Annotated in this window: 60 protein-coding genes (2 of these 60 cut by a window edge); 39 read left to right on the top strand and 21 right to left on the bottom strand. The window is 68.9% G+C overall.

Features of this window, described 5'->3' with window-relative positions; genetic code table 11:
- From R5H19_RS15540 to R5H19_RS15580, 9 genes are all read left to right on the top strand, one after another.
- Nucleotides 1-439, top strand: partial view of a TlpA disulfide reductase family protein gene (locus tag R5H19_RS15540; protein ID WP_318159943.1) — the 3' portion only. 98 nt of this gene lie to the left of the window's left edge; only the last 439 of its 537 coding nucleotides appear in the window; the start codon falls outside the window, past its left edge; its stop codon occupies nt 437-439.
- A gap of 132 nt (nt 440-571) precedes the next feature.
- Nucleotides 572-1024: a type II 3-dehydroquinate dehydratase gene (gene aroQ, locus R5H19_RS15545; RefSeq protein ID WP_318159945.1), complete on the top strand. Its 453-nt coding sequence runs from the start codon at nt 572-574 to the stop codon at nt 1022-1024.
- Nucleotides 1025-1092: 68 nt separating this feature from the next.
- Complete coding sequence (accB, locus tag R5H19_RS15550) at nt 1093-1554, top strand: acetyl-CoA carboxylase biotin carboxyl carrier protein (protein ID WP_318159946.1); 462 nt, start codon at nt 1093-1095, stop codon at nt 1552-1554.
- 10 nt (nt 1555-1564) lie between these two features.
- On the top strand, nt 1565-2938 hold the full coding sequence (accC, locus tag R5H19_RS15555; protein ID WP_318159947.1) for an acetyl-CoA carboxylase biotin carboxylase subunit: 1374 nt from the start codon (nt 1565-1567) through the stop codon (nt 2936-2938).
- 52 nt (nt 2939-2990) lie between these two features.
- Entirely contained in the window at nt 2991-3890 is a 900-nt protein-coding gene (gene prmA / locus R5H19_RS15560) for a 50S ribosomal protein L11 methyltransferase (protein ID WP_318159948.1), read from the top strand.
- A 94-nt stretch (nt 3891-3984) separates the two neighbouring features.
- Entirely contained in the window at nt 3985-4845 is an 861-nt protein-coding gene (locus tag R5H19_RS15565) for a zinc-ribbon and DUF3426 domain-containing protein (RefSeq protein WP_318159949.1), read from the top strand.
- 156 nt (nt 4846-5001) lie between these two features.
- The gene (locus R5H19_RS15570) at nt 5002-5325 is read left to right on the top strand and encodes a helix-turn-helix domain-containing protein (RefSeq protein WP_318159950.1); all 324 of its coding nucleotides are present in this window, start codon (nt 5002-5004) and stop codon (nt 5323-5325) included.
- 81 nt (nt 5326-5406) lie between these two features.
- Nucleotides 5407-7017 carry a bifunctional phosphoribosylaminoimidazolecarboxamide formyltransferase/IMP cyclohydrolase gene (gene purH / locus R5H19_RS15575; protein ID WP_318159951.1) on the top strand — a complete coding sequence of 537 codons (1611 nt, stop codon included), beginning with the start codon at nt 5407-5409 and terminating at the stop codon, nt 7015-7017.
- A gap of 150 nt (nt 7018-7167) precedes the next feature.
- Entirely contained in the window at nt 7168-7878 is a 711-nt protein-coding gene (locus R5H19_RS15580) for a glutathione S-transferase (protein ID WP_318159952.1), read from the top strand.
- Between the two features lie 50 nt (nt 7879-7928).
- Here the strand turns inward: R5H19_RS15580 and R5H19_RS15585 are convergent, their stop codons facing one another.
- Nucleotides 7929-8450: a DUF2782 domain-containing protein gene (locus R5H19_RS15585; RefSeq protein ID WP_318159953.1), complete on the bottom strand. Its 522-nt coding sequence runs from the start codon at nt 8448-8450 to the stop codon at nt 7929-7931.
- 92 nt (nt 8451-8542) lie between these two features.
- On the opposite strand from R5H19_RS15585, the gene polA reads away from it, so the two are divergent.
- The 5 genes from polA to R5H19_RS15610 all read left to right on the top strand — a co-directional run bounded on the left by polA (nt 8543) and on the right by R5H19_RS15610 (nt 15677).
- Nucleotides 8543-11380: a DNA polymerase I gene (gene polA, locus R5H19_RS15590; protein ID WP_318159954.1), complete on the top strand. Its 2838-nt coding sequence runs from the start codon at nt 8543-8545 to the stop codon at nt 11378-11380.
- 334 nt (nt 11381-11714) lie between these two features.
- On the top strand, nt 11715-11933 hold the full coding sequence (locus R5H19_RS15595; protein WP_318159955.1) for a hypothetical protein: 219 nt from the start codon (nt 11715-11717) through the stop codon (nt 11931-11933).
- Between the two features lie 71 nt (nt 11934-12004).
- Nucleotides 12005-14263: an ATP-dependent DNA helicase gene (locus R5H19_RS15600; RefSeq protein ID WP_318159956.1), complete on the top strand. Its 2259-nt coding sequence runs from the start codon at nt 12005-12007 to the stop codon at nt 14261-14263.
- 124 nt (nt 14264-14387) lie between these two features.
- The gene (locus R5H19_RS15605; RefSeq protein WP_318159957.1) at nt 14388-15086 is read left to right on the top strand and encodes a hypothetical protein; all 699 of its coding nucleotides are present in this window, start codon (nt 14388-14390) and stop codon (nt 15084-15086) included.
- 3 nt (nt 15087-15089) lie between these two features.
- Nucleotides 15090-15677 carry a hypothetical protein gene (locus R5H19_RS15610; protein ID WP_318159958.1) on the top strand — a complete coding sequence of 196 codons (588 nt, stop codon included), beginning with the start codon at nt 15090-15092 and terminating at the stop codon, nt 15675-15677.
- Between the two features lie 38 nt (nt 15678-15715).
- Here R5H19_RS15610 and R5H19_RS15615 read toward each other — a convergent pair whose 3' ends face one another.
- The 3 genes from R5H19_RS15615 to R5H19_RS15625 are packed head-to-tail and all read right to left on the bottom strand — an operon-like array spanning nt 15716 to nt 18948.
- The gene (locus R5H19_RS15615) at nt 15716-16972 is read right to left on the bottom strand and encodes a heme biosynthesis HemY N-terminal domain-containing protein (protein WP_318159959.1); all 1257 of its coding nucleotides are present in this window, start codon (nt 16970-16972) and stop codon (nt 15716-15718) included.
- Nucleotides 16969-18120: a uroporphyrinogen-III C-methyltransferase gene (locus R5H19_RS15620; RefSeq protein WP_318159960.1), complete on the bottom strand. Its 1152-nt coding sequence runs from the start codon at nt 18118-18120 to the stop codon at nt 16969-16971. The genes R5H19_RS15615 and R5H19_RS15620 overlap by 4 nt, the downstream gene beginning before the upstream one ends.
- Nucleotides 18121-18177: 57 nt before the next feature.
- Nucleotides 18178-18948, bottom strand: a complete 771-nt coding sequence (locus R5H19_RS15625; protein WP_318159961.1) for a uroporphyrinogen-III synthase — start codon at nt 18946-18948, stop codon at nt 18178-18180.
- 88 nt (nt 18949-19036) lie between these two features.
- Between R5H19_RS15625 and R5H19_RS15630 the strand changes: the two genes are divergently transcribed.
- The 3 genes from R5H19_RS15630 to R5H19_RS15640 all read left to right on the top strand — a co-directional run bounded on the left by R5H19_RS15630 (nt 19037) and on the right by R5H19_RS15640 (nt 20503).
- Nucleotides 19037-19510: a YiiD C-terminal domain-containing protein gene (locus R5H19_RS15630; RefSeq protein ID WP_318159962.1), complete on the top strand. Its 474-nt coding sequence runs from the start codon at nt 19037-19039 to the stop codon at nt 19508-19510.
- 56 nt (nt 19511-19566) lie between these two features.
- The gene (locus R5H19_RS15635; protein WP_318159963.1) at nt 19567-19980 is read left to right on the top strand and encodes a hypothetical protein; all 414 of its coding nucleotides are present in this window, start codon (nt 19567-19569) and stop codon (nt 19978-19980) included.
- A 76-nt stretch (nt 19981-20056) separates the two neighbouring features.
- Nucleotides 20057-20503, top strand: coding sequence for a rhodanese-like domain-containing protein (locus R5H19_RS15640; protein WP_318159964.1), 447 nt, complete (start codon nt 20057-20059; stop codon nt 20501-20503).
- Between the two features lie 117 nt (nt 20504-20620).
- Here the strand turns inward: R5H19_RS15640 and R5H19_RS15645 are convergent, their stop codons facing one another.
- Nucleotides 20621-21682, bottom strand: a complete 1062-nt coding sequence (locus R5H19_RS15645) for a 2Fe-2S iron-sulfur cluster-binding protein (RefSeq protein ID WP_318160207.1) — start codon at nt 21680-21682, stop codon at nt 20621-20623.
- A gap of 54 nt (nt 21683-21736) precedes the next feature.
- On the opposite strand from R5H19_RS15645, the gene R5H19_RS15650 reads away from it, so the two are divergent.
- From R5H19_RS15650 to R5H19_RS15675, 6 genes are all read left to right on the top strand, one after another.
- Nucleotides 21737-22177: a hotdog fold thioesterase gene (locus R5H19_RS15650; protein WP_318159965.1), complete on the top strand. Its 441-nt coding sequence runs from the start codon at nt 21737-21739 to the stop codon at nt 22175-22177.
- On the top strand, nt 22174-23118 hold the full coding sequence (locus R5H19_RS15655) for a serine/threonine protein kinase (RefSeq protein WP_318159966.1): 945 nt from the start codon (nt 22174-22176) through the stop codon (nt 23116-23118). The genes R5H19_RS15650 and R5H19_RS15655 overlap by 4 nt, the downstream gene beginning before the upstream one ends.
- A gap of 86 nt (nt 23119-23204) precedes the next feature.
- Nucleotides 23205-23744 carry a DUF1190 domain-containing protein gene (locus tag R5H19_RS15660; RefSeq protein WP_318159967.1) on the top strand — a complete coding sequence of 180 codons (540 nt, stop codon included), beginning with the start codon at nt 23205-23207 and terminating at the stop codon, nt 23742-23744.
- Complete coding sequence (locus tag R5H19_RS15665) at nt 23744-24925, top strand: glutathionylspermidine synthase family protein (RefSeq protein WP_318159968.1); 1182 nt, start codon at nt 23744-23746, stop codon at nt 24923-24925. Before R5H19_RS15660 ends, R5H19_RS15665 begins: the two co-directional genes overlap by 1 nt.
- Nucleotides 24926-25017: 92 nt before the next feature.
- Nucleotides 25018-25452: a hypothetical protein gene (locus R5H19_RS15670; RefSeq protein ID WP_318159969.1), complete on the top strand. Its 435-nt coding sequence runs from the start codon at nt 25018-25020 to the stop codon at nt 25450-25452.
- A 133-nt stretch (nt 25453-25585) separates the two neighbouring features.
- Nucleotides 25586-26758, top strand: a complete 1173-nt coding sequence (locus R5H19_RS15675) for a class I SAM-dependent rRNA methyltransferase (protein ID WP_318159970.1) — start codon at nt 25586-25588, stop codon at nt 26756-26758.
- On the opposite strand, the gene R5H19_RS15680 is transcribed toward R5H19_RS15675, so the two are convergent.
- A complete protein-coding gene (locus R5H19_RS15680; RefSeq protein ID WP_318159971.1) occupies nt 26759-27952 on the bottom strand; it encodes an FAD-dependent oxidoreductase in 1194 nt (397 codons plus the stop codon). It lies immediately after the preceding gene.
- Between the two features lie 124 nt (nt 27953-28076).
- Between R5H19_RS15680 and rmuC the strand changes: the two genes are divergently transcribed.
- The gene (rmuC, locus tag R5H19_RS15685; RefSeq protein ID WP_318159972.1) at nt 28077-29522 is read left to right on the top strand and encodes a DNA recombination protein RmuC; all 1446 of its coding nucleotides are present in this window, start codon (nt 28077-28079) and stop codon (nt 29520-29522) included.
- A 78-nt stretch (nt 29523-29600) separates the two neighbouring features.
- On the opposite strand, the gene R5H19_RS15690 is transcribed toward rmuC, so the two are convergent.
- Both R5H19_RS15690 and R5H19_RS15695 read right to left on the bottom strand, forming a co-directional pair.
- Nucleotides 29601-29813, bottom strand: a complete 213-nt coding sequence (locus R5H19_RS15690) for a helix-turn-helix transcriptional regulator (protein WP_318159973.1) — start codon at nt 29811-29813, stop codon at nt 29601-29603.
- Nucleotides 29810-30454 (bottom strand): hypothetical protein, encoded by a 645-nt coding sequence (locus R5H19_RS15695; protein ID WP_318159975.1) that lies wholly within the window; start codon nt 30452-30454, stop codon nt 29810-29812. Before R5H19_RS15695 ends, R5H19_RS15690 begins: the two co-directional genes overlap by 4 nt.
- A 168-nt stretch (nt 30455-30622) precedes the next feature.
- On the opposite strand from R5H19_RS15695, the gene folE reads away from it, so the two are divergent.
- Entirely contained in the window at nt 30623-31225 is a 603-nt protein-coding gene (gene folE / locus R5H19_RS15700) for a GTP cyclohydrolase I FolE (RefSeq protein ID WP_318159976.1), read from the top strand.
- A gap of 71 nt (nt 31226-31296) precedes the next feature.
- Entirely contained in the window at nt 31297-31557 is a 261-nt protein-coding gene (locus R5H19_RS15705) for an EF-hand domain-containing protein (RefSeq protein WP_318159977.1), read from the top strand.
- A gap of 157 nt (nt 31558-31714) precedes the next feature.
- Here R5H19_RS15705 and R5H19_RS15710 read toward each other — a convergent pair whose 3' ends face one another.
- Genes R5H19_RS15710 through R5H19_RS15745 form a run of 8 tightly spaced genes read right to left on the bottom strand, consistent with a single transcriptional unit; the run spans nt 31715 to nt 37085 of the window.
- Complete coding sequence (locus R5H19_RS15710; protein WP_318159978.1) at nt 31715-32920, bottom strand: ABC transporter permease; 1206 nt, start codon at nt 32918-32920, stop codon at nt 31715-31717.
- A complete protein-coding gene (locus R5H19_RS15715; RefSeq protein ID WP_318159979.1) occupies nt 32917-33651 on the bottom strand; it encodes an ATP-binding cassette domain-containing protein in 735 nt (244 codons plus the stop codon). Before R5H19_RS15715 ends, R5H19_RS15710 begins: the two co-directional genes overlap by 4 nt.
- Nucleotides 33648-33821: a hypothetical protein gene (locus R5H19_RS15720; protein ID WP_318159980.1), complete on the bottom strand. Its 174-nt coding sequence runs from the start codon at nt 33819-33821 to the stop codon at nt 33648-33650. Before R5H19_RS15720 ends, R5H19_RS15715 begins: the two co-directional genes overlap by 4 nt.
- Nucleotides 33818-35398, bottom strand: a complete 1581-nt coding sequence (locus tag R5H19_RS15725) for an alpha/beta hydrolase (protein WP_318160208.1) — start codon at nt 35396-35398, stop codon at nt 33818-33820. The genes R5H19_RS15720 and R5H19_RS15725 overlap by 4 nt, the downstream gene beginning before the upstream one ends.
- Before the next feature lie 2 nt (nt 35399-35400).
- Complete coding sequence (locus R5H19_RS15730; RefSeq protein WP_318159982.1) at nt 35401-35601, bottom strand: helix-turn-helix transcriptional regulator; 201 nt, start codon at nt 35599-35601, stop codon at nt 35401-35403.
- Nucleotides 35594-35998, bottom strand: a complete 405-nt coding sequence (locus R5H19_RS15735) for a hypothetical protein (protein WP_318159983.1) — start codon at nt 35996-35998, stop codon at nt 35594-35596. Before R5H19_RS15735 ends, R5H19_RS15730 begins: the two co-directional genes overlap by 8 nt.
- A gap of 42 nt (nt 35999-36040) precedes the next feature.
- Nucleotides 36041-36658 (bottom strand): hypothetical protein, encoded by a 618-nt coding sequence (locus R5H19_RS15740; protein WP_318159985.1) that lies wholly within the window; start codon nt 36656-36658, stop codon nt 36041-36043.
- 10 nt (nt 36659-36668) lie between these two features.
- The gene (locus tag R5H19_RS15745; protein WP_318159986.1) at nt 36669-37085 is read right to left on the bottom strand and encodes a hypothetical protein; all 417 of its coding nucleotides are present in this window, start codon (nt 37083-37085) and stop codon (nt 36669-36671) included.
- Between the two features lie 469 nt (nt 37086-37554).
- Between R5H19_RS15745 and R5H19_RS15750 the strand changes: the two genes are divergently transcribed.
- The 4 genes from R5H19_RS15750 to R5H19_RS15765 all read left to right on the top strand — a co-directional run bounded on the left by R5H19_RS15750 (nt 37555) and on the right by R5H19_RS15765 (nt 42631).
- Complete coding sequence (locus R5H19_RS15750; RefSeq protein WP_318159987.1) at nt 37555-38088, top strand: fimbrial protein; 534 nt, start codon at nt 37555-37557, stop codon at nt 38086-38088.
- A 72-nt stretch (nt 38089-38160) separates the two neighbouring features.
- On the top strand, nt 38161-38904 hold the full coding sequence (locus tag R5H19_RS15755) for a fimbria/pilus periplasmic chaperone (protein WP_318159988.1): 744 nt from the start codon (nt 38161-38163) through the stop codon (nt 38902-38904).
- Nucleotides 38901-41684, top strand: a complete 2784-nt coding sequence (locus tag R5H19_RS15760; protein ID WP_318159989.1) for a fimbria/pilus outer membrane usher protein — start codon at nt 38901-38903, stop codon at nt 41682-41684. Before R5H19_RS15755 ends, R5H19_RS15760 begins: the two co-directional genes overlap by 4 nt.
- A gap of 20 nt (nt 41685-41704) precedes the next feature.
- A complete protein-coding gene (locus R5H19_RS15765) occupies nt 41705-42631 on the top strand; it encodes a fimbrial protein (protein WP_318159990.1) in 927 nt (308 codons plus the stop codon).
- Nucleotides 42632-42633: 2 nt separating this feature from the next.
- On the opposite strand, the gene R5H19_RS15770 is transcribed toward R5H19_RS15765, so the two are convergent.
- Together R5H19_RS15770 and R5H19_RS15775 are read right to left on the bottom strand one after the other, a co-directional pair.
- On the bottom strand, nt 42634-42957 hold the full coding sequence (locus tag R5H19_RS15770; protein ID WP_318159991.1) for a hypothetical protein: 324 nt from the start codon (nt 42955-42957) through the stop codon (nt 42634-42636).
- 336 nt (nt 42958-43293) lie between these two features.
- Nucleotides 43294-44040, bottom strand: coding sequence for an FAD-binding oxidoreductase (locus R5H19_RS15775; protein ID WP_318159992.1), 747 nt, complete (start codon nt 44038-44040; stop codon nt 43294-43296).
- 93 nt (nt 44041-44133) lie between these two features.
- Between R5H19_RS15775 and R5H19_RS15780 the strand changes: the two genes are divergently transcribed.
- From R5H19_RS15780 to R5H19_RS15790, 3 genes are all read left to right on the top strand, one after another.
- On the top strand, nt 44134-45090 hold the full coding sequence (locus R5H19_RS15780) for an ABC transporter ATP-binding protein (protein ID WP_318159993.1): 957 nt from the start codon (nt 44134-44136) through the stop codon (nt 45088-45090).
- A complete protein-coding gene (locus R5H19_RS15785) occupies nt 45087-45866 on the top strand; it encodes an ABC transporter permease (protein ID WP_318159994.1) in 780 nt (259 codons plus the stop codon). The genes R5H19_RS15780 and R5H19_RS15785 overlap by 4 nt, the downstream gene beginning before the upstream one ends.
- Nucleotides 45867-45952: 86 nt before the next feature.
- On the top strand, nt 45953-46672 hold the full coding sequence (locus R5H19_RS15790) for a pseudouridine synthase (RefSeq protein WP_318159995.1): 720 nt from the start codon (nt 45953-45955) through the stop codon (nt 46670-46672).
- A gap of 148 nt (nt 46673-46820) precedes the next feature.
- On the opposite strand, the gene tsaD is transcribed toward R5H19_RS15790, so the two are convergent.
- A complete protein-coding gene (tsaD, locus tag R5H19_RS15795) occupies nt 46821-47870 on the bottom strand; it encodes a tRNA (adenosine(37)-N6)-threonylcarbamoyltransferase complex transferase subunit TsaD (protein WP_318159996.1) in 1050 nt (349 codons plus the stop codon).
- 68 nt (nt 47871-47938) lie between these two features.
- On the opposite strand from tsaD, the gene rpsU reads away from it, so the two are divergent.
- Nucleotides 47939-48154 (top strand): 30S ribosomal protein S21, encoded by a 216-nt coding sequence (gene rpsU, locus R5H19_RS15800; RefSeq protein ID WP_007081639.1) that lies wholly within the window; start codon nt 47939-47941, stop codon nt 48152-48154.
- A 191-nt stretch (nt 48155-48345) separates the two neighbouring features.
- Nucleotides 48346-48792: a GatB/YqeY domain-containing protein gene (locus R5H19_RS15805; protein ID WP_318159997.1), complete on the top strand. Its 447-nt coding sequence runs from the start codon at nt 48346-48348 to the stop codon at nt 48790-48792.
- Here the strand turns inward: R5H19_RS15805 and R5H19_RS15810 are convergent.
- Nucleotides 48770-49084: a hypothetical protein gene (locus R5H19_RS15810; protein WP_318159998.1), complete on the bottom strand. Its 315-nt coding sequence runs from the start codon at nt 49082-49084 to the stop codon at nt 48770-48772. The two genes, R5H19_RS15805 and R5H19_RS15810, sit on opposite strands and share 23 nt — an antisense overlap.
- Before the next feature lie 154 nt (nt 49085-49238).
- On the opposite strand from R5H19_RS15810, the gene R5H19_RS15815 reads away from it, so the two are divergent.
- From R5H19_RS15815 to R5H19_RS15830, 4 genes are all read left to right on the top strand, one after another.
- Nucleotides 49239-49409 carry a DUF1328 domain-containing protein gene (locus R5H19_RS15815; protein ID WP_318159999.1) on the top strand — a complete coding sequence of 57 codons (171 nt, stop codon included), beginning with the start codon at nt 49239-49241 and terminating at the stop codon, nt 49407-49409.
- A gap of 169 nt (nt 49410-49578) precedes the next feature.
- A complete protein-coding gene (gene dnaG / locus R5H19_RS15820) occupies nt 49579-51315 on the top strand; it encodes a DNA primase (RefSeq protein WP_318160000.1) in 1737 nt (578 codons plus the stop codon).
- Between the two features lie 115 nt (nt 51316-51430).
- The gene (locus tag R5H19_RS15825; protein WP_318160001.1) at nt 51431-52051 is read left to right on the top strand and encodes a DedA family protein; all 621 of its coding nucleotides are present in this window, start codon (nt 51431-51433) and stop codon (nt 52049-52051) included.
- 9 nt (nt 52052-52060) lie between these two features.
- The gene (locus R5H19_RS15830) at nt 52061-53056 is read left to right on the top strand and encodes a bile acid:sodium symporter family protein (RefSeq protein WP_318160002.1); all 996 of its coding nucleotides are present in this window, start codon (nt 52061-52063) and stop codon (nt 53054-53056) included.
- A 40-nt stretch (nt 53057-53096) separates the two neighbouring features.
- Here R5H19_RS15830 and mgtA read toward each other — a convergent pair whose 3' ends face one another.
- Nucleotides 53097-54149, bottom strand: partial view of a magnesium-translocating P-type ATPase gene (mgtA, locus tag R5H19_RS15835; RefSeq protein ID WP_318160003.1) — the final stretch only. Its footprint extends 1614 nt past the window's final position; 1053 of the gene's 2667 nt are visible here — the last part of the coding sequence; its start codon lies off the right edge, out of view; it ends in the stop codon at nt 53097-53099.

The raw sequence follows: 54149 nt of genomic DNA on the forward strand, positions 1-54149 counted from the left end.
GTCCGGCCTGCTCGGTCAGGAGCTGCCGCCACTCGTGCTGCCTGACCTCGACGGCCGTCCGCACCGGCTGGACGACTACCGCGGGCATCGCGTGCTGCTGAACTTCTGGGCCAGCTGGTGCGCCCCGTGCCTGCAGGAGATGCCGGCGCTGGCCGAGGCCCAGGCCAAGTTCGGCGAACATGGGGCGATCGTGGTGGGAATTGCGATGGACGAACCGGTCCACGTTCGCAGCTTTTTGGCCGCACATCCGGTGAATTACCCGATCCTGATTGGCGAGATGGGGCCGCCAAGCACCTCGCTGACGCTGGGCAATGCGCGCCAGGTGCTGCCTTACAGCGTACTGATCGGCGCTGATGGCCGCATTCTGGCCACCCACACCGGTCCGCTCTCAAGCGCACGGCTGGCGCAATGGCTGACCCCCGTGCAAATCATGCGCTGACATACGGCCACGCACGGAAACCCGGCGCTTCTCCGGCAAACATCGCCGATCTGCAGCGAACTGGACAAGATTCCTGACTGCGCGCACACTGCGCCGGGTTCCGGACCCTCCGGATGCTGGCTGGACGATGTCGTGGCGAAAATCCTGGTCCTGCACGGACCCAACCTCAACCTGCTGGGCACCCGCGAGCCGCAGATCTACGGCCGCGAAACGCTGGCCGACCTCAACGGGCGCCTAGCCGAGCAGGCGCACGCGGCGGGGCACGAGCTGGCCTGGTTCCAGTCCAATGCCGAGCACGAGCTGATCGGGCGCGTGCACCAGGCGCGCGACGACCGCACCGCGATCATCCTGTGCAACGCCGGCGCGTTCACCCACACCAGCATCGCGCTGCGCGACGCGTTCGCCGCGACGGCGATTCCGTTCATCGAAGTGCATCTGTCGAACGTGTTTGCCCGCGAACCGTTCCGCCACCATTCCTGCCTGTCCGACCTCGCGCTCGGCGTGATCTGCGGCTTCGGCGGCGACAGCTACCGGCTGGCGCTGAACGCGGCGCTGCAGCGGCTGCAGGCCGGCGCCACCCCCTGACACCAGGGCTCCACCCCATTCACTCCCGGCCACCGCAGCGGTGGCATGACTGACCAAAGGCTGATCCGATGGATTTGCGCAAAATCAAGAAGCTGATCGACTTGCTCGAGGAATCCAACCTCGCCGAACTGGAAATCAAGGAGGGCGAGGAAGTCGTGCGCCTGTCGCGCGTGCCGAAGAACGCCGCGCCGGTCGCCGCCGCACCAACGGCGGCACCGATCGCCGTGACGGCGGCGCCCGCGCCCGTCGTCGCTGCCGCGGCGGCCGAAGCCCCGGCCGCCGACGCCCTGCCTGCCGGCCACGTGGTGAAGGCGCCGATGGTCGGCACCTTCTACGCCTCGTCTTCGCCGGGCGCGCCGGCTTTCGTCAAGGTCGGCCAGCAGGTGAAGGCCGGCGAGACGCTGGGCGTGATCGAGGCGATGAAGATGTTCAACCAGATCGAGGCCGACGTCTCCGGCACCATCCAGGCGATCCTGGTCGAGAACAGCCAGCCGGTCGAATTCGACCAGCCGATGTTCGTGATTGCCTGAGGCCACGCGGATGCTCGAGAAGGTCCTCATAGCCAATCGCGGCGAGATCGCGCTGCGCGTGCTGCGCGCGTGCCACAGCCTGGGCATCAAGACGGTGGCGGTGCACTCCACCGCCGACCGCAACCTCAAGCACGTCGGCCTCGCCGACGAGGCGATCTGCATCGGCCCGGCGCCCTCGGCCGACAGCTACCTCAACATCCCGCGGATCATCGCGGCGGCGGAGATCACCGACGCCCAGGCGATCCACCCGGGCTACGGCTTCCTCTCCGAGCGCGCCGACTTCGCCGAGCAGGTGGAGCAGTCCGGCTTCGTCTTCATCGGCCCCACCGCGGACGTGATCCGCCTGATGGGCGACAAGGTGGAGGCGATCCGCGCGATGAAAGCCGCCGGCGTGCCGTGCGTGCCCGGCTCGGGCGGCCCGCTCGGCGACAACGTCGAAGAGAGCATGCGCATCGCGCGCGAGATCGGCTACCCGGTCATCATCAAGGCCGCCGGCGGCGGCGGCGGCCGTGGCATGCGCGTGGTGCGTACCGAAGCGCACCTGGGCAACTCCATCGTGATGACCAAGCAGGAGGCCAAGGCGGCCTTCGGCAACGATCAGGTGTACATGGAGAAGTTCCTGGAGAACCCGCGCCACGTGGAAATCCAGGTGCTGGCCGACGGCCAGGGCAACGCGATCCACCTGGGCGAGCGCGACTGCTCCATGCAGCGCCGCCACCAGAAGGTGGTGGAAGAGGCACCGGCACCGGGCATCACGCCCGAGCTGCGCGCGCAGATCGGCAAGGTCTGCGTGGACGCCTGCCTGCGCATCGGCTACCGCGGCGCCGGCACCTTCGAATTCCTGTTCGAGAACGGCCGCTTCTACTTCATCGAGATGAACACCCGCATCCAGGTCGAGCACCCGGTGACCGAATTCATCACCGGCGTGGACCTGGTGCGCGAGCAGTTGCTGATCGCCGGCGGCGAGAAGCTGTCGATCCGCCAGGAGGACGTCGAGATCAGCGGCCACGCGATCGAGTGTCGCATCAATGCCGAGGACCCGGACACGTTCATGCCCAGCCCCGGCACGGTGAAGCGCTTCGAGGCGCCCGGCGGCCCCGGCGTGCGCGTGGACACCCACCTGTACGACGGCTACCGCATCCCGCCGAACTACGACTCGATGATCGGCAAGCTGATCGTCTACGGCCCCGACCGCGCCACCGCGATCGCGCGCATGCGTCTGGCGCTCGCCGAGACGGTGATCGAAGGCGTCAAATGCAACATCCCGCTGCAGCAGCGGATCATGGCCGACGCCGGTTTCCAGCACGGCGGGCAGAACATCCACTACCTCGAGAAGCGGATGGCCGAGCAGAAGGAAAAGAACGCCGTGGCAGGTGGCGAGTAGTCAGCAACCGCCTTGCCGCTCGCCTCTCCTTTCCCTTCACCCACGCCCGCCCATGCCCTTCCTCGAACTCTCCCTGGTCGTCCGCGTCGAACAGCAGCCCCGCGCGGAAGAGGCGCTGGACGACCTCGGCGCACTGTCGATCACCCTGCGCGACGCCGACGCGGAGACGCCGGACGAGCAGGCGATCTTCGAGCCGGGCGTGGGCGAGCTGCCGCTGTGGCCGACGATCACGCTCGACGCGCTGTTCGACGCACACGCCGACCGCCGCGGCCTCGCCGCCGCGCTGGGCGAGCTGCTGCCGTGGCTCGAACCGGACCAGCTGAGCTTCGCCGAAGTCGCCGACCAGGACTGGGAGCGCGCCTGGATGGACCAGTACCAGCCAATGCCGTTCGGCCGCCGGCTGTGGATCTATCCGTGGAACATAGAACCGCCGGCGGATGACGGGCGCGTGGTGGTACGCCTCGACCCCGGCCTCGCCTTCGGCAGCGGCACCCACCCCACCACCGCGCTGTGCCTGGAGTGGCTGGATGGCCTCGCCCTCTCCGGCAAATCGGTGATCGATTACGGCTGCGGCTCCGGCATCCTCGCCATCGCCGCGCTGAAGCTCGGTGCCGCCAGCGCGGTCGGCGTGGACAACGACCCGCAGGCGCTGATTGCCTCGCGCGACAACGCCGAACGCAACGGCGTGGCCGAACGGCTCGCGCTGTTCCTGCCCGAAGATGTCGACGCACCGGCGGCCGACGTCTTCATCGCCAACATCCTCGCCGGCCCGCTCGGCGAACTGGCGCCCGTCTTCGCCGCCGCCGCGAAGCCCGGCGCGCCGTTCGCGATCTCCGGCATCCTCGCCGGCCAGCAGGACGAACTGCTGCAACGCTACGCCGAGTGGTTCGACGAACTGCGCGTGGACACCCGCGAAGACTGGGTGCGCATCAGCGGCCGGCGTCGCTGCTGAGCACCCCATCGCTCTCCGCGCAGCGGGGACACGCGCCCGAAGCCGGCGCGATCACCCTGCTAAGCTTGCCGGGTTCCGATCCCTAGCGGCCCGCATGTATACCCAGTGCCCCGAGTGCCTGTCCGTGTTTTCGCTCGACGCGCAGACGCTGGCGCGGGCGCACGGCTACGTCGTGTGCGGACATTGCCAGGCCGGCTTCGACAGCCTTGCCACACTCGTCGAGCAGTTGCCGCCGGAGCCGTTCGCCGAGCTGCCGGTCAACGAGCCTTCCCTCGAACCGCCGCTGCTCGACCTGGTGGTCTATCGGCCGCGACCCGAGCCGCCGGCGGTGGTCGTCGCCGACGAAGCAGTCCCGACCGCCATGCCGGGACCGGCCGTCGAGGATTTCTCGCAACTGGTCTTCGCGCCGCGTTTCGCCCGCAAGCCGCTTACGCGCCCGTCCGAACGGGCGGCCCGGCGCGAACGGCGGCGCCTGCGTCCGTCCGGCGAGCGGCACTGGCCGTGGGTCGTGGCGTGCCTGTTGCTCGCGCTGCTGCTCGCCATGCAGCTGGCCTGGGCCAAGCGCGACGAGCTGATCCGCGACGCCACCGTGGGCGGCTGGTTGCGCGGCAGCTGTGCCATGCTCGGCTGCGAGCTGCCGCTGGTCGCCGCGCCGCAACGGTTGCGCCTGCTGGCCAGCAATGTGCAGGCCCACCCCAGCGTCGCCGGGGCGCTGATGATCAGCGCCAGCGTGCGCAATGACGCGATCTTCACCCAGCCCTGGCCGGTACTGACGATCACCCTGTCGAACGCCCAGGGCCAGCGCATCGCGATGCGCCGGCTGCAGCCGGCAGAGTACCTGGACGACGCCGCGGTGCTGCGCCACGGCCTGGCGCCCGGCGGCAGCGCCGTACTGCTGCTGGAAGTGGAGGACCCGGGCGACAAGGCGGTGGCGTTCGAGATCGGTTTCGAATAATGGCGCCTGCGGTACTTAAAATTATCGGCCCGCGCGGGTAGACTCGATCACTCGCGCCGACATGCCCGACGGCATGCGACAGACGCCGCGATGCACCAGAACAGTCATAACCATGAGCCGCGACCCATGCAGTCGCCGCTTCGCACGCGAGGGAAGATGTCCGTGAATGCCGTAAGACTGCCTGCTGGCGAGGCCGCAAAACAGACCTCGCTGCAAGGCACGGGTTCGTCCGGCGCCAGCCTTCAAGGCCAGAGCGCGCTGAGCGAGTGCGTCGCCCGCACGGTGCGGCGCTATCTTGCCGACATCGGCGACACCGAATGCGCCGAGGGCCTGCATGCACTGGTGCTGCGCGAGGTCGAGGTGCCGCTGCTGCGCGAGGTGCTCGCATTCCATGACGGCAACCAGAGCCGCGCCGCCGGCGCACTCGGCATCAACCGCGCCACCCTGCGCAAGAAGCTGGCCGCGCACGGCCTGCTGTAACGCGCCTCACGTATTCGCGCAAAAGCCGCCCACCATCCGGGCGGCTATAATGAGCGGCTTTCCCCTCCTGGAAACCCGCTCATGTCCGCCCCCCAGCTCGTCCCGGTCCGTCGTGCCCTGCTCAGTGTTTCCGACAAGACCGGCCTGATCGATCTGGGCCGGCGTCTCGCCGCGAAAGGCATCGAACTGCTTTCCACCGGCGGCAGCGCGAAGGCGCTGCGCGAGGCCGGCATCGCGGTCACCGAGGTCAGCGACGTCACCGGCTTCCCCGAGATCATGGACGGCCGCGTGAAGACGCTGCACCCGAAGGTGCATGGCGGCCTGCTCGGCCGCCGCGGTACCGACGACGCGGTGATGGCCGAACTGGGCATCGCGCCGATCGACCTGCTGGTGCTCAACCTGTACCCGTTCGAAGCCACCGTGGCGAAGCCCGATTGCACGCTGGAACAGGCAATCGAGAACATCGACATCGGCGGCCCGGCGATGCTGCGTTCGGCGGCCAAGAACTGGAACGACGTGGGCGTACTCACGTCGCCGGAGCAGTACGAAGGCGCGCTGGCCGAGATCGAGAACCAGGGTGGCCTCTCGCGCAACACCCGTTTCAGGCTGGCCGTGGCCGCGTTCAACAACGTGTCCAGCTACGACGGCGCGATCAGCGACTACCTGTCCGGGCTGGAGCTCAACGACACGCAGGACGCGATCGCCAGCCACGCCGCGTTCCCTGGCCAGGCCAACGGCCGCTTCGTCAAGCTGATGGACCTGCGCTACGGCGAGAACCCGCACCAGCAGGCGGCGTTCTACCGCGACCTGCATCCGGCGCCGGGCACGCTGGCCACCTTCCGCCAGCTGCAAGGCAAGGAGCTGTCGTTCAACAACATCGCCGACGCCGACGCCGCGTGGGAATGCGTGCGCAGCTTCGTCAAACCGGCTTGCGTGATCGTCAAGCACGCCAACCCGTGCGGCGTGGCAGTGAGCCTGGACGGCATCGGCAAGGCCTACGACCTCGCGTTCCAGACCGACCCCACCTCGGCCTTCGGCGGCATCATCGCGTTCAACCGCGAAGTGGACGGTGCCACCGCGCAGGCCATCGTGGCGCGCCAGTTCGTCGAGGTGGTGCTGGCGCCCGCGTACGCCGACGGCGCGCTGAAGGCGTTCGCGAAGAAAGGCAACGTGCGTGTGCTGGAAATTCCGGTGCCCTCCGATACCGACCTCGCCGCCGCGCACCCGGGCAACAACGTCAAACGCGTCGGCTCGGGCCTGCTGATCCAGACCGCCGATACCGGCATGATCAAGGCCGCGGATCTGAAGGTGGTGACCAGGCTGGCGCCCACGCCGGCACAGATCGACGACCTGATCTTCGCGTGGAAGGTGGCGAAGTTCGTGAAGTCCAACGCCATCGTCTACGCGAAGGATCGCCAGACCATCGGCATCGGCGCCGGCCAGATGAGCCGCGTGTACAGCGCAAGGATCGCCGGCATCAAGGCCGCCGACGAGAAGCTGGAAGTGCGCGGCTCGGTGATGGCCAGCGATGCGTTCTTCCCGTTCCGCGACGGCATCGACGCGGCCGCCGCGGCGGGTATCAGCGCGGTGATCCAGCCCGGCGGCTCGATGCGCGACGCCGAGGTGATCGCCGCCGCCGACGAGCACGGCATGGCGATGGTGTTCACCGGCATGCGCCACTTCCGCCACTGACACCACCCTCCGTGCAGGAGCCCGCTCGCGGGCGATGCTTTTTGCTCTGGCGCATCAAAGCAGGAGCATCGCCCGCGAGCGGGCTCCTGCACCTACACGCGCTGTAGAAGTCGCGTGTGCCACGCTCAGGGTCGTTCCGGGGACATGGCCATGCGCTACGAGCTTTACTACTGGACCGGCATCCAGGGCCGCGGCGAGTTCGTGCGGCTGGCGCTGGAAGACGCCGGCGCCGACTACGTCGACGTGGCCCGCGAGGAGGGCGACGACGCCATCGTGCGCTACCTCGACGGCGTGCATGAGGGTCCGCTGCCGTTCGCGCCGCCGTTCCTCAAGGCCGGCCGCCTGCTGATCGCGCAGACGGCGAACATCCTGCAGTACCTCGGCCCGCCGCTCGGCCTGGTGCCGGAGAGCGAGGGTCGACGGCTGTACGCGCACCAGCTGCAGCTGACCATCGCCGACCTGGTCGCCGAGGTGCACGACGCGCACCACCCGATCGCCGGCAGCCTGTACTACGAGGACCAGCGCGTCGAGGCGCGCCGCCGCGCCGCCGACCTGCGCGAAACGCGGCTGCCGAAGTATCTGGACTATTTCGAGCAGGTGCTCGAACGCGGCGGCGGCGAGCATGCCCTGCACGGACATTCCTACGTCGACCTTTCGCTGTTCCAACTGATGAGCGGGCTGGCGTACGCGTACCCACGCGCCATGCAGCGCCTCGGGCATCGGCTGCCGCTGCTGCGTGCGCTGAAACAGCGGGTGGCCGGGCGGCCGCGCCTGGCCGCCTACCTGGTGTCGCCGCGGCGACTGCCGTTCAACGAAAACGGCATCTTCCGCCACTACCCGGAACTCGACGACCCGGCGTAGGCCGGCCCTGCACGACGCGCCAGCCGCCGCGGGCCGCGCGGCGCGCGGCTTCAGTGGCGGTCGTCGGCCGGCGGCGCCTCGTTGGCACCCTCGGCCGGCGGCCGGCTCTTGCCCCATTCCAGCACCTTGTACATCACCGGTCCGACCGGCTTCTGGCCGTGCTCGTCGACCAGCCGGCCCTGCGGATCGACCATGTAGGTCTGCGTGATGCCGCTCTTCGGGGTGATCACCACCATGTAGACGCGGCCGTTGCGGCTGTACTCCTGGATGCTGTTGTCGCCCTCCTGGCGCACGCGTACTTCCGGCGGCGCCTGGTCGCGACCGACTGCCACGTTGCCATCGTCGTGCATCGCCGGCAGCGCCTGCGGCTTCAGGTTCAGCGACTGGCCGTGCGGCGACGCGGCCTGGCTCGACCGGTGCCTGACCGCCGGCTTGGCCGCCGGCTCCACCGCCTGCACGCCCGGATCATTGATCCCGGGCGGCGGCGGCACGCTCGCCGACGGCGCGGACTGCGCCAGCGCGCTCGAGGTGAACAGGACGCTGGCGGCAACCAGCAAGGCAGCGGTTTTCATGATGGCAACCTCGTTCGGGGAGCGCAGCATAACAGCGCCGTCGCCGGGCTATCGTGAAGCGCGACGTTTCGCCGTGCATGCGAGAATGCGGCATGGCCAAACTCATCCTGATCGACGGCTCCTCCTACCTGTACCGCGCATTCCACGCGCTGCCGCCGCTCTCCAACGCCCGCGGCGAGCCCACCGGCGCGCTGTTCGGCGTGGTCAACATGCTGCGCGCCACGTTGAAGGCCAGGCCGGACTACCTGGCCTTCGTCAGCGACGCCCCCGGCCCGACCTTCCGCGACACGCTGTACGAACAGTACAAGGCCAACCGCCCGCCGATGCCGGACGACCTGCGCGCCCAGGTCGAGCCGATGCTGGCGATCGTGGCCGCGCTGGGCTTCCCGATCCTGCGCGTACCCGGGGTCGAGGCCGACGATGTGATCGGCACGCTCGCGCTGCAGGCACAGGCGCTCGGCATCGAGGTGGAGGTATCCACCAGCGACAAGGACATGGCCCAACTGGTCGGCTCGCACATCACCCTGGTCAACACCATGAGCAACACGGTGATGGACCGCAACGGCGTGATGGAAAAGTTCGGCGTATGGCCGGAACAGATCATCGACTTCCTCGCGCTCACCGGCGACGCCATCGACAACATCCCGGGCGTACCCAAGTGCGGCCCGAAGACTGCCGCGAAGTGGCTGGCCGAGTACGCCACGCTGGACGGCGTGATCGCCAATGCCGACCGGATCGGCGGCAAGATCGGCGAGAACCTGCGCGCCACGCTGCCGCAGCTGCCGCTGTCGCGCCGGCTGGCGACGATCAAGACCGACGTGGCGCTGGAGTTCGGCCCCACCGAGCTGGCCCGGCGCGAGGCCGACACCGCGCTGCTGCGCGAGCTGTATACGCGCTACGAGTTCAAGGCGGCACTGAAGGAGCTCGATACCACCGCGAATGCCTCGCTCCCCTCTCCCTCCGGCGACCCTGAGGGAGTCCCCTTGCGGGTGAGAGGGGTCGGGGGTGAGGGTTCGGGCGGAGCGCAAGATCCAGGCTCGATCGAACCCTCTCCCCAACCCCGCTCCCGAGGGGAGAGCGGCATTGTTCCCGACGCCGATTCACCACCGTCGAACCTTGCCGCCGCCGGCGACTACGAACTCGTCATCACCCGGGTGCAACTCGATGCGTGGATCGACAAACTGCGCGGCGCACCACTGATCGCCTTCGACACCGAGACCACCAGCATCGACGCAATGCGCGCGGACATCGTCGGCCTCAGCCTTGCGGTGGAGCCGGGCCGGGCCTGCTACATCCCGCTCGGCCACGACTACCCCGGCGCTCCGGCGCAGTTGCCGCGCGACGCCGTGCTGGCCGCACTGAAACCGGTCTTCGAGGATCTGGCGCGGCCCAAGCTCGGCCAGCACGCCAAGTACGACATCAACATCCTGGCGCACTACGGCATCGCCGTGCAGGGGCTCAGGCACGACTCGATGCTGGAATCCTACGTGTGGAACGCCACCGCCACACGCCACGACATGGATTCGCTGGCGCAGAAATACCTCGGCTACGACACGGTGAAGTACGAGCAGGTCGCCGGCAAGGGTGCCAAGCAGATCTCGTTCTCGCAGGTGGACCTGGACACCGCCTGCCGCTACGCCGCCGAGGACGCCGACATCACCCTGCGCCTGCACCACGCGCTGTGGCCGAAGCTCGAAAGCGTGCCCGCGTTGCGCCGTGTGTACGAGGACATCGAGATCCCGCTGGTGCCGGTGCTGGCCGCGATGGAGCAGCGCGGCGTGCTGATCGACGGCGACGAGCTGCGCCGGCAGAGCCAGCAACTGGGCAAGCGCATGCTGGAACTGCAGCAGCAGTCCTACGCGCTGGCCGGGCACGAGTTCAACCTCGACTCGCCGAAGCAGTTGCAGGCGGTGCTGTTCGACGAACTCGGCCTGGAAGCGAGACTGAAGACGCCGACCGGCCAGCCGTCGACCAACGAGGAAGCACTGGAAGCGATCACCGACAGCCACGAATTGCCGCGGCTGATCCTCGACTACCGCGGTCTGGCCAAGCTGCGTTCGACCTATACCGACAAGCTGTCCGCCATCGTCAACCCGCGCACCGGCCGCGTGCACACCAGCTACCACCAGGGCTCGGTGGCGACCGGGCGGATCTCCTCCTCCGACCCGAACCTGCAGAACATCCCGGTGCGCACCGAGGAGGGCCGACGCATCCGCCAGGCCTTCATTGCGCCGCCCGGCTGGAAAGTGATGGCGGCGGACTATTCGCAGATCGAACTTCGCATCATGGCCCACCTGTCCGGCGACGAGGGCCTGCTCAAGGCCTTCCACGAAGGCGGCGACGTGCATCGCGCCACCGCTGCCGAGGTATTCGGGCTGAAACCCGAAGAAGTCAGTGCCAACCAGCGCCGCGCCGCCAAGGCGATCAACTTCGGCCTGATGTACGGCATGAGTGCGTTCGGCCTGGCGCGCCAACTCGGCGTGGACCGCGCCGAGGCCGGCGACTACATGGCGCGCTACTTCGCCCGCTATCCGGGCGTGCATGCGTTCATGGAAGCGACCCGCGAACGCGCCCATCGCGACGGCTATGTGGAGACGATCTTCGGCCGCCGGCTGTACCTGGAGAACCTCAACGCGCGCAACCAGGCGCTGCGCCAGGGCGCGGAGCGCGCCGCGGTGAACGCGCCGATGCAGGGCAGCGCCGCCGACATCATCAAGCGCGCGATGATCGCCGTGGCGGCCTGGCTGCAGGACCGCGACGACGCCCACATGCTGATGCAGGTGCACGACGAACTGGTGTTCGAGGTGCGCGCCGAGGCGGTCGACACGGTGCGCGAAGGCGTGCGCGAGCGCATGCAGGGCGCCGCAGAACTGGCGGTGCCGCTGCTGGTCGATGTCGGCGTGGGCGCGAACTGGGACGAGGCGCACTGACCACGCCAGCGCGTGAAGCAGGTACTTCGATGCGCAACAATGACTTGAACGTTAACCTTTCATGAGAATGAATCGTTTTTAAATTTCTTCGGAAACCCTGCAACTTTTTCGGCAAACCGCGCACTAACTCAACGGATGCACGCAACGGCATCCGCGGCGAGCTCACCTCCCTGAGCCGCCACAGGCGCGAACCTCTCCCCTGGGTCTTCGCGCCTGCCCTGCCCCGGAGGCTCCCCCTAGCCTCCGGGGCTTTTTTGCCCGCGATTCGGTCCTGCCTGTACATTGCGTGCACACCGGCACCCGGCATACTCGACCCACCCTCAAGGGGAACACCATGCGCGCAGGCCTGATCATCGTCGGCATCATCCTCATCGTGGCCGGCATCTGGGTGGTGGCAGGCCATGCCTTCTACCAGGACACCGATACCTTGCTGCAGATCGGGTCGGCCAAGATCACCGCCACCCGCGACAAGGGCGTGCCACAGTGGATCGGCATCGCCGGCATCGTGATCGGCGCGCTGCTGGCCATCGGCGGCTTCCTGCAGAAGCGCTGAACCGCAGTCTGGCCGCCCGAAAACCGCCGCTTCCGCGGCGGTTTTCGTCTGCGCCCACTACAATGGGTGCGATGGATGTCTCGCACCTGATCGATTCGCTCAACGACGCACAACGCGAAGCCGTCTGCGCCCCGCCCGGCCCCTGTCTCGTCCTTGCCGGTGCCGGTTCCGGCAAGACCCGCGTGCTGACCCACCGCATCGGCTGGCTGATGCAGGTGGAGCGCGTGCCGCCGTGGGCGATCCTCGCCGTCACCTTCACCAACAAGGCCGCGGGCGAGATGCGCGCGCGGCTGGAATCGCTGATCCCCGGCGGCACCCAGGGCCTCACCGTGGGCACCTTCCACGGCATCGCCCACCGGCTGCTGCGCCGGCACTGGCGCGAGGCCGGCCTGCCGGAAGGCTTCCAGATCCTCGACGCCGACGACCAGCAGCGGCTGGTCAAGCGCGTGGTGGCCGGACTGGGCCTGGACGAGGCGAAATTCCCGCCGCGGCAGGCCGCCTGGACCATCAACGGCTGGAAGGACGAGGGCAAGCGCCCCGACGCCATCGAACACCGCGACCATCCCGTCACCGCCACGCTGGTGCGCATCTACCAGGCCTATGAGGACGCCTGCCGCCGCGCCGGCCTGGTCGACTTCGCCGAGCTGCTGCTGCGCGCGCATGAGCTGTGGCTGAAGAACCCCGCCGTGCTGGAGCACTACCAGCAGCGCTGGCGGCACCTGCTGATCGACGAGTTCCAGGACACCAACACGCTGCAGTACGCGTGGATCCGCGTGCTCGCCGGCAGCACCGGCAAGGTCTTCGCCGTCGGCGACGACGACCAGAGCATCTACGGCTGGCGCGGCGCGCGGGTGGAGAACATGCAGCAGTTCCTCAAGGATTTCCCCGGCGCGCGCACGATCAAGCTGGAACAGAACTACCGCTCCACCGCCATCATCCTGAAAGCCGCGAACCACGTGATCGCGCGCAACGGCGGCCGCCTCGGCAAGCAGCTGTGGACCGCCGGCGGCGACGGCGAGCGCATCGCGCTGTACGCCGCCTACAACGAGCAGGACGAGGCGCGCTTCGTCGTCGAGCGCATCCGCGAGTACGTCGCCGAACACGGCAGCGCCAAGGATTGCGCCATCCTCTACCGCTCGAACGCGCAATCGCGCAACTTCGAGGAACAGCTCACCCAGCGCAACATCCCCTACCGCGTCTACGGCGGCCAGCGCTTCTTCGAGCGCGCCGAGATCAAGGACGCGCTGGCCTACCTGCGCCTCACCGCCAACCGCCACGACGACGCCTCGTTCGAGCGCGCGGTGAACACGCCGCCGCGGGGCATCGGCGAACGCACGCTCGACGTGCTGCGCCGCCGCGCCCGCAGCGAGCGCACGTCGATGTGGGAAGCGGCCCTCGCCGAACTCGCCGGCAGCGAGCTGGCCGGCCGCGCCAAGAATGCGGTGAAGGGCTTCCTCGCACTGGTCGACGAGATGGCCCACACCTTCAGGCCCCCTTCCCTCCGGGAGAACGACGGGGAAGAGCGTACGGATTCGCCGAACACGCCCGCCTCGTCCGAACCCGCGCGCGCAGCCCTGCCGCTCGCCGAACAGATCGACCACGTGCTCAGCCACACCGGCCTGCGCGACCACTACGAGAAGGACAGCCGCGGCAACGGCGAGACGCGCATCGAGAACCTCGACGAACTGGTCAACGTGGCCAGCCGCTTCGAGCGCACCCAGGAAGACCTCGACGCCGGCCTCGACGAACTGTCCGCCTTCCTCTCGCACGCCGCGCTGGAGGCCGGCGAAGGCCAGGGCGAAGCGTGGGACGACTGCGTGCAGCTGATGACGCTGCACTCCGCCAAGGGCCTGGAGTTTCCGCTGGTGTTCCTGGTGGGGCTGGAGGAAGGCCTGTTCCCCAGCCAGCGCTCCACCGAGGACGAAGGCCGGCTGGAAGAAGAGCGCCGGCTCGCCTACGTTGGCATCACCCGCGCCCGCGAACGCCTCGTGGTCAGCTACGCCGAGTCGCGCCGCATGCACGGCACCGAGATGCTGGTGCGCCCTTCGCGCTTCCTCGCCGAGATGCCCGCCGAACTGATCGACGAGGTGCGCCCGCGCGTGCAGGTGAGCCGTCCGCTGTACGGCGGCCACGACCATGGCATCGACCGCGCGCCGCTGCAGGAGGATCTGCCGGTGAAACTCGGCCAGCGCGTCAGCCACCCCAGCTTCGGCGAAGGCGTGGTGATCAGCGCCGAGGGCAGCGGCGCGCACACGCGACTGCAGGTGAACTTCGAGGGTGCCGGCAGCAAGTGGCTGGTGGCGGCGTACGCAAACCTGACGCCGCTATAGGCCTGGCCGGACGCTGCTTGATTCACCCCGACGCCGGGTATAGCTTGGCCGGGCCGCCGCCAAAGGCAGGACGTCATGGCCAATTTCCGTCATCCATGGCGATCAACCCGTGCATCGTGTCGTCATGGCCGAACGCGAATGCGTTCTCCCCCTACCCGGTGTGGAACACGCCAGCGCCGATCTGGGATTCGCCTTTCATCGCACCGGTCGGGTTCGTCGCGGGCGTGCCTGCGGGCAATGCGGCGAACGGCAGCAGCACAGTCGCGTCAGTGCCGCACGCAGCGCTCGAGGTCAGCGGCGCGCAATGGGTCTCCCGATACCCACCAGCACGAGTCTCGGCGATCTGGCGCCGGCGTTTTCCAAAGCGGTCACCCGTTTCATCGCAGCCATCGAGGCCGCCGGTGGATCGGTGACCATCTCGGCAACCTACCGCCCGCCCGAGCGGGCTTACCTGATGCACTACGCATGGGCAATCGCGAAAGAGGGCGCCTCGCCCACGAGCATCGCGGCCAAGGCCGGCGTCGATATCGACTGGGCGCATCTCGATGCGAAGGGCAGGAGTGATCAGAAGGCCGCGGTCAAGGCCGCGCTCGCCATGGTCAACGGCTACGGCATGGCCCATTCCGCCGTGCTGGTTTCGCGGCACACGGAAAAGCGTGCCATCGACATGACGATCAGCGGAGTCGTCGGCAAATCGGTAAGCGATGCGAACGGCAAGGCCATGGCGATCAAGTCGCTCAAGGATCTGAACCCCGTGGGCAAGAGCTATGGCGTGGTCAAGCTGGTCAGCGACGCGCCGCACTGGTCGGACGACGGGCACTGAACGATGAGGCTGATGCATCGAATCCTCATCGTGCTGGCGTGCGTCGTTGCCGCAGCCTGCGCCACCGGACAGGCGAAGGATGTCGGAACCGAAGCCGGTTTCGTGGCAACCGCCGACGGCACGGCGTACCTGTACACCACCGATGGCCACCTTGCCGCGGCGACCCTGATCCAGCTGCAATATCCCGCTGCAGGGGGCGCAGTGCAGTGCTGCCTGCGCCTGCAGGGCAGCGCGCTGGAAGCGCCCAGCGGGTCGCCCGGGCCAGTCACCGATGCGCTGTTCGGCAACCCGGTATTCCGCTATCGGCTGAAGCAGATGCCGGCCGCATTGAAGGGTGATCCGTTCGTCGGGGCTGCGGTGATCGGCACCCCAACGGTGAGCACCGGCTCGGCCTCGGCCGGAACGGTTCTTTACATCGGAACAGCCCCAGCAGGCGACGCGCCTCGCGTGCAGACCTGCCTGGGCAGCGAGGGCAGCAACCTGTTCCTGATTGCCGGAGGCAAGCTCAAGGCGCAGCTTTACTACGCCTTCGGCTACGACGTCACGGCCACCTGCAATCCCGGGCTGTTCGACCTTCCGACGGTCCAATAGGCGCCCGCGGCCCGGGCCATCGACAGCGCCGACAGCATCTATTCGCGCAACCTCGGCACCCCATGCACGTCGCGCTCCTCGATCGCGATAGGCTGCGTATCGGGCTGACCGGGGTTGGCGGCTTGCGCCAGCGGGACAGCCGCGTCGCCGCGGGCGGACGCCAGCGCGTTGCGATAGCAGCGCTGCGCCGGCTCCGCATCGCCCTGGCCGGCGAACGCGTCGCCCAGCGCTTCCCACGCACCGGCACTCGGTACCAGCGCCAGCGAGCGCTGCAGGTACTGCCGCGCCTTGCCCCACAGTTTCAGCCGCACGCACATGCGGCCGAGCGTGAGCAGCAGGTTGGCGTCGTTCGGGTGCGCGTCGAGCCAGCCTTCGGCGCGGCGCAGGCGCGCCTCGACGTCGTCGCCAGCCAGCGTGCCGTAGGTTTCGATCAGCAGCGGCGACCATTCGCGGCGCAGCGCGGATTCCACTTCGTCCATCGCCGGCAGGGTCAGCCCGAACGCGGCGGCGCGGCGGGCGTAGGCGTCGATGACCGTGTTCACGCGGCGTTGCGTCTTGGGCAACTGCGACCACAGCGCGTTGAGGCTGGCACCGTCCGCGGCGGCGTGGATGGTGGCGACCAGCACCTGCGTTTCCAATGCGGCATACGCGCGATGGCCCAGTGCGCCGCTCTTCTGCAGCGGCGCCAGCGCTTCGCGCGCGCGCCGCAGGTCGCCGCCCGCCAGCGCGGCCTGCGCCAGCTCGCGCCAGCCGCCCGGGGTCAACGTGCCCCTGTCGGCTTCGGGCACCAGCAGTGCCAACGCCTCGGCCGGCTTGCCTTCGCGGCGCAGCACGCGGGCGCGCAGCACGCGGGCCGCCTGCGGCGCGGACTGCGCGGCATGGTCCAGGGCCTCCAGCGCGCGGCCATGTTCGCCGCGGCGCGAGGCGGCCTCGGCTGCGGCCAGCAGGGCGGGACCGCGCAGGCTGTCCAGTCGCGAGGCGCGATTGAGGTCGCGCTCGGCGTCGCCGTGGCGGCCCTCCATCAGCGCGATCAGGCCGGCGCCGAGACGCTGTTGGCTGAGCCGTCGGTGCCGGCGCGTGAACGCGCCGAACGGCCAGCGCGCCAGCCGCCACAGCACGGTGAGCAGCGCCCACGCCAGCAGCAGGATGACCACCGCCGCGACCACCGTGGTTTCCACCCGCCAGCCGCGCAGGCGCAACAGCACGTAGCCGGGATCGACTGCCATCCAGTGCCAGCCGAACGCGGCCAGCGCGGCGGCGATGACCAGCAGCAGCACTCCGTACCAGAGCCTCATGGCCTGGCCCCGCCCGGCGCCGCGGAGCTGGCCGGGGCGGGACTGAGCGCGTGCACCGCGCGCAGGTTGCGCAGTTCGCTCAGCGCGGCGCCCAGCTGCACCGGCGCGTTCGCCGGCAGCTGACCGGCGAGCCGCTTCAGGCTCTCGCGCGCCTGCTGCACCGCCGGCGCATGGCCGTCGAACTGGCCGGCCAGGGCTGCATCGACGCGCTGCAGTGCGGCTGCATAGCCTTTGGCGTCATAGGCCAGCAACGCGGCCTGCGCCTGGGCCAGGTCGAGTGCGGCCAGCTCGCGCGCGAACCGCGTATCGGCCACCGCCAGCGGGGCACCGTCGTCGCGCTGCACACTGACCACGCCGGCCAGCGCGCGACGGATGCGCGACCACGCATCGGTGGCCGCGCCGGCATCACTGTCGAGCGGCTTCAGCGGCAGCGTGGCGAGCGCCTCGCGCAATGCAGTCAGTTGCTGCAGCGCGTCGGCCTGGCTGGCCGGCTGACTCTTCGCCAGCGCCTCGCGTTCGGCGTTGACGCTCTGGCGCAGGCCGCTGAACGCGCCATCGTTGACCGCGGCCAGGATCTGGTCGGCCAGCGCATACGCGGCAGCCGCACCCTGCGCGTCATGGAACAGCGTGTAGCGTTCGCCGGCCATGCGCAGCAGTGATTCGGCCTCGTCCAGCAACATGCCGTCGCGGCCGCTCAGGCTCTTCTCGGCGAGCCTGGCCACCGCGTCTTCGAGATGGCGCGTGCGCTCGGCCTGGCCAAGCAGTTCCTCGCGCAGCGAACGGTTGACCTGGGCCGCATCGTCCAGCCGCTGGGTCAGGCTGCCGCGCTGTTCGCCCAGCGCGACCAGCGTGGTTTCCAGTGCGGCCACGCGCTGCTGCAGGGCGACCACACTCTGGTTGCCGGCGGCACTGCCCTGCTCCTGCTGCCATTGGCGCCAGCCGACGTAGCCGGACGCGCCCACCGCGAGCAGCGCCAGCAGCAGCGCCAGCGCCAGGCTGCCGCCGCCGCGCGGCCGCGGCGCGGGGCGCGTCGGGGCAGTACGCGAGGCGCGCACCGGCGGGTCCACCAGCACGGCCCCGGACGGGGCGGGATCGGGACGGGCGCCCTCGGGCGCGGCGGACGCGTTCGGCTGGTCGACGTTGCTCATGCGCGCATGCTAGCAGCCCATACGGCTGCGTTCGTAGCCGGCGGATGTGAAGAACGCTCAGGGCGCCGACACCGCCGCAGCCAGCAGATCCGCCGACAACGCCGAGGCGGCCGTGACGATGCGCGCGAAGCCCGCTGCATGCGCCGCCTCCGCCAGCCGCTCGCTGCTGGCCACGGCGGTCGCCGTGCACAGCCGCTTCCATGCCGCCGCCGGCAGCGCCCGCTGCAGGTTGTGCAGCGCCTCGGCGCTGGACAGCAGCACCCGCGCCGAGGCCGGCAACTGCCGCAGTGCCTCGACATGGCGCCGGTCCAGCCGCGGCGGCACGCGCCGGTAGACGTGCAGTTCGTGCAGGCGCGCACCGCGCGCGGCGAGCTGGCCGCGCAACACGCCGCGACCGCCGGGCGCGCCGATCAACGCCACCCGGCGGCCGCGCAAGTCATGCAGCACGGGGTGTTCCAGCAAGCCTTCGCTGTCTTGCCGCTGCGGCGCCAGCGGTGCGCCGACGCCATGCCGGCGCAGGGCCCGCGCCGTGCCCTGGCCCACCGCCAGCACCGTCGCCGTGGTCTGCAGCGGCCCCAGGGCGGCGGCGTGACGTACCGCGGCCGGGCTGGTGAAGACGATCAGCTCCGCCATCAGCGCCGTGCGCAAGCCGTCGCGCGCATCCGCGGCATCCGCCAAACCGCGCAGGGACAGTCCCGGCAGCAACAGCGGTATGCCGCCGAGCGCACGCACCCGGCGCGCCAATGCCGACGCGGTGCCGGCCGGGCGGGTGATCACCACGGTGCGGCCACGCAGGTTCGGCTTGTCCCGGGAAGTTTGTCGCTGCATCGGCACACCGCATCCGGCCACTGTCATGGCTCCAGTGTAGCGGTGGCCCTACACTGACGAGCTTGTCTTCTCCGCGAACCCCGACCACGTGAGCACCACCGACGACGACGCGCAGCGCGCGCAGGCATTGATCCGCTTCATCCGCGACGAAATACCGCTGGCCCATGCGATGGACCTGCAACTGGCCGGTTGCGACGACGACACGCTGAGCCTGCGCGCGCCGCTGGCGCCGAACGTCAACGACAAGGGCTGCGCGTTCGGCGGCAGCCTGGTCAGCCTGATGACCCTGAGCGGCTGGGCGCTGGTGGAACTGGCGCTGCGCCGGCGCGGCCTCGACTGCGACGTGTTCGTGGCCGAGTCGAGCGTGCGCTACCTGGCGCCGCTGTGGCAGGACTTCCACAGCGAGGCGCGACTCGCCGCGGACGCCGACTGGGCCACCTTCTTCAATACGCTGACCGCCCGCGGCAAGGCGCGCGTCGGCGTGGACTGCGTGGTGCCCGGCGAGGACGGCAGGCCCGCCTGCAGCCTGAGCGCACGCTTTGTCGCCAAACGCCGCCACTGAATGGCAAGCGCCCGCATGAGGCAGAATGGGCGGGTATCCACCGGGGAAGAACACGCATGCGCCGCACCCTGAGCATCCTCGCCGTGCTGTCCGTGCTGCTGCTGGCCGGCTGCGCCACCAAGGCCCGCAGCGACGCGTTGACCACCACGCTGAAGGCCTACGGCAGCACGCTGCGCTGGGGCGACTTCCAGAGCGCCGCGCAGTTCGTCGACCCGAAGGTCCGCGCCGCGCATCCGCTGACTTCGCTGCAACTGGCCCGCTTCGAACAGGTGCGGGTCAGCGAGTACGACGACGGCGCCGGGCCGGTACCCACCGGCGACTTCGACGTGCAGCAGACGGTGCTGATCAGCCTGGTCAACATCCACACCCAGTCCGAACGCAGCATCGTCGACCACCAGACCTGGCACTACGACGAGCAGACCAAACGCTGGTGGCTGACCAGCGGCCTGCCGGACATCACCCGGGACTGAACCGCGCCGCCGCGGCATGCCCGTATAATCGCCGGTTTACCCGGAACGGTGCGACCAAGGCACCTGTGGACTGACGATGAACGATTTCCTGCACAAGCTGCCCGAATTTGTCGGCAACCATGTGGCCCTGTCGGCCCTGTTCGCGATCCTGCTGGTGGCGCTGATCGTCACCCAGGTCAGCACCCTGTTCAGCAAGGTCAAGGAACTCAGCCCGGCCGGCCTGACCCAGCTGATCAACCGCGAAAGCCCGCTGTTGATCGACCTGTCGGCGATCGCCGACTTCGAGAAGATGCACGTGCCCGGCGCGCGCCACGTACTGATGAGCCAGTTCGATCCCGAGCACAAGGACCTGGCCAAGGCGAAGGAACTGCCGGTGGTGGTGATGGACAAGGACGGCCGCGGCAATGCGCTGAAGGCTTCGCAGCGGCTGGCCAAGGCCGGCTTCGGCAAGGTCTACATTCTGGGCGGCGGCGTGCTGGCCTGGCACGCGGCGCAGTTGCCCGTTGCCAAAGGCAACAAATAGGCACGCACCCGCTCTTCGCCGTACCGGAAGATCAGCAGGGTGGGCGCTGCCCGCCGCACGTGTGCGGGCGCACGGCCACGTGTCGGAAAGCCGGCGGACAGTGTCCGCCCTGCCGATCTAGCGATCGTGGATGCCGGCACGGTTGGCGATGATCTGCGCCAGCACGTCCGGCGCGTACTCGAACGAGTCGTAGTACAGCCGCTCCTCCGGCAGCCCGGCAGCGAGGAACAGCGGGCGGGCGGCGTCGATCATTGCCGGCGGGCCGCTCATGTACAGGTCGTGGCCGGCAAGGTCGGGCAGGTCCTGCAGCACCGCCTCGTGCACCAGCCCGGTGCGCAGGCCGTCGGCCAGCTCGGGATGGGACACCACCGCATGGAACGCGAGGTTCGGCACCTCGCGTTCCCACTGCGAGACCAGCGCGCGCAGGTACAAGCCCGCCGCGCTGCGCGCGCCCCAGTACAGCTGCATCGGCCGGCGCGTGCCCAATGCGATGAAATGCTCGACGATCGCCTTGACCGGGGCGATGCCGGTGCCGCCGGCCACGAACGCCATCGGCCGCTCGGAATCCTCGCGCGGCACGAAGGTGCCCAGCGGCCCTTCCACGCGCAGGCGGTCGCCGACCTTGAGCACGTCGTTGACCCACGAGGTGAAGCCACCGCCGGCAACGTGGCGCACGTGCAGTTCGATCGTGCCGTCCGCTTGCGGGCGGTTGGCGATCGAGAACGAGCGGCGCCGGCCGTCCTCCAGCAGCACGTCCAGGTACTGGCCCGGCAGCCGCCGCAGCCGGCGTTCACCGCGGTCCGGCTGCAGGCGCAGGCCGATCACGTCCGCCGCCAGCCGCCACTTGTCGGCCACCACCACGCCGAGCTGGCGCCGCGCGATGTCCTCCACCGAGGCCACTTCGCGCGCCTCCAGCAGCAGGTCGCCGCACGGCACCGCCTGGCACGGCAGCACCGCGTGGTGGGCCAGCGCGCTGGCATCCAGCGCCAGCGGCGGGTTGCGCGGATACTCGCAGCGCCCTTCCAGCAGGGTTGCCTTGCAGCTGCCGCAGACGCCGGCGCGGCAGGAATACGGCAGCGCCACGCCCGCGCGCTGCGCCGCTTCCAGCACGGTTTCGCCGATGGCCACGGGGAACTGGCGGCCGGAGGATTTCAGGGTAACGATGGGCACCGGCAGCATTGTCGTGGTGAACGCGGCAGACAACAATGCGGGCTCGCTTCACGGGAATCAACGATGAACCTCTGGAAACAACCCACCGACCTGGCCCGCCTCAACGGCTGGAGCACCAACACCCTGATGGAGGCGCTGGGCATCCGCATCACCGCGGTGGGCGACGACTGGCTGCAGGGCACCATGCCGGTGGATGCGCGCACCCATCAGCCGTACGGCCTGCTGCACGGCGGCGCCTCGGTGGCGCTGGCCGAGACGCTGGGCAGCACCGCAGCGATGCTCACCCTGGACCCGGCGAAGGAACTGGCGGTGGGGCTGGACATCAACGCCAACCACGTGCGCGGCGTGCGCGCGGGCACCGTCACCGGCACCGCGAAGGCGCTGCACGTCGGCCGCACCACCCAGGTGTGGGAGATCCGCATCGAGAACGAGGACGGCGCGTTGGTATGCATCGCTCGCCTCACCATGGCGGTGATCGCGGCACGCGGCATGGGCGTGCGTTGAACGGTACGCCGTACGCCGGCCTCACCCCCGACCTGGTGCTCGACGCGGTGGGCGCCTGCGGCCTGTGGCCGGACGGCCGGCTGCTGGCGCTGAACAGCTACGAGAACCGGGTGTGGCAGGTCGGGCTGGAAGACGCTGCGCCGGTGATCGCGAAGTTCTACCGGCCCGGCCGCTGGAGCGACGCGGCGATCATCGAGGAACACGCTTTCACGCAGGAGCTGGCCGATGCCGAACTGCCGGTGGTGGCGCCGCTGGCCTTTGGCGGCCGCACCCTGCTGCATCACGCCGGCTTCCGCTACGCGTTGACGCCGCGCCGCGGCGGGCGCGCACCGGAGCTGGAGGCAGTCGATCAATTGCAGTGGCTGGGCCGGCTGATCGCGCGCCTGCACCTGATCAGCGCGCGGGCGCCGTTTGCCCACCGCGGCAAGCTCGATCGCGACACAATGGTGTTGCAGCCGATGCACGCGGTGCTCGACTCGTCGCTGCTGCCGGCCTCGCTGCAGACGAACTACCGCGCCGCGGCGACGCGTCTGGATGCGGCGATCGCCGCACGCCTGGAGGCCATCGGCCCGGTGCGCCAGCTGCGCCTGCACGGCGACTGCCACCCCGGCAACGTGCTGTGGACCGACGCCGGCCCGCACTTCGTCGACTTCGACGACGCGCGCAGCGGCCCGGCGGTGCAGGATCTGTGGATGCTCGCCAACGACGCACGCGCGATGGAAGCCGTGCTCGAGGGCTACCAGCAGTTCCGCGATTTCGACCATGCCGAGCTGGCGCTGATTCCCGCCTTGCGCGCGATGCGCCAGCTGCACTACGCCGGCTGGATCGCTGCGCGCTGGCACGACCCGGCGTTCCCCGCCGCGTTTCCGTTCGCCGCCGAATCGCGCTGGTGGGAACAGCACATCGCCGACCTGCACGAACTGGCCGACGTGCTGGAATGAGGGGTCGCTGCGGCATTCGACCGCAAGAACTTCCCTCCCCACGCGCAAGCAGGCATGCTTGGCCGGTTATCTTGCCGAGTGTGTCCATGAAACGATCCCGCACCGCCGCCCTGCTGCTGATGAGCACGGCCCCGTTGTTGCTGACCGCCTGCGACCGCAGCGAAAGCGCGTCGCGCGAAGGCCTGTACACCTCGGTCGAGGCCTGCGTGGCGCAGACCAACGACAGCGACACCTGCCGGCAGGCGTTCGCCAAGGCGCAGCAGGACGCGGTGGCCACCGCGCCGCGCTTCGCCAGCCGCGAGGCGTGCGAGGCCAGCTACGGCAAGGAGCAGTGCGCCGAACGCAGCGATGGCGCCAGCCATTCGTTCTTCGGCCCGCTGATGACCGGCTTCTTCCTGTCGCAGATGATGTCGCGCAACGGCGTGGCCGCCAATGGCTTCAACAGCGCGCCGGCGTTCCGCGACAGCAACGGCGGCTGGCAGCGCCCGGCCCCCGGCGCCGGCGGCGTCTACCGCGGCGGCGCCGGCACCGCGATGGTGCCTGTCAACGCCACGCCGAACCGCGCGGTCACCAGCAGCCGTTCCGGCTTCGGCACGTCCGGCAGCAGCCGCGGCATCGGCGGCTGATGCGCCGGGTCAGCACGGCCGAGCGCCCCGACTGGCGCGCCAAGGCCGCCGCGTGCGGCTTCGGCTTCCACACCATCGACGACGCGCCGTACTGGGACGAGTCGGCCTACTACGCGTTCAGCCTGCGCGAGATCGAGAACGGCATCGAGGCGCCCACCGAAGAACTGCACGCGATGGCGCTGGACCTGGTCGAGCGCATCGTCGGCAGCGAGCAGCACCTGCGGCAACTGGCGATTCCCGAACCGTATTGGGACTGGATCGCACAGAGCTGGCGCGAGCGCCAGCCGCACCTGTACGGCCGCATGGATTTCGCCTACGACGGCACCGGCCCGGCCAAGCTCTACGAACTGAACTACGACACTCCGACTTCGCTGTTCGAGGCCGCGTTCTTCCAGTGGCAATGGCTGGAGGACCAGCTCGCCCGCGGCCAGCTGCCGGCCGGCAGCGACCAGTTCAATTCGATCTACGAATCCCTGGTGGAAGCGTTCGGCACGATCGCGCGCGGCATCGCGCGGCCGTTCCACTTCGCCGCGGTGCGCGACTCGGCGGAGGACCAGGGCACGGTGGCCTACCTGCGCGATTGCGCGCTGCAGGCGGGCATCGACTGCGGCGCGCTGGCGATCGAGGACATCGGCATTTCCGAAGACGGCCGCTTCACCGACCTCGACGACCAGGTGATCGGCTGCCTGTTCAAGCTGTATCCGCTGGAGGACATGTTCCGCGAATCGTTCGGTCAGTATTTGCCGCGTTCCGGCCTGCAGCTGATCGAGCCGCCGTGGAAGGCGCTGCTGAGCAACAAGGGCATCCTGCCGCTGCTGTGGGACGCCCATCGCGGCCACCCGAACCTGCTGCCGGCCGAGTTCGACAACGGCGGCGAGTTGCCGCGCGGCTCGGTACGCAAGCCGCTGCATTCGCGCGAAGGCGCCAACATCGCGATGCACCTGGACGACGGCCGCGAACTGCGCACCAATGGCCCGTACCGTGATGGCCCGTGCATCCGCCAGGCCTGCCACCCGCTGCCTGCTTTCGACGGCCACTATCCGCTGATCGGCAGCTGGGTGGTCGGCGACCGCGCCTGCGGCATCGGCATCCGCGAAGACAGCTCGCTGGTCACCCAGGACAGCGCGCGCTTCGTGCCGCATGCGATCGTCGAGGAAGCGCGCGGCGTGCTGATCGCCTGAGCTTCACGCCTGCGCGAAAAACCGCGACCCCGCGCAAACCGCTGCGGCGCGGCTCGGCTAAGCTGGCGTCTTTTTCCGCACGAGGCCCCCGCATGCGCACCCTCCTGTTCCGCCTGATCGGCGTCCTCGAAATCGCCGGCGGCTTCTACGGCGTGGCGGCGATGCTGCGCCGCTTGCTGCCGTTCGGCGCGCACGACAGTCTGCTCGCCCTGCTCGGCCTGGCGCTGTACGGCTTCGTGCTGGCCGCGGGGATCCAGCTGGTCGCCGGCAGCGAACACGGCGTGCGCCTGTCGCGCTGGGCGCAATTGCTGCAATTGCCACTGATCGCCACGCCGATCCTCAGCTACGCGCTGCACTGCGGCGCCTTCGTCAACGTGTTCGCCACCTTGCAGGCCACCCCGCGGCTCGGCCTCGACTGGCACTTCGGCTCGCAGGGCTTCGTGCTTGCGGTCGCCGGCCCGTCCGTGTCGCGCCTGGGCATCAACCTGCTGGCACTGCTCTCCTGGCTGGTGCTGCGCCTGCGCTGACGCCGTACTCCCTCCCCCGACGCAGGGGAGGGCCGGGGTGGGGTGCTCTTGGTCTTCCCTGCCAGTCCGAGCAACCCCTCCTGACCTCCCCTGCAAGCAGGGGAGGAACCCGGGCAGCGGCTATCATGCGCGGATGAATACGTCCGCCGCACTCCCCATGATCCGCCTGAAGTCCGACCGCGCTCCCGGCCATCCGTGGGTGTGGTCGGCGCAGGTCCACAAACCGGAATCGAACTTGCCGCCGGGCAGCGTAGTCGAGGTGCACGACGCCAGGGGCCGCTTCGTCGGCCGTGCGTTCTGGAACGGCCATGCGCGCATCGCGCTGCGCCTGCTCGACACGCATCCGGATGCCGTGATCGACGCCGACTGGATCGCCGCACGCATTGCCCGTGCCGTGCAACTGCGCCGCGACTGGCTGCAGCTCGATGCCGTCAGCGACGCCTGGCGCGTGGTGCACAGCGAGGGCGACGGGCTGTCCGGCCTGATCGTGGACCGCTACGCCGACATCCTGGTGATCGAATACTTCGCCGCCGGCATGTGGCGTTTCCGCGAGGCGATCCACGCCGCCCTGCTGGCGCACTTCCCCGGCGCGCAGCTGTACTGGTTCGCCGAGTCGCACGTGCAGAAGCAGGAATCGTTCGACTGCCGCAGCCCAGACGTACCGGCGGCGTTCGAGGTGCACGAGCACGGCCTGCGTTTCCACGCCGCGCCGGGCTCCGGCCACAAGACCGGCTTCTTCGCCGACCAGCGCGACAACCGCAAGCGCTTCGCCGAACTGGCCAAGGGCCGCCGCGTACTCGACCTGTGCTGCAACGCCGGTGGCTTCGCCGTGCATGCAATGGCCGCCGGTGCGCGCGAGGCGGTCGGCGTGGATCTCGACGCCGGCATTCTCGAGGTCGCCCGCGCCAACGCGAAGGCGAACAACGTCGCGGCGACGTTTGAACAGGCCGACATCTTCGACTGGGTGCGCGCCGCGGCGGCGCGCGGCGAAAAGTACGACGCGGTGGTGCTCGACCCGGCCAAGCTCACCCGCGACCGCAGCAAGCTGATGGACGCGCTGAAGAAGTACTTCGCGATGAACCGCATGGCGCTGGACATCATTCCGCCCGGCGGCCTGCTGCTGACCTGCTCGTGCACCGGCCTGGTCGGCGAGGCCGAGTTCCTGGAGATGCTGCGCCGGGTGGCGCTCAACGCCGGCCGCGAAATCCAGCTGCTGGAAGTGCGCGGCGCCGGCGCCGACCACCCGGTACGCACCGACGTGCCGGAAGGGCGTTACCTGAAGGCGGTGTTCTGCCGGGTGGATTGATCAGCCACCACGCGGCAGCCGCCCGCGCAGGGACGCCTCATCGAACGACCCCGGCTGCGCGATCAGCTCGCGCGCGGCATCCACCTGGTCCCAGGTGTTCCACAGCAGCACGCCGCGTACGCGACCGTGCTCGAGGTAGTACACCACGCCCTCGCGGTTCGGCTCGCGCCAGTCCTCCACCACCTGCAGCCGCGTGTCGAGCAGGCCGACCGCCTCGTAGCCGAGATCGAACAGGTCGGAATAGAAGAATGGCTGCGCGGTGTATTCCCCGGCGACCCCGGCCATCGCGCGGCCGGCGTGGCGACCCATGCTGACCGCTGCGTCCTCGTGCTCCACCCGCAGGCGGCGGCCCAGTGCCGGATTGTAGAAGCTGGCCACGTCGCCGGCGGCCCAGATGTCCGCGTCGCTGCTGCGCAGGTGGGCGTCGACCACGATGCCGTCGTCGACGGTAAGGCCAGCCTGTTCGGCCAACGCGGTATTCGGAGTCACGCCAAGGCCGGCCACCGCCGCCTCCACACGCAGCAGGCTGCCGTCGGACAGCACCAGCTCCACGCCGCCGTCGGTGGGGTTGCTGCCCTGCACGCGCACGCCGCTGCGCACGTCCACGCCGCGGCTGCGGTAGTAGTCGTCGAGGTAGTGCGCCAGGCCATCGGGGTAGCGCCCCGCGCCGAGGTGCTCGCCGGGAAACAGCAAGGTCACCTTGCAGCCGAGGCTGCACAGCGACGCTGCCAGTTCGGCGCCGATGAAGCCGCCGCCGATCACCGCGATGAAGGCGCCGGGCTGGGCGTAACGCCGCAACGCCTGGTAATCGTCCAGCGTGCGGAAATGGATGATCCGCTCGCCGCCCTCGAACGGCAGCTGCCGCGGCGTGGCGCCGGTGGCCAGCAGCAGGCGGCGGTAGCGGTAGCTGTCGCCGTGGTCGTCGCGCGCGATGTGCGCCGCGCGGTCCAGCGATTCGATGCGTCGCCCGAGGTGCAGCGTGGCGCCGCTGGCCGCGGTGGCCAGGTCGATCTCGGCCACCGACTTGTCGCCCTTCCACAAGGCCTTGGACAGCGGCGGGCGCTGGTACGGCGGCGTCGCTTCCGCACCGACCAGACCGACGTTCGCCCCCGCGTCGACCTCGCGGATTGCCTTGGCGGCCGCGTCGGCGGCCATGCCGCCGCCGATGATCAGGTAGTCGTGGGTGTGTTCCATGTCTTCTCTCCCGGGCCGACGGATCGGCCCATGATGCACCGCTCGGGCAGCGGCAACGTGAAATGGGCGCAGCCGGTGAGACGGCTGGACGTACACTGGATGCATCGACCTCGGAAAACGTTCCATGCCGCCCAACGAAACCCTGCTGCTCGTGCTCGTCATCCTCACCGCGCTGGTGCTGCTGCTGCAGCTCGCGACACTGCTGCGCGGGCGCAGCGACCCCGGCCTGGGCGCGAAGCTGGACGCGCTGAAAGACGACGGCGCCCGCGTCGAGCGCACCCTGCGCGAGGAGCAGCGTGCCGGTCGCGAGGAGTTGCAGCAGGGCTTCGACCGCTTCCGTGGCCACGTGGGCGAACAGCTCGGCAGCATGTCGCAGCAGCAGGCCGAGCGCATCGACGGCTTCGGCCAGCGCCTCGCCGCGCTCACCGACGGCACCAGCCAGGGCCTGCAGACGCTGGCGCAGCAACTCGCCGAGGACGCGCGCAAGAGCCGCGCGGAGACCACGCTGGCGCTCAACCGGTTCGGCGAACAGCAGCAGCAGCGCCTCGCCGCGCTCAGCGCCGAACACGAGAAGCGCATGGGCGAGGTGCGCGCCACGCTGGAGGCCAAGCTTGGCGCGATCCAGCAGGACAACGCGGCCAAGCTGGAGCAGATGCGCGCCACCGTGGACGAGAAACTGCACGCCACACTGGAAAACCGCCTCGGCGAATCGTTCAAGCTGGTCTCCGAGCGGCTGGAGGCCGTGCAGCGCGGCCTTGGCGAAATGCAGGGCCTGGCCACCGGCGTGGGCGATCTCAAACGCGTGCTGGGCAACGTGAAGACCCGCGGCGTGCTGGGCGAAACCCAGCTCGGCGCGCTGCTCGAACAGCTGCTGACGCCCGACCAGTACGCGGTCAACGTGGCCGTGGTGCCCAATTCCGACGCGCGGGTGGAATACGCCATCCACATGCCCAACGGCGTCGACGGCGCCGCGCTGTGGCTGCCGATCGACGCCAAGTTTCCGCTGGAGGACTACCAGCGCCTGCAGGAGGCCCAGGAGAACGCCAACGCCGCGGCCGCCGCGGATGCCGCCAATGCGCTGGAGCGGCGCGTGCGCGAGGAAGCCAAGCGCATCCGCAGCAAGTACGTGGCCCCGCCGCACACGGTGGATTTCGCCATCCTGTTCCTGCCCACCGAGGGTCTGTTCGCCGAAGTGCTGCGGCGGCCGGGCCTGTTCGAGTCGCTGCAACGCGAGCACCACATCACCGTCGCCGGCCCGACCACGCTGGCGGCGATCCTGACCAGCCTCAAGGCCGGCTTCCGCACGCTGGCGATCGAGAAGCGCAGCAGCGAAGTGTGGCAGCTGCTCGGCGCGGTCAAGACCGAGTTCGGCAAGTTCGGCGCGGTGCTGGACAAGGTCAAGAAGAACCTCGACCAGGCCAGCAACCAGATCGACGCCACCGGCGTGCGTACCCGCGCGATCGAGCGCAAGCTGCGCAGCGTGGAAAGCGCGCCCGGCGAAATCGCCCAGCAGGCACTGGGCGACCTGCCCGCGCCGGACGACGGCGACGACGAAGCCGGCGATCCGTAGGCGGCGCATCAGGGCGCGGAGCGGGCGTGCCGTTCCCGCCCCGACTGCGCTGAAGCGATGGCGAAACGGCGATCCGGCTCAGCGCCTCCACTGGAACACGTCCTCCACGCCCACGCCGAACGCGCGGGCGATGCGGAATGCCAGCTCCAGCGAGGGCGCGTACTTGCCCGCCTCCAGCGCGATCACGGTCTGCCGCGTGATGCCGCAGGCGTCGGCGAGCGCCTGCTGGGTCATTTCGCCATGCTCGAAACGCAGCTTGCGGATGAGATTGCCGATCGGCGTGCCGGTCATGTGCTGCGCCGGTCGCGCCAGTAGGCCACGCCGATCACCGCGTATTCGAGCAGGCTCGAGGCGATCAGGCCGGTCATCATCAGGTTGGAGACCGTCATCGGCACGGCCCATTGCAGGCGGTCCGGCGGCGAGAACGCGAACATCACCGCGATGCACAGTACGAATGCCGACAGCCCGACGCGCGCCCAACTGCTGGCGCACGCCTGGATGCCGCGGTCGCGCTCGTCCTCTTCCACCGTGTCGCGCCAGCGCTTGCGCAATACGCGCATCACCACCAGCCAGCCGGCGACGAGCATGCCGATGTGCTTGCCGATGGCGGAGGCTTCCGGCGCCATGCCACCGTCGGCGGCCACCATCTGCGAACCGCGCAGGGCGTAGTAGACGAGGATCGCGGCGGTGAAGACCAGGCCGATCCAGGCGCGCTGCTCGCCCGGCGAGACCGGTGCGGCGGCCCCGTCGGCGCTGGCCGCGGCGGCAGACTCCTGCAGCGTCGCCCACAGCAGGTACCAGACCACCCACGCCCCGGCGAGCATGGCCAGTCCGCCTGGCCAGCCCAGGTCGATGTCGGGCAGCACGAACAGCACGAAGAACGCGAGGATCGACAGCGGAATCAGCACAGCGTAGCGCAGGGGTCGAGACATGATGTCTGCTCCACAGGACGTAATGTAATTTATATATTACAAATAGTCGCGTCAACATGACCTGCTGCCCTCGCCGACCTGCCCATCGGCCCAGCAGTGATCCGGCTGGCGCAGACGCGGTTTGACACGGTCGCTAAACTGGTGTGCCCGCCTATGGAAGACACCCGCATGAGCGACCAGCGCAATCCGAACGACGTCAGCCAGGAACAGGCCGAGGAAGCCGTGCGCACGCTGCTGCGCTGGGCCGGCGAGGACCCGTCGCGCGAGGGTCTGCTGGATACGCCCAAGCGGGTGGTGAAGGCGTATCGCGACTGGTTCTCCGGCTACGAATCCGATCCGGGCGACTACCTGCGCCGCACCTTCAAGGAGGTGAACGGCTACGACGAGATGGTGGTGCTGCGCGACATCGAGTTCGAAAGCCACTGCGAGCACCACATGGCGCCGATCATCGGCCGCGCCCACGTCGGCTACCTGCCGACCAACCGGGTGGTCGGCATCAGCAAGCTGGCCCGCGTGGTGGAAGGCTTCGCGCGCCGCTTCCAGGTGCAGGAGAAGCTCACCGCGCAGATCGCCCAGTGCATCCAGGAAACCCTGCAGCCGGCCGGCGTGGCGGTGGTGGTCGACGCCAGCCACGAATGCATGACCACCCGTGGCGTGCACAAGCGCGGCGTGTCGATGGTGACCAGCCAGATGCTCGGCACCTTCCGCGACGACGCGCGCACCCGCGCGGAGTTTCTGCAGTTCATCGGCATCCACGGCGGCAGCCGCTGAACACCCGACTGCATGCCGCCGCGCTGGCGCTGCTGCTGGCCACGCCGGTCGCGCTGGCACAGGAAACGCGCGTGCAGTACCTGCAGATGTTCGACCGCGACGGCGACGGCCGGGTCAGCGAGGCCGAGTACCTGGCCTACATGGGCCGCGGCTTCCAGGCGATGGACCGCAACGGCGACGGCGTCATCGACACCGACGAGCTGCCCGGCGGCCGCGGCGAGCCGATCACGCTGAAGGAATATCAAGACAACCTGCGCCGCCAGTTCCGTCGGCTCGACCGCAATCATGACGGCTACCTCGACGCGCAGGAACTGACCGCGCCGCCGCGCTGAGCGTCACCCCTGCCGGCAATACTCCCTCCCCTGCGAAGCAGGGGAGGGTCGGGGTGGAGTTGCTCTTCGTGCCGCAAAGTCAAAAGCTCAACTCCCTCCCGACCTCCCCCTGCCAGCAGGGGGAGGAGCAAACAGGAGCACAGGATTGGGCTTTATCTTAGGCCGAAATCGCCAGCTTCTCGGAACGATACAGCTGCACTGTCGCCAGCACCGCGAGCAGCGCCGCCGCCAGGCTGCCGACCAGGCACAAGCCGAGCTGCTCGCCGGTGACGCCGTCGCCGCGCAGCAGCTGCATGATGCCGAGGTTCTGGCCCAGCAGCGGCACCGCGTACATCCATGCCTGCGCCTTGATCGGCATGAACGACAGCGCCGCGCTGGGGATCAGCGGTACCAGCATCAGCAGCGAGATGTAGGTCTGCGCCTCGCGGTAGCTCTTGGCGAACGCGGCCACCATCGACTGCAGCGCGGCCAGCAGCAGCACCAGCGGCAGCAGCAGCAACAGCACGTAGATGGCGAAGTGCAGGCCAAGGTCGAGCTCCATGCCGATCTTGCCGGCGGGAATGAACTGCCCCACCACGGCAAACGCCAGCAGGGTGATCAGCAGGCTGGCGACGGAGAACGCGCAGATCGCCGCCAGCTTGCCGCACAGGATTTTCCAGCGCGCCACCGGGTTGGCGAACAGCGGCTCCAGCGACTGCCGCTCGCGCTCGCCGGCAGTGAGGTCGATCGCCAGGTACATGCCACCCATGAAGATGGTGATCACGAAGAAGTACGGCAGCATCGCGAACATCAGCACCGCGCGCGACTGCGGCGTGGCCTGGTCGCGCCTGGCCACCTGCAACGGCCACGCCGTGCCCGGCGACAGGCCGCGCGCGACCAGCCGCATCGCGCCCTGTTGGCGCGCGTAGCCCTCCACCAGCTGGCTGACCCGTTCCACCGAGCCGCTCGCGTCGCGCTGCGAGGAGTCGTAGAACAGCTCCACCTGCACCGGCTCGCCGTGGCGCCAGGCCTTGCCGTAATTGGCGGCGATGCGCAGCACCACGTCGGCGTCCTGCTTGCGCACCGCCTGGGCGGGATCGGCCACCGCCGTGGCCGGCACCACGCCGCCGGCCTTCAGGGCCTCGATCAGGTTCGGCGCGTACTCGGCGCCGATCACCGGCACCGGCAGCGGCTTCTCGGCCTTGTCCAGTTCGCGGTTCAGGGTGAGGTTGATCAGCATCACGAACAGCAGCGGCCCCAGCAGCGGGCCGGTGAGAAACGCGCTCATCAGGGTGCGGCGGTCGCGCAGGTTCTCCTTCACCTCCTTCAGGAACACGGTGAAGAAGGCGCCGCTGCGCCGGGTTTTCGATGGGGTCGTGCTCATGCCGCCAGTCCCTCGTCGGTGCCGATGATCTTCACGAAGGCGTCCTCCAGGTTGGATTCGCCGGTCTGTGCCCTGAGCGCGTCGGGCGACTCGTCGGCCACCACGCGGCCGTGCGCGATCACCACGATGCGGTCGCACAGCGCGGCGACCTCCTGCATGATGTGGCTGGAAAACAGTACGCAGCGGCCCTCCGCCTTCAGCCTGGTCATGAACTGGCGCAATGCGCGCGTGGCCATCACGTCGAGGCCGTTGGTCGGCTCGTCGAGGATCACGTTGCGCGGGTCGTGCACCAGCGCGCGGGCGATCGCGGTCTTCACCCGCTGGCCCTGCGAGAAGCCCTCGGTGCGGCGGTCCGCGATGTCCTCCATCTCCAACGCCTTGACCAGCGCCTCGCGCCGACTGGCCAGCAGCTCCTCCGGCAGGCCGTGCAGGCGTCCGAAGTAGTCGATGTTCTCGCGCGCGGTCAGCCGCTTGTACAGGCCGCGTGCATCCGGCAGCACGCCAAGCCGGCGGCGTACGCCGAGCGGGTCGACCGCCGCGTCGATGCCGTCCACCAGCACCTGGCCGCGGTCCGGCGCCATCAGCGTGTAGAGCATGCGCAGCGTGGTGGTCTTGCCGGCGCCGTTGGGGCCGAGCAGGCCGGTGATCTCGCCGTCGCGGGCGCTGAAGCTGACGCCGTCGACGGCCTTCACCGCGCCGAATGCCTTGTGCAGATCCCTGACTTCAATCACGACCGATTACCCCGCATGAAGCAGGCATCCGGCCCGGTGCTCAACATGGAAATCACGGCCAGCCACGGCAGCAGGATCTGGCCGATGACAGGCGGTGCATCAAGCACGGCAGCGGCGACGACGGCCGCAGCCCACAGCACGGCGTTGGCCGTCACGTACGGTTTTTTCATGGCGTGGCTCCGTTGAAGTCGATGAAGATCGGCGTGGGCTGCAGGCGGTCCAGGCAGCTCGCGTCCAGCGTTTTCGGGTCGAGCTTCTCGACGAAGTGCTGGACCAGCTGTGGCGTGCAGCCGGCCGCCATCACGCTGTGCGCCTGGCCCTTGAGCACCAGCACGCGCGCGTTGGGCAGGCCCTTGGCCACTTCCTCGGCGTAGCGCGGCGGGGTCACCGGATCGTACTGGCCGGCCAGCAGCAGCACCGGTTTGTCGGTCCGCAACGGCTGGTGGAAATCGGCCGGGCGTGCGCCTTTCGGCCACACCGAGCAGACCGCCTTCAGCGCATCGACCAGGCGCGTGCCGAGAATGGTCTGCGCGTCCTGCGGGCGCGCGGTGAGCAGGTCGGCATCCTCGCTGCAGATCACCGAATACTGCATGCCGCTGCCCATCAGCTCGGACAGTTCGCCGGACAGCAGCTTGGCCTGGCCCAGCAACGGGCCGACGTCGCCACGCGCGGCCGCGTCGATCGACAGCGGCAGCAATGCGGCGGTGGCCGGCGTATAGGCGAACAAGCGCACCACGCTGGCCAGCGCGTCCTCGTCCAGCATCCGCTTCACCGTCCGGTAGTCCTGCGGGTCGCGGAAACTGACTTCATGCGGGTTCGCGCGAAGCGCGTCGCGCAGCTGGTACAGGGTCTGGTCCGGGTCGCCGAATTTCGCCTTGCACGCCGGCTCGGCGCTGCAGCGGGCGAACTGCGCCTTCAGCGCGTCGTCCAGGTTGCGCGCGAAATCCTCGCCCAGCGCCAGCGCATTCGGCACCGCGCTGTCCAGCACCACGCTGCGCACCGCATCCGGGAAGCGCATCAGATACTGCTGCGCCATCCGCGTGCCGTACGACACGCCGACCAGGTCGAACTGCGGCGAGCCGAGCGCCTTGCGCACGTCCTCCAGGTCCTGCGCCGCGACGGTGGTGGTGTAGTAGCGCGGATCGGCGCGGCCGGCCAGTTGCTTCAGGCAGGCGGCCGCCGCGGCACGCAGCTTGCCGGCGTCGAACGTGCTGTCGTCCGTCGGCGTGACCGTTTCGGCGGACTCCTTGCAGTCGAGCGCATTCGAACCGCCGGTGCCGCGCTGGTCCAGCAGCAGCACGTGGCGATGCGCCAGCAGCGGCTTCAGCACCGACGCGACCAGGCCGGCCGAGTCGGTCGCGGCCTGGCCGGGGCCACCGGCGAGGAAGGCCAGCATGTCCGGGCTCGCCACCTGCGCGCGCGAGCGCAGCACCGCCAGCTTCAGCTTGATCGTGCGGCTGTGTGGATCGTCGCGGTTCTCCGGCACCGGAAAGTCGGCGCACCACGCCGCGGTGCTGAGCCCGCTGTTCGGCTGCGCCAGCTCGCAGGCAGCCAGGGTGATGGCGCCGAGTTTCCATGTCGCCGGCTTGGCCGGCGCCACTTTCGCGGCAACCGCCGGCGAAGCCGCTGTCGCGGTCGACGCGGGCAGCGGGTCCTTTTCCTGCCCGCGACGATGGGCACTCTGGCTGGCTGCGAAGATCGCCACCGCGATGGCCACCGCCGCACCCATGCGTGCTCTGGGTTTCATGCTCACGTGCTGCTCCCTGGGTCGAAAATCGATTCAATCGGACGGCCAAACAGTTTCGCAATCTTGAACGCCAGCGGCAGGCTGGGATCGTACTTCCCGGTCTCGATCGCGTTGACGGTCTGCCGCGATACGTCCAGCCGCTCGGCCAGATCCGCCTGCGACCAGCTCTGCTCGCCGCGCAGCTCGCGCACGTGGTTATGCATGGTTACGATAACGCCTGGCGACCAGCAGCTTGGCCACGCCGAAGCTGGCGAACAGGCACGGCATCACCCAGATCGCCAGCGCGTCCGCACCCACCTCCCAGCCGACGCCCGCACTGAGCAGCAGGCCGAAACTGAAGTAGCCGAACCCGGTCGACATCGCCGCGATAGCGATCGCCTCCAGGTCGATCCGGCGTTCCAGCTCGTCCTGATCGCGGATCACCCGCACGATCGCGCGGATCACCAGTGCAATCGGCAGCAGCGGCAACAATGCCAGCAGCACGCGCCACGCCGTGCTTTCCGTCCTTGGCACCAGCGCGCCGAACAGCACGATCAGCACCACGTAGGCCAGCATCGCCGGGATGAACTCGCGCAGGTAGCGTTTATGGACGGCACGCATGGCACACCCCCTCCGGTTCGTTACGGGCGACTCCGCGCACCGTCACGTCCCACCCCCGGACCGCGCCTGCCGGGCGCGCCGCCGCCAGCGAAGCGCGGCCAGAACCGCCGCGGCCAGCGCGGCAGCGGCGGCCAGCCACGACAGCCCGGCCGCGGCGGCGTCATGCTGGCGAAGATGCTGCAGCAGCGCGAGCAGTCCCAGCAGCGCCGCGCCCAGCAGGCAACGCAGGTACATCGGCATGCCGCCTTCGTCGTCGCAGGACGGGCCTGCGCCGTAGCGGCGCGCCACCCACCAGCGCGTGGCGTCGTAGCCGATCAGCAGCGCCGGGAAAACCCAGATCAGCACCGCGCCGTCCAGCGCCACCGCCCGCGCCGCGGCGAGGAAGCCACCGACCAGGCTGAGCACGCCGACCGCCACCGTGGACGCACCCAGCGCGAGCAGGTGCGTGCGCTGTTCCAGTTCGTCGCCGTGCCATACGCGCCGGACCAGCAGCCACACCACGTACAGCATCGGCAGCAGCGGAGTCAGCGCCAGCGCGATCTTCAGCGCCAGGCCGTCCGCCGTACGGGTCAGCGGCCACACCAGCAGCATCACGCCGACGTAGATCGTCATGGCGAGCGTCAGGCGGTGCCGGTACTGCTTTTCGGTCAGGCGTGGCATCAAGGTGTCCTCACAACGTCTCCGGAAAACCGTCCAACAGCTGCTCGAATTCCGCCGGCTGGTCAAGCATCGCGAAGTGCCGCGACGGCGAGATCGACGCGACCTTCGCCTTCGGTGCGTTCGCCAACAGCAACGCATCGGCGCAATCGAACGGCTGGTCGTCGTCGGCGGGCACCGGCACCCGGTCGAAACCGGCCAGCGTCAGCGCATGCGCCACACGATTCCGCTGCAGCCATTCGATGGCCCGCTGCCACACCTGCAGACCTGGAATCAGGATTACCGGGCGGCCATGAGTGCCGTGGCGCTGGACTTTCAACGTGCCGACCGTGGCAGCAACCGCTTCACGGGCCAGTACGGCATGGCTGCCCGACGGCGTCGGGGCCAAGCCAGGCAGCGGGGCAACGATTCGACGGGACCAGGTGTTCATGACGATGCTCCGCACTTGCTCATGTCAAGCAACCTTGACAAGCGAACGATAGGGAAGACCATCGCCCAATGTCAAGCTGACTTGACATCTCATCAAAAAATGTGCGGTAGATGTGAAATATTTGTAATATTCGGAGTCACTCAAAAGTGACTTAGTTGGCATTTTTTGGTGTCGCATTTTGTCAGGGATGGCTTGCAGAGCACGTGCAAACGTTGCCCTGCTTCAAATCCAGCCGCTTCTACAGACCAACCTGACACACCGGTTAACCGTTTACTCGGAAGCTTGGCATGGGCATTGCTTATGCCATCTCAGCCACGGGGGATCCGCGGCATGCATTCCACCCGAGGAGCCCGGGAATGCAGTGCAAGGACCGACCGGCAACAACCCGATCCCGCTGGTCACCGGCCTCCGAGCGCCCTTGCCAGCCCAACCAGTCCACCAACCCGCAAAACATCCACAAGGAAATCCGATGAACAAGATCCTGCTTCCCGCCGCCCTGGCCGCCGCCCTGACTGCCGCTGCCTTCGCCCCGACCGCCCAGGCGGCCAACTCCGGCACCATCAACATCAGCGGCAAGGTGATCAACGACACCTGCACCATCAGCGTGAATGGCGGCAGCTCCACCAGTTCCGTGACCCTGCCCGTCGTGGCGACGGGCGCCCTCAACGCCGCCGGCGCCACCGCGGGCGATACCAACTTCGACATCAAGCTGACCGGCTGCGACAGCAATGTCACCAGCGCCCAGATGGCCTTCGCCGGCGGCAACATCGACCCCAACGGCAACCTCAACACCACCGGCACCGGCCAGGCCACCAACTTGCAGGTGCGCCTGCTCAGCGGCGCCTCGGTGATCAACGCCAAGAGCCAAACCAACGCCCCGGCCATCGCGGTCGCCAGCGGCACCGGCACCACCACGCTGACTGCGCAGTACTACGCCAATGGCGCAGCCGTGGGCGCAGGTCTGGTGAACACCAGCGTCAACTTCACCCTGACCTACCTGTAAGCCCGCGCCACCTGCAGCCGGGACACCGGCTGCAGGCCCGCTCGATCCCACCTTGCCGCTACGGATCTCCCGATGAAAAGCCTGCTCTGCACCCTGGGCGCCGCCCTGTTGGCGCTGGCCGCCGGCATCGGCCCGAGCCACGCCAGCGTAGTGATCGCCGGCACGCGCGTGGTGTTTTCCGCCGCCACCGGCGAGACCACGGTGCACCTGACCAACGAGGGCAAACTGCCTGCCCTGGTCGAGGCCTGGATCGACGACGGCAACCCCGCCTCCACTCCCGACACGGCCAAGGTGCCATTCCTGATCACGCCGCCGCTGACGCGCATGGACGCAGGCAGGGGCCAGAGCCTGCGCATCATCTACACCGGCCAGCCGTTGCCGACCGACCGCGAGTCGCTGTTCTGGCTGAACGTGCTGGAGATCCCGCCCAAGCCCGTGACCAAGCCGGGCGAAGAGCGCAACACGCTGCAGTTCGCCGTGCGCTCGCGGCTGAAGCTGTTCTTCCGCCCGGCCAGCCTGGCCGGCAACCCGCTCACCGCGGGCGAGCAGCTCGGCTGGAGCGTGGCCGCCGACGGCACCGGCTACGCGCTGGTGGTGCGCAATCCGACGCCTTACTACATCACCATCAGCAAGCTGACCTTGCACGTGGATGGTGCCGCCTACATTACCGACAGCGGGATGGTCGCGCCGCTGGCGTCGCTGCACCTGCCCGTGAAGGACCTGCACCGCGCGCCAAGCGCAGGCAGCGCGGTCGACTACACCGTCATCAACGATTTCGGCGCCGGCACCTCCTACAAGGGCACGGTCACGCCGTGAGCTTCCTGCGCGCCAGCGCCAGCGTCAGCGTCAGCGTGACGACTGCGCGCGGGCCGCTGGCCCGTCGCCAGCTGCTGTCAGCCCTGATCGGCCTGGCGCTGTGCGGCTGGGGCGGTCATGCCGCGGCGGCGACTGGCGCGAGTGCGGAAGCCGCCGCCGGCGGTGCGATGGACGCCAGCTTCGACCGCAGCATGCTCCCCGGCGCCGGGCAGAACACCACCGACCTGTCGCGCTTCGAGCGCGGCGACTTCGTGCCGTCGGGCACATACAGCGTGGACCTCTACCTCAACAACCGCCTGGTCGGTCGCAGCGAGGTGCGCTTCGCCGCGCCGTCGAGCGACGCCAGCGCCACGCCCTGCGTCACCCCGGCGCTGCTCGACCAGCTGGGTCTGCATCCGGCCGAGCTGTCGCCCGCGACCACCGCCGCGCTGGCCAGCAGCACCGCCTGCGTCGACATGGCGACGGTGATCCCCGGCGCCAGCCTGAGCTTCCAGATGTCCGACCTGCGTCTGGACACCAGCGTGCCGCAAGCCTATCTGGGGCTGGCGGCACGCGGTTACGTCGATCCGAAGTACTGGGATTCGGGCGTCACCGCCGGCCTGCTCAACTACAACTTCAACAGCTATCGCACCAGCGGCCAGGGGCTGACGCAGACCTCCTCGTACCTCGGCCTGAATGCCGGCCTCAACCTGGGCCGCTGGCACCTGCGCCACGATTCCTCGCTGACCTGGCAGTCGGCCGCCGGCGTCACGCGCGCCAGCCGCCACTGGCAGAACATCGCCACCTACGCGCAGCGCGACCTGCCGTCGCTGCGGGCGCAGCTGACCGTCGGCGACTCCTGGACCAGCGGCGAGATCTTCGACAGCATCGGCCTGCGCGGCGTGCAGATCGCCACCGACGACCGCATGCTGCCGCAGTCGCAACGCGGCTACGCCCCGACCGTGCGCGGCATCGCCGACAGCAATGCCAAGGTGACCGTGCGCCAGAACGGCATGGTGATCTACCAGACCACGGTGGCGCCCGGCCCGTTCGCCATCGACGACCTCTACGCCACCGGCTACGGCGGCGACTTCGAGGTCAGCGTGACCGAGGCCAGCGGCCGCGTGCACACCTTCTCGGTACCGTACGCCTCGGTGCCGCAGCTGTTGCGCCCGGGCACCACGCGTTTCAGCGTGGCCGCGGGCCAGCTGCGCGACAGCACGATCATGCACAAGCCCGGCGTGGTGCAGGCCACCGTGCAGCACGGCTTCACCAACCTGCTGACCGGCTACGCCGGCGCCGCGGGCGCCACCGGCTACGGCGAGCTGCTGCTGGGCGGCGCGCTGAACACGCGCTACGGCGCGCTCGCCCTGGACGCGACCACCGCGCGCACGCGCATCCCCGGCCTGGGCACGCTGTCCGGCCAGAGCGTGCGGCTGAGCTACAGCAAGACCCTGGCGGAAACCGGCACCTCGCTCACCGTGGCCGCCTATCGCTACTCCACCAGCGGCTACCTCTCGCTGGGCGACGCGATGCGCGCGCGTGACTACGCAAAGCGCAACCTGCCGGTGTTCGCCAGCGGCCCGACGCCGACGCCGACCATCAACGGCGTGCCGATCTCCGGCCTGCTCAGCCCCGAACAGCAGGCGGCCCTGGCGGGCATCGACCTGCGCAAACTGCTCACCCCGGTCGGTGTGGACCGTCAGCGCAACAACTTCAGCCTCACCCTGAGCCAGAGGCTGGGCGAACACGGCGGCTCGCTGTACGTGAGCGGCTCGACCCGCAACTACTGGAACCGCCCGGGCCGCGACACGCAATACCAGGTCGGCTACAACAACTCGCTGGGCCGCACGAGCTACAGCGTGTCGGCCAGTCGCGAGCGCGACCTGTTCGGGCACAGCGACAACCGCTTCATGCTCAGCCTCAACATCCCGCTGGGCGCCGGCGAGCACAGCCCCAGCCTTAGCGGCGGCTTCAGCCACGACAGCAGCGGCAACAACCAGGCGCAGGCCACGCTGAGCGGCACCGCCGGCGTCGACAACCGCTTCAGCTACGGCGCCACGCTGGCCCGCGACAACGGCGACGGCGCCGCCGGCACCACCGGCAGCCTCAATGCCGGCTACCGCAACAGCCATGTCGCGATCAATGCCGGCTTCGGTGCCGGCAGCGGCTACTCGCAGGCTTCGCTGGGCGTGGTGGGCAGCATCGTGGCCTACCCCGGCGGCATCAGCTTCGGGCAGATGCTGGGCGATACCGTGGCCATCGTGCAGGTACCGGGCGCCGCCGGGGCACGCATCACCAACGCGGCCGGCGTCACCGTGAACCGCGCCGGTTACGCGCTGGTGCCCTATCTCACCCCCTACCAGCTCAACGCCATCGACATCGACCCCACCGGCCTGCCGCTGGACGTGCAGCTGGACAGCACCAGCACCCAGGTGGCGCCGCGCGCCGGGGCGGTGGTACTGGTGAAGTTCAAGACCGAAAGCGGCCGCTTCGTGCTGATCCAGGCGCACACTGTCGACGGCCTGCCGCTGCCGTTCGGCGCCGAAGTGAGCAATGCACAAGGCCAGCCGGTGGGTATGGTGGGCCAGGCCGGTCGCATCATGGCGCGCCTGTCCGAAGCCACCGGCACGCTCAGCGTGCACTGGCAGGACGACGACGGCAACGCCAAGCAGTGCGCGCTGCCCTACCAACTGCCCGCCCGCGGCAAACCCGCTGGCCCAGGGCGTCAACTCGAACAGATCGACGCGACATGCGCCGCGCCCCGCGCCATGGTTGCGCTTGCCGGGAGTACACCATGAGGCGATCCACGCACTGGCTGATGGCCTCGCTGCTGCTGGCGCTGGCGCCGCTGCCGCGCCTGGCGCAGGCAACCTGCAGTTTTGCCAATCGCACCGGCATGACGCGGGTGATCTTCACCACGCCCGGCCAGATCACGATCCCCGACAACGTCGCCCCCGGCACGGTGTTGTGGACATCGCCCATGGTCGCGCAACAGAGCAATGTCGACGTGAACTGCGACCAGCGAACCACCGGCGGCATCGTCAACTTTCTGGGTACGCAGCCGGCCGGTGGCAGCAACACCTTTCCTACCAACATCCCCGGCCTGGCCATCCGTCTGGCTCGTGGCGACGCCGGCGCATACCTGGTAGCGCCGCCCGCCGACTACCTCGACAGCGGCACTACGACGTTCTCCAAGACAACCTCGCTGGAACTGGTCGCCACCGGCCCCATCGCCAACGGCAGCACCCTCAGTGCCGGCCAACTCGCACACTGGGACTTCGGCAATCTGAGTTCGATCGTGGTATTCCAGACCGCGAATGCCACCGTCTTCACGCGACCGGCCTGCACCATCGCCATCGATCCCACCACGGTCACCCTGCGCGCCGTTACCTCCAGCGAGCTACAGGGCGGCAACGGCACCACGGCCGCCGATACGCCCTTCGCCATCCAGCTCAGTTGTACCTCGGCCACCGCACTGGACATCACCCTGGATGCCAACAACCCGGTCAACAAAAATACCGGCGTGCTGAGCAACATCGCCGGCGGTGCCTCTGCCGCGAAAGGCGTGGCCGTGCAGATCACCGACCAGGATGGCACCCCTGTGAAGCTGCAGAAGGCGATACGCGTGAATACCAGCAGCGGCCCCTTCCCCATCCCATTCGCCGCACGCTACTACCGCACCAACGGCACACTGAGCCCGGGCCTGGTCAATGCCACCGCCACCTATACGGTGACCTACCCGTAATTTCAGTCGTATGTGCGGGTGACCAGCCTGGCCATGACCCTGCCGTCGGCCGCCACCGGGGCGTAACTGGCGAAATAGTCGAGCAAACGGTCGTTGCTCCGACTCGCCATGGCCAGATCGATCACTTCGCGGGTATAAGTGCGGCCGGCATCGGTGGCCGTACGGCCGCACACCAGACGCTGCGCCGCCGCTCCGCTGGCAACGTGCATGTCGGCTCCAAACTCCGCCATGGAGCAGGTCGGCTCGACCACCGCACCGGAAAACACGATGCGGCCAGTTGCGGCTCTTGCAGCCGACATGCCGGCAAGCATGACCAGCGCGACCATTGCGCAACCTGCCAACCAGGTACCGAGCGGGCTTGCCATTCCATTCACCTCTGCAGGTACCCCGGCCATTACGGGGTTCCTCAGGAGGCTTTCGGCGCGCTACGCCCGGGCTTTACCGGTTTGGGTCAACCCATGCCGCAAAACGTGATGCACATCACATTAAATGGCACGTTGGAGCCGGATATCGCCGCAGCCACCTGTCGAGCCCGCCGATTTACTCCCCGCCACGTGAGCCGCGCGTGAGATGGCACGCGCAAAGAACAGGGCCGCCCCTGGCTCGCCCTGGTGGAGAGGCGCCGGGCCGGGCGCGATATCGGCGTGAAAGCGGTGCGCTTGTCAGCGCGAGGAGATGTATTTCTCGCGGCGGATCTGCGGCACCGGCAGGCCGTACTCCTTCAGTGCGGTGAAGGCGGCGTCGACCATGTTGGGGTTGCCGCACAGGTAGGCGATGTCGCGGTCGGCATGCGGGCCGAGTTCGGCCAGCACGTGCTGCACGTGGCCGTGGCGGTCGCCGGGGCGCGGCACGGCGCGGGCCTCGCGGCTGAGGCAGGCGTGGAAGGTGAAGCCGGGGTGGGCCTGGGCGAACGCCTCGAACTCCCCGCCATAGAGCAGTTCGGCCTCGTTGCGCGCACCGTAAAGCAGCACCACTTCGCGGCCGCCCTGCGCCAGCAGCTTCTCGATCTGCGGCAGCATCGCGCGGTAGGGGGTGACGCCGGTGCCGGTGGCCAGCAGCAGGTAGCGCGGATGGCGGTCGGCTTCCTGCAGGCAGAAGCGGCCGTACGGGCCGCTGGCATCGACCACCCCGCCGACCGGCAGCTCGCCGAGCAGCCTGGTGGCGGCGCCGCCTTCGACGTAGCTCACGGCGATCTCGATGCGTTGCACCGGCGAGCTGCCGTCGCCCACCGTGGCCACCGAGTAGCTGCGCTTGGTGGCGGTGCCGTCGTCGTAGTGGAAATGCACCTGCAGGAACTGGCCGGGCTGGAACGCCAGCGGCTGGCCGTCGACGCGCTCGAACACCAGGTGGCGCACGGTGGGCGCAAGCATGCGGCTGTCGACGAGACGGAGCTGGAAGTGGTCGGCCATGGAAGGTTTCCGGGAACGGTGTGTGTCGTCCGGCATGGCCGGACGACGGGACGTAGCCCGCTATAATAAGGGTTAACCTTCCCGGTGCAGCCCATGTCCCCGCAGTCCCCAGTTACGACTCCGGCGCTCGTCGTCGACGACCTGCGCAAAACCTACGGCAACGGCGTCGAGGCGCTGAAGGGCGTCAGCCTCACCGTGCAGCCCGGCGACTTCTTCGCCCTGCTCGGCCCCAACGGCGCCGGCAAGTCCACCCTGATCGGCATCCTGTCCTCGCTGGTGAACTCCACCTCCGGCGACGCGCGGGTGTTCGGCCTGTCGGTGAACCGCCAGCGCAGCGAGGCGATGCGGCTGATCGGCCTGGTCCCGCAGGAGATCAACTTCAACCAGTTCGAGAAGCCGTTCGACATCTGCGTGAACGAGGCGGGCTTCTACGGCATCCCGCGCAGGATTGCCGCCGAGCGCGCTGAGAAATACCTGAAGGAGCTGCGCCTGTGGGACAAGGCGCAGCACCAGGCGCGCATGCTTTCCGGCGGCATGAAGCGGCGCCTGATGATCGCCCGTGCGATGATGAACGAGCCGAAGCTGCTGATCCTCGACGAGCCCACCGCGGGCGTGGACATCGAGATCCGCCGCTCGATGTGGCAGTTCATCAGCGGCATCAACGCGGCCGGCACCACGGTGATCCTCACCACCCACTACCTCGAGGAAGCCGAGCAGCTGTGCCGCAACATCGCGATCATCGACCACGGCACCATCGTGGAGAACACCTCGATGAGGCAGTTGCTGTCCAAGCTCGACGTGGAAACCTTCGTGCTCGACGCCGCGCGCGTGCCCGACGCACTGCCCACGCTGCCCGGCGTGACGCTGCGCCGCGTGGACGAGCGCACGCTGGAGGCCGAGATGGCCCGCTCGCACGATCTCAACACGCTGTTCGCGGCGCTCAGCACGCACGGCGTCATGGTGACCTCGATGCGCAACAAGACCAACCGGCTGGAGGAGCTGTTCGTGCGCCTGGTGGAGAACGGTCGCGGCGAGGAGAAGGCCGCATGAGCAACGCCTCCGCCAACCTGGTCGCGCTGAACACCATCGTGCGCCGCGAGATCGTGCGCATCGTGCGCATCTGGACGCAGACGCTGATCCCGCCGGCGATCACCATGACGCTGTACTTCGTGATCTTCGGCAAGCTGATCGGCAGCCGCATCGGTACCGTGCAGGGCGGCTTCACCTACATGCAGTACATCGTGCCCGGCCTGGTGATGATGAGCATCATCACCAACAGCTACGGCAACATCTCCAGCTCGTTCTTCGGCGCCAAGTTCAGCCGCGCGGTGGAAGAGATGCTGGTATCGCCGATGCCGAACTGGGTAATCCTCACCGGCTACGTGGCCGGCGCGGTGGTGCGCGGCCTGGTGGTCGGCGCGCTGGTGCTGCTGATCGCGTTGTTCTTCACCGACCTGCACGTGATGCATCCGCTGGTCACCTTCGCCTCGGTGCTGCTGGGCGCCACCATCTTCTCGCTGGCCGGCTTCATCAACGCGGTGTACGCGAAGAAGTTCGACGACATCGCGTTGGTGCCCACCTTCATCCTCACCCCGCTGACCTACCTCGGCGGCGTGTTCTATTCCATCACGATGCTGGGCGAGCCGTGGCAGGCGATCTCGCGCGCCAACCCGATCCTGTACATGGTCAACGCGTTCCGCTACGGCGTGCTCGGCATCAGCGACGTGCACGTGGGCTGGGCCTTCGTGGTGATGCTCGGCTTCGTGGCGGCGCTGTCGATCGTGGCGCTGCAGTTGCTCAAGCGCGGCGTCGGGCTGCGCTCCTGAATGCCGGGATTCGGGATTCGCAAAAGCCGCGAGCCCGCGAGCCTGTGCCTTGCCGAATCCCGAATGCCCAATCCCGGCCCTGACCCATGCGAGTAAACAAATACATCAGCGAAGCCGGCCTGTGCTCGCGCCGCGAGGCGGACGAATGGCTGGCCGCCGGCCGCGTCAGCATCAACGGCGAGGTGGTCGGCACCGGGGCCAAGGCACTGGAGGGCGACGAGGTGCGCGTGGACGGCGAGATCGTCAAGGCTCGCATGCTGGCCGCCACGCCGGCGGCGAAGAAGGCCATCTACATCGCGCTGAACAAGCCGGTCGGCATCACCTGCACCACCGACCAGAGCGTGTCAGGCAACATCGTGGACTTCGTCGACCACCCGCAGCGGATCTTCCCGATCGGCCGGCTGGACAAGGATTCGGAAGGACTGATCCTGCTGACCAGCAACGGCGACATCGTCAACGAGATCCTGCGCGCGGAGAACCACCACGAGAAGGAATACCTGGTCGGCGTGAACAAGGCGGTGACCGACGAGTTCCTGGCCGGCATGGCCAAGGGCGTGCGCATCCACGGGCAGATGACGAAACCCTGCCGTACCCGCCGCATCGCCAAGTTCGGCTTCGCCATCGTGCTGACCCAGGGTTTGAACCGGCAGATCCGCCTGATGGCCGCCGCGTTCGGCTACCGCGTGACCCAGCTGCGGCGCGTGCGCATCGACAACGTAAAGCTGGGGCATCTCAAGCCCGGCCAGTGGCGCAACCTCACCGACGCGGAACTGAAGGGCCTGCTGCCCGGCCGCACGCAGTGGTGATTTTTCTCCTCCCCCTGCGCGCAGGGGGAGGTTGGCGACCGAAGGGAAGTCCTTCAGGTGAGGGGGTAAAGCTCTTGCTTGATGATCAAGAGCGACCCCACCCCAGCCCTCCCCTGCAAGCAGGGGAGGGAGTAGGGACCGACAAGCATCAGGCCGCGGGCAGGCTCTGCAGATCCCAGCGCGGACGCACCTGTACCGTTTCGTCCTGCTGCTGGCCGGCGGCCAGGCGGATCGCGCCGGCCAGCGCGATCATCGCGCCGTTGTCGGTGCAGAACGCCAGCCGCGGGAAGTAGGTGCGGAAGCCATCCCTCTCGCCCGCCGCGGCCAGTTCCGCGCGCAGGCGACGGTTGGCGCCCACGCCGCCGGCGATCACCAGCCGGTGGGTGGCGGTGGCTTCCAGGGCACGGCGGCACTTGATCAGCAGGGTGTCGACGATCGCTTCCTCGAAGGCGCGGGCGACGTCGGCGCGGGTCTGTTCCGACTGGTCGGACTGCTGCCAGGCCAGCAACACCTGGGTCTTCAGGCCGGAAAAGCTGAAATCCAGTCCCGGCCGGTCGGTCATCGGACGGGAGAAGCGGAACGCGCCGGGCCGACCCTGCTCGGCGAGCTTCGCCAGCGCGGGTCCGCCGGGGTACGGCAGGCCCATCAGCTTGGCGGTCTTGTCGAAGGCCTCGCCGGCAGCGTCGTCCAGGGTGTCGCCCAGGATGCGGTACTCGCCGATCGCCTGCACCTCGACCAGCATCGAGTGCCCGCCGGAGACCAGCAGCGCCACGAACGGCGGCTCGGGCGGGTCGTCCTCCAGCAGCGGCGCCAGCAGGTGGCCCTCCATGTGGTGCACCCCGATCGCCGGTACGCCCAGCGCCCAGGCCAGCGCGCGCCCGGCGGAAGCACCCACCAGCAGCGCGCCGACCAGGCCGGGGCCGGCGGTATAGGCCACCCCGCCCAGGTCGCGCACGCTCAAGCCCGCCTGGGCCAGCGCCTCACGGATCAGCGGCAGCAGCTTGCGCACGTGGTCGCGGCTGGCCAGTTCCGGCACCACCCCGCCGTAGTCGGCGTGCAGCTTGATCTGGCTGTACAGGGTGTGGGCCAGCAGGCCGCGGCCCGGCGCGCCCGGTTCCCAGCGCAGCACGGCCACGCCGGTCTCGTCGCAGGAGCTCTCGATGCCCAGCACGGGCTTTGAAAATTCACTGGTTTCCACGGTATACTTCGCGGCTCGCTCTACCCAAACAGTCCCGTCGACGGGGCAGATTACCACTCGGAGTTTCCATGCCCAACGTAAAAGTTCGCGAGAACGAGCCGTTCGAGATCGCACTGCGTCGTTTCAAGCGCACCTGCGAAAAGGCCGGCGTGCTGGCCGAAACGCGCAAGCGCGAGTTCTACGAAAAGCCGACCCAGGAGCGCAAGCGCAAGCGTGCCGCCGCGGTGAAGCGCCATCTGCGCCGCCTGTCGCGCGACGTCTCGCGCAAGGTCCGTCTGTACTGAGTTTCCCCGCTCGCCATCCGTCGGCGGGCCGCCCGCGTCTTCACGCGGCGCATGCAGGAAACACGGTCGGCGCGGGATCTCGCAGCCGCCGCAAGCACTCCGGATTCGACCTCGGCCGGTGTTGTCCTCGGGACAACGCCGGCCTTGTCGTTTCCGTAGAATCATCCACCCATCTTCCGAGGCTTTCGCCCATGACGCTCAAGCAGCAGATCACCGAAGACATGAAGACCGCCATGCGCGGCGGCGACAAGCACCGCCTCGGCGTGATCCGGCTGATGCTGGCGGCGATCAAGCAGCGCGAGGTGGACGAGCGCATCGAGCTGGACGACGCGCAGGTGCTGACGGTGCTGGAGAAGATGCTGAAGCAGCGCAAGGACTCGGTCAGCCAGTACGCTGCCGCCGGCCGCGAGGACCTGGCCGACGTGGAGCGCGCCGAGATGACGGTGATCGAGGGTTACCTGCCGGCCAAGCTCGGCGACGAGGAGATCGACGCGCTGATCACCGCCGCGATCGCCGCCACCGGCGCCAGCTCGCCGCGCGACATGGGCAAGGTGGTGGCCGCGGTGAAGGAAAAGGCCGCCGGCCGCGCCGACATGGGCGTGGTCTCGGGGCGGATCAAGGCGCGCCTGGCCGGCTGAGCGTCCCGGCCACGATCAGCAAGCCCAGCAGCACCAGCACGCCAGCGACCACCGCCAGCGCGATGCGATGGCGGCGCCGGCGCAGCCGCTGCCAGTTCGCCACGTCGAGGAACCAGCGGCCCTCGCCCGGGCAGCGCAGCACCGCGTGGCTCACCAGCCCGTACCAGGCCATGCCCGGTTTCAGGCCCAGCTGCTCCACCGTGCAAGCGGTTGCCGCCGTGGTGGCGGCAGACCGCTCGAACACGCGCACGATCGCGCGCTGCCTGAGCATCATCACCGTGCTGATCACCATGACTGGTCACTCCGGAGGGCGGCTAGCCAGCTTGCCGCGCCGCACCCGCACTGGCAAGGCGCCATGCCATGCATCGCGTTCACGTCCGCCCCGCTACAACCGCCGTGAACCGCGGTTGCCGCCGCGCCGGTGATCGTCACCGCAGGAGAAATGCATGCTGAAGTGGGCCATCATCTTCGCCATTGTCTCGCTGATCACCGGCTGGCTCGGCTTCGGCAGCGTCTCCGGCGCCACCGCCACCATCGCCAAGGTGCTGTTCGCCTGCTTCGTGATCCTGTTCCTGCTGGCGGTGCTGGCGCTGATCGGCGTGATCAGGCTGTTCTAGCGTCGACTCGGACCGATGCCTGTCGCCGCATGCGCCGAGGGCCGGTCACCCGGCACGGAACGAAGGCCCGTTTCCGTGCGATCCGCTGCTCTTCGCTGCGACATTTCGCCTCAGGTCGGCGCCATCCGCCCGCACCTCCCCGGCGGCGACCGACTAGACTAGGCGGTCTATGCGCGGCCTGATTCCCGACAGCTTCATCGACGAACTGCTCGCCCGCGTCGACATCGTCGACGTGATCGAGCGGCGCGTGCCGTTGAAGAAGGCCGGACGCGAGTGGACCGCCTGCTGCCCATTCCACAACGAGCGCACGCCCTCGTTCTACGTCAGCCCGGCCAAGCAGTTCTTCCACTGCTTCGGCTGCGGCGCACACGGCAGCGCGGTGAAGTTCCTGATGGACTACGAGCGGCTGGAGTTCCCCGACGCGGTGGAGGAGCTGGCGCAGACGGTGGGCCTCACCGTGCCGCGCGAGGGCGGCCGCGACGAGCGCCCGCGCGAGGACAAGACCGACCTGTACGCGCTGCTAGATGCCGCCGCCGCCTGGTACGAGGGCGAGCTGCCGCGCAGCGCCGACGCCCAGGCGTATTGCCGGAAACGCGGGCTGGACGCGGAGACGATCAAGCGTTTCCGTCTCGGCTGGGCGCCGGCCGGCTACGACGGCGTGATCAAGGCGCTGGGCAACACGCCGCGACGGATGGAACTGCTCAACGAGGCGGGCATGGTCGCCTCGAGCGAGCGCGGCAGCAAGTACGACCGTTTCCGCGAACGGCTGATGTTCCCGATCCTCGACCGCCGCGGCCGCGTGATCGCCTTTGGGGGACGGGTACTGAGTGCGGAGCAATCCCCGAAGTACCTCAATTCGCCCGAGACCCCGCTGTTCCACAAGGGCCGCGAGCTGTTCGCGCTGTGGCAGGTGAAACAGGCCAACCCGAAGCTGGAGCGCATCGTGGTGGTCGAGGGCTACATGGACGTGATCGCGCTGCACCAGGCCGGGCTGCCGATCGCGGTGGCCACGCTCGGCACGGCCACGACGCCCGAGCACACCGAAATGCTGTTCCGCGCCACGCCGGACGTGGTGTTCTGCTTCGACGGCGACCGCGCCGGCCGCGCCGCCGCGTGGAAGGCGCTGGAATCGGCGCTGCCGCGGCTGCGCGACGGCCGCCAGGCGTACTTCCTGTTCCTGCCCGAGGGCGAGGACCCGGACACGCTGGTACGCAAGGAGGGCAAGGAGGGCTTCGAAAAGCGCATCCGGGAAGCGATGCCGCTGTCGGACTACTTCTTCAACGAGCTGTCGCATGACGTCGACATGGCCAGTCTCGACGGCCGCGCCCGGCTGGCCGAGCGTGCGCGCCCGCTGATCGCGAAACTGCCCGATGGCGCCTTCCGCGACCTGATGGCGCAGGAGCTGGAAAAGCGCAGCGGCGCCCGCGCGCTGCTGCAGGTCGACCCGGCCGCGCAGCGCGCCGTGCAGCGGCCCACCGCGGTGCAGCGCAGCCTGGTGCGCAGCGCGATCTCGCTATTGCTGGCGCAGCCGGGGATGGCCGACCAGGTGGAAAGGCCCTATCGCTTCCTGCGCCTGGACAAGCCCGGCGTGGCGCTGCTGGCCGAGCTGCTCGACCTCGCGCGCGCGCGACCCGGCATCAACTCGGCGATGCTGGTGGAACATTTCGCCGAGCGGCCGGAATACCCTTCGTTGCAGAAGCTGATGGCGGCACTGGCGGTGGGCGAGCCCGAGGCGCAACGCAGCGAGTTCTTCGACGCGCTGACGCGGATGGAAGACCAGGCCACGACCCAGCGTCGCGACGCACTCACCGCGAAGAGCCGCGAGAGTACGCTGGACCCCGCCGAGAAGGCGGAACTGCGCGAGCTGCTGGCCGCCCGTGTACGGCCGCCGGTGGCCTCGGCCTGACCGCGATGAAGCACCGCCCGCCCGCCCATGCCGCGCCGGCCGCCGGACTCCGTCCGGGTGTGGGATCATGCCCGGCCGCGGCCCGGCGGGTTCCGCCTGACGCGCAAGGATACTGATGGATCTGCTGCAGCAACTGGTGACGATCTTCGCCGAGAACGGCTATGTGGCCGTGTTCATCGCGCTGATGATCTGCGGCGCCGGGCTACCGCTGCCGGAGGACGTCACCCTGGTCGCCGGCGGCGTGATCGCCGGCCTGGGCTACGCCAACGTGCACGCGATGTTCGCGCTGGCGATGTTCGGCGTGCTGCTGGGCGACTCGGCGATCTTCCTGCTCGGCCACCACTACGGCGCGCGCATCCTCGGGTGGCGCTTCGTGGCGCGCGTACTGACGCCTTCGCGCTACGCCAAGGTGCAGGAGAAATTCGACCAGTACGGCAACCGCATGCTGTTCTTCGCGCGCTTCCTGCCCGGCATGCGCACCACCGTCTACCTCACCGCCGGCACCACCCACCGGGTGTCGTTCCTGCGCTTTTTGCTGATCGACACCGCCGCTGCGCTGATCAGCGTGCCGATCTGGGTCTACCTGGGCTACTTCGGCGCCGACAACCACGAGTGGCTGGTGAAATGGCTACACCGCGGCCAGAGCAGCCTGTGGGTGCTGATCGGCCTCCTCGCACTGCTCGCGCTGGGGCTGTGGTGGAAGCGCCGGCGCCGCACACGCTGCGGGCTGGACTGAGCCGCCCGCATGTCGTCGCGACGCGCCGGCCCCGACAACTTCACCCTCGCCCTGCTCGCTACCGTGGCACTGGCTTCGTTGCTGCCGTGCCACGGCGAGGCCGCGCGGGTGTTCGACATGGTTACCGACGCGGCGATCGCGCTGCTGTTCTTCCTGCACGGCGCCAAACTGCCGCGCGCGGCGATCATGCAGGGCCTCACCCACTGGCGGCTGCATCTGACCGTGTTCGCCGGCACCTTCGTGCTGTTTCCGCTGCTGGGGTTGGCGCTGCAACCGCTCGGGCACGCGCTGTTGACGCCCGAGCTTTATCTCGGCGTGCTGTTCGTGTGCACGCTGCCGTCCACGGTGCAGTCGTCGATCGCCTTCACCTCGATCGCCGGCGGCAACGTCGCCGCCGCGGTGGTCAGCGCCTCGATGTCGAACCTGATCGGCATCGTGCTGACCCCGCTGCTGGTCGGCCTGCTGCTGACCAGCAGCGGCGGCGGCGTTTCCTGGCGGGGCGTGCCGGACATCATGCTGCAGTTGCTGCTGCCGTTCGCGCTGGGCCACGCGGCGCGGCGCCGGATCGGCGGCTGGGTCGACCGCCACCGGCCGCTGCTCGGCTACACCGATCAGGGCACGATCCTGCTGGTGGTGTACACCGCGTTCAGCGCCGCGGTGGTCGGCGGCCTGTGGCGCGACACGCCGGCCTCGGCCCTGTTCGCCACGCTGGCGATGTGCGCGCTGCTGCTGGCGCTGGTGATGCCCACGCTGACCTGGGCCGCGCGCCGGCTCGGCTTTTCGCGCGGGGACGAGATCACCATCGTGTTCTGCGGCTCCAAGAAGAGCATGGCCAGCGGCATCCCGATGGCGAAGATCCTGTTCGCCGGCCAGCTCGGTGGCCTCGGCGCGCTGGTGCTGCCGCTGATGATCTTCCACCAGTTGCAACTGATGGTGTGCGCAGTGGTGGCGCGGCGCTACGCCACGCGGGCGGCGGCGACGGACGACACGCTGGAGGCGGATTGACGCCCGCCGGCAGCCCGCACGCCGCCACCCGCGGCCATGCTCACAGCCAGCGTTCGTAGCGGCGGATATAGACCAGCTTCATCAGCTGGGTCAGCACGCCGTAGGTGAGCACGGTCAACGCCACCCAGCCGAAGAACGCCGCCGGCAGCGGCGTCATGCCGATCTTGGCGCCGAGGCCGCTGAACGGAATGAACAGGCCGATCAGGATGATCGCACTGGTCAGCGCCAGCACCGGTGCCGAGGCAATGCTCTGCAGGAACGGGATCCGGCGCGTGCGGATCATGTGCACGATCAGCGTCTGCGTGAGCAGGCTCTCGACGAACCAGCCGGACTGGAACAGCGCCTGGTGCTGCACCGAGTCCGCGCCGAACACATGCCACAGCAGCGCAAACGTGGTGATGTCGAAGATCGAACTGACCGGGCCGATCCACACCATGAAGCGGCCGATGTCGCTGGCGTCCCACTTGCGCGGCCGGCGCAGGTATTCCTCGTCCATGCGGTCGAACGGGATCGACAGCTGCGAGATGTCGTACAAGAGATTAAGCACCAGGATCTGCAGCGGCAGCATCGGCAAAAACGGCAGGAACGCGCTCGCCACCAGCACGCTGAACATGTTGCCGAAGTTCGAGCTGGCGGTCATCTTGATGTACTTGATGATGTTGCCGAAGGTGACGCGGCCTTCCAGCACGCCCTCCTCCAGCACCATTAGGTTCTTCTCCAGCAGGATGATGTCGGCCGACTCCTTGGCGATATCGGTGGCGGTGTCCACCGAGATGCCCACGTCGGCCTCGCGCAGCGCCGGCGCATCGTTGATGCCGTCGCCGAGGAAGCCCACCGTGTGGCCCTGGCGCTGCAGCGACTTCACCACGCGCGCCTTCTGCAGCGGCGACATCTTGGCGAACACGGTGGTGCGCCGGACCAGTTCGTCCAGCGCCGCGTCGTCCAGTGGCTCGATGTGCCTGCCCTGCGCGGAGTGCTCCACGTCCAGTCCCACCTCGCGGCAGATCTTGCGCGTCACCGCCTCGTTGTCGCCGGTGATCACCTTCACTTCGACGCCGTGGTGGTGCAGCGCGGCGATCGCGGTGGCGGCGCT

The organism is Rhodanobacter sp. KK11, from assembly GCF_033345435.1.
Lineage (GTDB): Bacteria > Pseudomonadota > Gammaproteobacteria > Xanthomonadales > Rhodanobacteraceae > Rhodanobacter.

What these genes read in the sequence shown, in the direction of transcription:
- R5H19_RS15565 (WP_318159949.1), top strand. Translation starts at nt 3,985, where the DNA reads ATGTATACCCAGTGCCCCGAGTGCCTGTCCGTGTTTTCGCTCGACGCG.
- purH (WP_318159951.1), top strand. Translation starts at nt 5,407, where the DNA reads ATGTCCGCCCCCCAGCTCGTCCCGGTCCGTCGTGCCCTGCTCAGTGTT.
- R5H19_RS15690 (WP_318159973.1), bottom strand. Translation starts at nt 29,813, where the DNA reads ATGACCGGCACGCCGATCGGCAATCTCATCCGCAAGCTGCGTTTCGAG.
- R5H19_RS15670 (WP_318159969.1), top strand. Translation starts at nt 25,018, where the DNA reads ATGCGCACCCTCCTGTTCCGCCTGATCGGCGTCCTCGAAATCGCCGGC.
- R5H19_RS15620 (WP_318159960.1), bottom strand. Translation starts at nt 18,120, where the DNA reads ATGAGCAACGTCGACCAGCCGAACGCGTCCGCCGCGCCCGAGGGCGCC.
- rpsU (WP_007081639.1), top strand. Translation starts at nt 47,939, where the DNA reads ATGCCCAACGTAAAAGTTCGCGAGAACGAGCCGTTCGAGATCGCACTG.
- accB (WP_318159946.1), top strand. Translation starts at nt 1,093, where the DNA reads ATGGATTTGCGCAAAATCAAGAAGCTGATCGACTTGCTCGAGGAATCC.
- R5H19_RS15810 (WP_318159998.1), bottom strand. Translation starts at nt 49,084, where the DNA reads ATGGTGATCAGCACGGTGATGATGCTCAGGCAGCGCGCGATCGTGCGC.
- R5H19_RS15710 (WP_318159978.1), bottom strand. Translation starts at nt 32,920, where the DNA reads ATGAGCACGACCCCATCGAAAACCCGGCGCAGCGGCGCCTTCTTCACC.
- R5H19_RS15635 (WP_318159963.1), top strand. Translation starts at nt 19,567, where the DNA reads ATGCGCCGCACCCTGAGCATCCTCGCCGTGCTGTCCGTGCTGCTGCTG.
- R5H19_RS15610 (WP_318159958.1), top strand. Translation starts at nt 15,090, where the DNA reads ATGAGGCTGATGCATCGAATCCTCATCGTGCTGGCGTGCGTCGTTGCC.
- R5H19_RS15745 (WP_318159986.1), bottom strand. Translation starts at nt 37,085, where the DNA reads ATGAACACCTGGTCCCGTCGAATCGTTGCCCCGCTGCCTGGCTTGGCC.
- R5H19_RS15595 (WP_318159955.1), top strand. Translation starts at nt 11,715, where the DNA reads ATGCGCGCAGGCCTGATCATCGTCGGCATCATCCTCATCGTGGCCGGC.
- R5H19_RS15780 (WP_318159993.1), top strand. Translation starts at nt 44,134, where the DNA reads ATGTCCCCGCAGTCCCCAGTTACGACTCCGGCGCTCGTCGTCGACGAC.
- R5H19_RS15580 (WP_318159952.1), top strand. Translation starts at nt 7,168, where the DNA reads ATGCGCTACGAGCTTTACTACTGGACCGGCATCCAGGGCCGCGGCGAG.
- R5H19_RS15770 (WP_318159991.1), bottom strand. Translation starts at nt 42,957, where the DNA reads ATGGTCGCGCTGGTCATGCTTGCCGGCATGTCGGCTGCAAGAGCCGCA.
- folE (WP_318159976.1), top strand. Translation starts at nt 30,623, where the DNA reads ATGAGCGACCAGCGCAATCCGAACGACGTCAGCCAGGAACAGGCCGAG.
- R5H19_RS15605 (WP_318159957.1), top strand. Translation starts at nt 14,388, where the DNA reads ATGGCCGAACGCGAATGCGTTCTCCCCCTACCCGGTGTGGAACACGCC.
- prmA (WP_318159948.1), top strand. Translation starts at nt 2,991, where the DNA reads ATGCCCTTCCTCGAACTCTCCCTGGTCGTCCGCGTCGAACAGCAGCCC.
- R5H19_RS15625 (WP_318159961.1), bottom strand. Translation starts at nt 18,948, where the DNA reads ATGCAGCGACAAACTTCCCGGGACAAGCCGAACCTGCGTGGCCGCACC.
- rmuC (WP_318159972.1), top strand. Translation starts at nt 28,077, where the DNA reads ATGCCGCCCAACGAAACCCTGCTGCTCGTGCTCGTCATCCTCACCGCG.
- R5H19_RS15765 (WP_318159990.1), top strand. Translation starts at nt 41,705, where the DNA reads ATGGCCTCGCTGCTGCTGGCGCTGGCGCCGCTGCCGCGCCTGGCGCAG.
- R5H19_RS15755 (WP_318159988.1), top strand. Translation starts at nt 38,161, where the DNA reads ATGAAAAGCCTGCTCTGCACCCTGGGCGCCGCCCTGTTGGCGCTGGCC.
- R5H19_RS15825 (WP_318160001.1), top strand. Translation starts at nt 51,431, where the DNA reads ATGGATCTGCTGCAGCAACTGGTGACGATCTTCGCCGAGAACGGCTAT.
- R5H19_RS15730 (WP_318159982.1), bottom strand. Translation starts at nt 35,601, where the DNA reads ATGCATAACCACGTGCGCGAGCTGCGCGGCGAGCAGAGCTGGTCGCAG.
- R5H19_RS15750 (WP_318159987.1), top strand. Translation starts at nt 37,555, where the DNA reads ATGAACAAGATCCTGCTTCCCGCCGCCCTGGCCGCCGCCCTGACTGCC.
- R5H19_RS15695 (WP_318159975.1), bottom strand. Translation starts at nt 30,454, where the DNA reads ATGTCTCGACCCCTGCGCTACGCTGTGCTGATTCCGCTGTCGATCCTC.
- R5H19_RS15640 (WP_318159964.1), top strand. Translation starts at nt 20,057, where the DNA reads ATGAACGATTTCCTGCACAAGCTGCCCGAATTTGTCGGCAACCATGTG.
- R5H19_RS15645 (WP_318160207.1), bottom strand. Translation starts at nt 21,682, where the DNA reads ATGCTGCCGGTGCCCATCGTTACCCTGAAATCCTCCGGCCGCCAGTTC.
- R5H19_RS15815 (WP_318159999.1), top strand. Translation starts at nt 49,239, where the DNA reads ATGCTGAAGTGGGCCATCATCTTCGCCATTGTCTCGCTGATCACCGGC.
- R5H19_RS15660 (WP_318159967.1), top strand. Translation starts at nt 23,205, where the DNA reads ATGAAACGATCCCGCACCGCCGCCCTGCTGCTGATGAGCACGGCCCCG.
- R5H19_RS15675 (WP_318159970.1), top strand. Translation starts at nt 25,586, where the DNA reads ATGAATACGTCCGCCGCACTCCCCATGATCCGCCTGAAGTCCGACCGC.
- R5H19_RS15725 (WP_318160208.1), bottom strand. Translation starts at nt 35,398, where the DNA reads ATGAAACCCAGAGCACGCATGGGTGCGGCGGTGGCCATCGCGGTGGCG.
- dnaG (WP_318160000.1), top strand. Translation starts at nt 49,579, where the DNA reads ATGCGCGGCCTGATTCCCGACAGCTTCATCGACGAACTGCTCGCCCGC.
- R5H19_RS15740 (WP_318159985.1), bottom strand. Translation starts at nt 36,658, where the DNA reads ATGCCACGCCTGACCGAAAAGCAGTACCGGCACCGCCTGACGCTCGCC.
- R5H19_RS15570 (WP_318159950.1), top strand. Translation starts at nt 5,002, where the DNA reads ATGTCCGTGAATGCCGTAAGACTGCCTGCTGGCGAGGCCGCAAAACAG.
- polA (WP_318159954.1), top strand. Translation starts at nt 8,543, where the DNA reads ATGGCCAAACTCATCCTGATCGACGGCTCCTCCTACCTGTACCGCGCA.
- R5H19_RS15830 (WP_318160002.1), top strand. Translation starts at nt 52,061, where the DNA reads ATGTCGTCGCGACGCGCCGGCCCCGACAACTTCACCCTCGCCCTGCTC.
- R5H19_RS15615 (WP_318159959.1), bottom strand. Translation starts at nt 16,972, where the DNA reads ATGAGGCTCTGGTACGGAGTGCTGCTGCTGGTCATCGCCGCCGCGCTG.
- R5H19_RS15585 (WP_318159953.1), bottom strand. Translation starts at nt 8,450, where the DNA reads ATGAAAACCGCTGCCTTGCTGGTTGCCGCCAGCGTCCTGTTCACCTCG.
- R5H19_RS15790 (WP_318159995.1), top strand. Translation starts at nt 45,953, where the DNA reads ATGCGAGTAAACAAATACATCAGCGAAGCCGGCCTGTGCTCGCGCCGC.
- R5H19_RS15650 (WP_318159965.1), top strand. Translation starts at nt 21,737, where the DNA reads ATGAACCTCTGGAAACAACCCACCGACCTGGCCCGCCTCAACGGCTGG.
- R5H19_RS15680 (WP_318159971.1), bottom strand. Translation starts at nt 27,952, where the DNA reads ATGGAACACACCCACGACTACCTGATCATCGGCGGCGGCATGGCCGCC.
- R5H19_RS15805 (WP_318159997.1), top strand. Translation starts at nt 48,346, where the DNA reads ATGACGCTCAAGCAGCAGATCACCGAAGACATGAAGACCGCCATGCGC.
- R5H19_RS15735 (WP_318159983.1), bottom strand. Translation starts at nt 35,998, where the DNA reads ATGCGTGCCGTCCATAAACGCTACCTGCGCGAGTTCATCCCGGCGATG.
- R5H19_RS15665 (WP_318159968.1), top strand. Translation starts at nt 23,744, where the DNA reads ATGCGCCGGGTCAGCACGGCCGAGCGCCCCGACTGGCGCGCCAAGGCC.
- R5H19_RS15785 (WP_318159994.1), top strand. Translation starts at nt 45,087, where the DNA reads ATGAGCAACGCCTCCGCCAACCTGGTCGCGCTGAACACCATCGTGCGC.
- R5H19_RS15720 (WP_318159980.1), bottom strand. Translation starts at nt 33,821, where the DNA reads ATGAAAAAACCGTACGTGACGGCCAACGCCGTGCTGTGGGCTGCGGCC.
- accC (WP_318159947.1), top strand. Translation starts at nt 1,565, where the DNA reads ATGCTCGAGAAGGTCCTCATAGCCAATCGCGGCGAGATCGCGCTGCGC.
- R5H19_RS15775 (WP_318159992.1), bottom strand. Translation starts at nt 44,040, where the DNA reads ATGGCCGACCACTTCCAGCTCCGTCTCGTCGACAGCCGCATGCTTGCG.
- R5H19_RS15600 (WP_318159956.1), top strand. Translation starts at nt 12,005, where the DNA reads ATGGATGTCTCGCACCTGATCGATTCGCTCAACGACGCACAACGCGAA.